The sequence below is a fragment of the Bacillus sp. FMQ74 genome, from assembly GCF_001875785.1.
Lineage (GTDB): Bacteria > Bacillota > Bacilli > Bacillales > Bacillaceae > Bacillus > Bacillus stercoris.
In genome coordinates, this window is the sequence record NZ_MOEO01000017.1 from 1 (window position 1) to 55,654 (window position 55,654).

Consider the following 55,654-nt stretch of genomic DNA (forward strand, 5'->3'; position numbering starts at 1 on the left):
ATGAGATTTCCCATTCCGCAAGGAAGTAAGATCCCTGAAAGATGATCAGGTTGATAGGTCTGAGGTGGAAGTGTGGCGACACATGGAGCTGACAGATACTAATCGATCGAGGACTTAACCACATTTTGAATGATGTCACACCTGTTATCTAGTTTTGAGAGAACACCTCTCTAATGGCGGAAAGGTAAGGAAACTCCGCTAAGGGCTCTCACATCCTGTGAGAAACGCCCAGTACCTTCATCCAGAAGGCATTTGTTTGGTGGCGATAGCGAAGAGGTCACACCCGTTCCCATACCGAACACGGAAGTTAAGCTCTTCAGCGCCGATGGTAGTCGGGGGTTTCCCCCTGTGAGAGTAGGACGCCGCCAAGCAAGCTTAAACCCAGCTCATTGAGCTGGGTTTTTTGTTTACTCAAGATCGAGAAAAACAAACAAATACAAACACCGAGAGCTTATATAGCCCATATACTGATTCCAAGTTTCAAAAAGATCTAAATAGTGTATACAATATCCGTTTTAAGGGGAGGCTAATTGTATGGAGGTGGAGAAGGTGGACGAAACAGCTAAACTTAATCATACATGTGTGATTTGTGATCAAGAGAAGAATAGAGGCATTCATCTTTATACGAAATTCATATGCTTAGATTGTGAGAGAAAAGTAATTTCTACATCAACTTCTGATCCTGACTATGCCTTTTACGTGAAAAAACTAAAGAGCATTCATACACCGCCATTATATTCATAGACCTGAAAAGGTCTTTTTTTGTACGCTTAATAATAAAAAGAAGATGAAACTTGTTTAAGGATTGAACGTAGTAGATAATAATATTAAAACTGAGTATAGACACAGGAGTCGATTATCTCATGCAGAGATTTTTTCACTTTTTGATGTGGAGTTTAACTAGCAGTGCGACTTTTGTTTTCATAGGGATATTGTGCTTTTTCGGTTTAAATCAGTCGCTTTTTTTATCTTTTGTTTATGGGCTTGCTTCAGGAGCAGTCGTATACACAGCTGGTATCTGGAATGCAAGACGGTTATTTCTTAAAAAGCATGAATTGACAGGAAGAGAGTATGCTTACATTAAGAAAAATCTAGAGGAAGCAAGGCGGAAAATCATACGTCTTAGAAAAGCATTGTTTCAGGTTAAAAGCATTCAAATGTTTAAGCTAAATGCGGAAATCCTTAGGCTTGTCAGAAGGATTTATTTGCTAACCAAAAAAGAGCCAAAGCGGTTTTATCAGGCAGAGCGATTTTTTTATCAAACTCTCGATTCAGTTGTTGAATTGACAGAGAAGTATGCTTTTCTATCATCTCACCCAAAAAAAAGCAAAGAATTGTCGATGTCGTTAAGTGAGACACGCATCACTCTTACTGAATTGACCAAGCGTTTAGAGGAAGATTTAACTCAAGTAATGGGTGATGAAATTGGCGAGTTGCAATTTGAATTAGATGCAGCAAAACATTCATTAAAGAAATAAGGGAAGAGGGTAAGAGCGATGAACCGAAATCAAAGCGACCTTCATATAGATGAATTATTGGCAGACCCTTTTGGAGGTAACATAGAGATACCAGGTTCGGAGGCAGTAAAAGCAGAGAAAGAGCAAGTACGGCTTGTTGATGTTCTTCCTGAGGAAAACAAGGAAAAAGCAATTCAGCTTGCTGGACAGATTGATCATAAAAATATGCAAAGCATTGTCTTATACGGTTCACAAGCTCAATCTAAATTGCTGAACTTTTCTCATGATATGATTAATCATGTTCAAAAGAAGGATGTCGGGGAGATTGGCGAAATACTTGGAGAGCTGATGAAAAAGCTGGAGCAAGTAAATCCTGATGATCTTCAGTCTAAGAAAAAGGTTTTTTTGGCACGCATGTTTGGAAGAGTATCAAATTCTCTTCAAGAGGTGCTGTCTAAATATCAAAAGACCAGCGTGCAGATAGACAGAATCAGCTTGAAGCTGGAGCACTCTAAAAATGCTTTAATCAGTGACAATAAGCTATTAGAGCAGTTATATGAAAAAAATAAAGAGTATTTCGAGGCGCTGAATGTTTATATTGCTGCAGGAGAACTGAAGCTGGAGGAATTAAAAACAAAAACAATTCCTGAACTGAAGCAACAGGCTGAATCGAGTGATCATAACCAAATGGCCGCTCAAGAAGTAAATGATTTGATTCAATTTGCTGACCGGTTAGATAAAAGGGTGCACGATTTGCTGCTGAGCAGGCAAATTACAATCCAAAGTGCTCCGCAAATCAGACTGATTCAAAATACAAACCAAGCGTTAGCTGAAAAGATCCAGTCATCCATTGTGACAGCGATTCCGCTTTGGAAAAACCAAGTTGCGATCGCACTGACACTTTTAAGGCAGCGCAATGCAGTGGATGCACAACAGAAAGTATCTGATACAACCAATGAGCTTTTGCTGAAAAATGCGGAGCTTTTAAAAACCAATACAATTGAAACTGTACGGGCAAATGAACGAGGCCTTGTTGATATAGATACCTTGAAAAAGGTGCAGGAAAGCTTAATCAGCACGCTTGAAGAAACACTAACTATACAAGAAGAAGGACGAATCAAACGTCGTCAGGCAGAAGAAGAGCTTATGATGATGGAAGGCGATCTAAAGCAAAAGCTGCTTACAATAAAGGAAAGATAGTTACCAGTAAGTCTGGCTTTAAGTTCTGTCAGAGGAACGATATAATAAAGTGTAAGAAGACACATTCAAAGGATTGTTTTCATGAACACACCTTTATATAAAGCATTAATTCAACATGCGAGAAGAAATTCTCATTCATTTCATGTTCCGGGACATCACAATGGAGATGTCTTTTTTGATGACGCTAAGTCAATATTCGATCCGCTTCTCACCATTGATGTAACTGAACTGGCAGGGCTGGATGATCTCCATCATCCTTCCGGGGCAATTAAGGAAGCGCAAGAGCTTGTCAGTCAATTATATGAATCGGCAGAAAGCTTTTTTCTGGTGAATGGTACGACTGTCGGAAACTTGGCGATGATTTTATCTGTTTGTGAACCTGGTGACACAATTTTGGTTCAAAGAAACTGTCATAAATCTGTATTTCATGCTGTTGATTTAGCTGGTGCAGAGCCAGTTTATCTCGCACCTGACGTTGATTCAGCGATGCATGTGCCTACGCATGTTCCGCTTGGTACAATTAAAGAAGCCTTGGCAGCATATCCTGATGCGAAAGGCTTGGTACTGACCAATCCGACATATTACGGGCATAGTGCTGATTTGACCGAGATCATTACTGAGGCCCATCATTACGGGATTCCTGTTTTGGTGGACGAAGCACATGGCGCACATTTTATTTTAGGAGAGCCTTTTCCAGTCTCAGCTTTAAAAATGGGGGCAGATATTGTTGTTCAGTCTGCCCACAAAACGTTGCCTGCCATGACGATGGGCTCTTATTTGCACCTCAACAGCAGCTGCAGAGTTAACAGGGATCGGGTGGCAGAGTATTTAAACCGATTACAAAGCAGCAGCCCGTCTTATCCGATTATGGCTTCGTTAGACATTGCCCGCGCTTATGTACAGCATATTATAGAAGAACAAAAGCTTCCTGACATTCTGCAGCGAATACAAACACTTAAACAAACGTTTGATTCACTTACAAATGCAGAAGCTGTTAACCCTGCTAATACACAGATTATAGTTGACCCGCTGAAGCTTACCATTCGTTCAAAACGCGGGCATTCTGGCTATACGCTGCAAAGCATATTAGAGCGTGCCAACATATTCACTGAGCTTGCTGACGAAAATCAAGTACTGCTCGTTCTCCCATTGGGAGGAAAACGGAGAATAAATGCTGAAACCATTAGAAGCATTGATGAGGAGATTGAGAAAACGCCTCCGGAGCGGCCGTTTGTTCCTGCAGAATGGGGAGCGCAGCCTGTAACTATCTTGCCTTATCAAAAAAAGGTCTTACATTCGTTTAAGAAGGAATATGTGGACTTTGGGGAAGCAGCAGGCCGGCTGAATGCAGAGGATATCATCCCTTATCCTCCAGGTATCCCGATGATTATGGCAGGAGAAAGAATAACAAAAGAAAGTGTGCGAAAGCTCAGCCGCTTGATCAGCATGAAAACGCATGTTCAAGGGAATATGAAAATCAAAGAGAAACAACTACTTGTTTATATAGAAGAGGAGAAATCATGAGCGGTTTATTTATTACATTCGAAGGTCCTGAAGGTGCGGGGAAAACAACTGTTCTCCAGGAAATCAAAAACATACTGTCAGCAGAAGGCCTTCAGGTTATGGCAACTCGAGAGCCGGGCGGAATAGATATTGCAGAACAAATTCGAGAGGTTATTCTGAATGAGAACAACACATTAATGGACCCAAAAACAGAAGCTCTCTTATATGCAGCTGCAAGACGCCAGCATTTAGTTGAAAAAGTAAAACCTGCTTTAGAACAGGGGCATGTCGTTCTTTGCGACAGATTCATAGACAGTTCGCTTGCGTATCAAGGCTATGCAAGAGGACTTGGAATTGATGAGGTTCTGTCCATAAATGAATTTGCCATTGGAGATATGATGCCCCATGTAACGGTTTATTTTTCAATTGATCCGGAAGAAGGCCTGAAGCGTATTTATGCAAACGGCTCACGGGAGAAAAACAGGCTCGATTTAGAAAAACTGGACTTTCATACAAAGGTACAGGAAGGTTATCAAGAGCTGATGAAGCGATTTCCGGAAAGATTCCATTCAGTTGATGCCGGGCAATCTAAAGACCTCGTCGTTCAGGATGTTCTAAAGGTGATCAATGAAGCGTTGAAAAAAATTCAATTGTGACCTGTTTCCCAATAGTTGATATAATAATGTAAACGAGATCATGTTGTTTCCAATCTAAAGGAGGCCTTCACAGATGAAATTGATAGTGGCAGTTGTACAAGATCAGGACAGCAACAGACTTTTGAAAACCTTAACGGATCACAACTTCAGGGTCACAAAGCTTGCGACGACGGGAGGATTTCTTAAATCAGGCAATACAACGTTTATGATTGGTGTTGAGGATATACGTGTCAATAAAGCGTTGAGTCTCATTAAAGAAAACGGACAGAAACGTGATCAAATGATTGCCCCTGTATCTCCAATGGGCGGAAATGCTGATTCTTATGTCCCTTATCCAGTCGAAGTTGAAGTTGGCGGAGCGACAGTATTTGTCCTTCCAGTCGATGAATTTCATCAATTTTAAGGATTTGAAACTGTGAAAATTAATAAAGATATACGTACATTTATAGATAATAAGCAGCTTCCCTCTGTGAAAACATCTGAGATTACAGCATCGTTTAAAACATCAATGGAAAACCAAAGCAGCAAATTGAAGCTTGATCAGCTTACCAGGATGTTATCCGATATAGAGGCGTTTGGAAAAAGGCTAACGAAATCGCGGAACTTTAAAGACTTAGCGAGATTTAAAGGACTTGTGAAACGTTTTGTCAAAGAAGCTGTGGACAGCGGCCTCTCACATGAAACGTCGAAAAGCTTTGACCTTTACGGGAACAGCAGAACGCTGGGACTTGTGAAAGAAATAGATGAAAAATTGATAAAGCTTACAGAAGAGATGATGGATCAGGAAAAACCGGCAATTGATTTGCTGGAGCGTATTGGCGAAATAAAAGGTTTATTGATTAACCTTTACACATAGAGAGTGATACAATGGCAATAACCTGGAAGGAAATGAACGAGCTTCAGCCCAGAGTGATGAAGCTTTTATATAATAGTATTGAGAAGGACAGACTATCACACGCTTATTTGTTTGAGGGGAAAAAAGGAACAGGCAAGCTTGATGCCGCGCTGCTTCTTGCAAAAAGCTTCTTTTGTTTGGAGGATGGCGCGGAGCCTTGTGAGAGCTGCCGAAACTGTAAACGGATAGAGTCAGGGAACCATCCCGATCTCCATCTTGTTCAGCCTGATGGCTTATCAATCAAAAAGGCGCAAATTCAAGCGTTGCAAGAAGAGTTTTCTAAGACCGGACTTGAATCGCATAAAAAGCTGTATATTATTTCGCACGCAGATCAAATGACAGCAAATGCGGCGAACAGCCTGCTGAAATTTTTAGAAGAACCGAACAAAGACACAATGGCCGTCCTCATCACTGAGCAGCCCCAAAGGTTATTGGATACCATCATTTCAAGATGCCAAACCCTTCCTTTTCAGCCTTTGCAGCCAAAAGCAATTGAAGACAGACTGATCGAACAGGACGTCTCGCCTCATATGGCAAGGCTCCTGGCCAACATGACCAATAATGTAGCAGAAGCAGTCGAATTAAGTCGAAATGATGAGTTTGCAGAGTCTAGAGCGAAAGTGATAAAATTGTATGAAGTCCTACACCAGCGGAAAGGACATGCTTTTTTCTTTATTCAAGATCAATGGATGCCCTTTTTCAAAGAAAAAACCCATCAAGAAATGGGTCTTGATATGCTCTTATTGATATATCGTGATGTGTTGTCCATCCAAATAGGAAATGAAGATAAATTGATTTATCAAGACTTATTCCAATCAATAAAACAGCATGCGCTACAATCAACACAACAAAGCGTTACGAATCAGATACTTGCTGTTTTAGAAGCAAAGAAACGGCTTCATTCCAATGTGAATGTACAAGGATTAATGGAGCACTTGGTGTTAATGTTGCAGGAGGGATAAGCTTGTACAATGTAATTGGTGTCCGCTTTAAGAAAGCGGGTAAAATATATTATTTTGATCCGAATGGATTTCATATAGAACATGACAGCTGCGTAATTGTAGAAACTGTCAGAGGCGTTGAGTACGGCCAGGTCGTAATTGCAAATAAACAGGTGGATGAGCATGATGTGGTGCTTCCCCTTCGAAAAGTGATACGTGTGGCTGATGAGCGCGATCTTCTCATTGTAGAAGAAAATAAACAGGAAGCACTATCAGCATTTGATATCTGCCAAAAGAAAGTGATTGAACATGGCTTGGATATGAAGCTGGTCGATGTTGAATTCACGTTTGATCGCAATAAAGTCATTTTTTACTTCACTGCTGACGGCCGAGTAGATTTTAGAGAGCTTGTAAAGGATTTGGCTTCTATCTTTAAGACAAGAATTGAGCTGCGCCAAATCGGAGTGAGGGATGAGGCGAAAATGCTCGGAGGAATCGGTCCTTGCGGAAGAATGCTTTGCTGTTCAACGTTTCTTGGAGATTTTGAACCCGTTTCCATTAAAATGGCCAAGGATCAGAACTTGTCTTTAAATCCTACGAAGATTTCAGGTCTTTGCGGACGTTTGATGTGCTGTTTAAAATATGAGAACGATGAGTATGAGACCGCAAAAGAACAGCTTCCGGATATTGGAGAAATGATTACGACAGCAAACGGCCCCGCGAAGGTCGTCGGACTAAATATTCTGGAACGGGTGCTTCAGGTGGAACTGATAAACCGTGAAAAAGTGATAGAATATACTTGGGAAGAGCTCTTGGAAGAGGGCGTCGTATCCGCACAAACCACAGATTAACGAGGTGTGGAACCTTGGATAAAAAAGAGTTATTTGATACAGTCATTAACTTAGAAGAACAAATTGGTTCACTGTACCGGCAGCTGGGGGATTTGAAGCAGCATATCGGTGAGATGATTGAGGAAAATCATCATTTACAGCTTGAAAACAAGCATTTGCGCAAACGGCTGGACGATACGACGCAGCAGATTGAAAAGTTCAAAGCTGATAAAAAAGAATCAAAAACACAGAAGACAGAGCAAACTGATATAGGGGAAGGATATGATAATCTGGCACGTCTGTATCAAGAAGGATTTCATATCTGCAATGTCCACTATGGAAGTGTTCGAAAAGAAGATTGTCTTTTCTGTCTGTCATTCTTAAATAAAAAATAGGAAAAAGGCTTCCGCATAAGACGGGAGCCTTTTTCAAAGGTACTGAAAGGATAAGAAGATGGTTTCATTACGTGATGATGAAAGATTAGATTATTTGCTGGCAGAGGACATGAAAATCATACAAAGTCCAACGGTGTTTGCTTTTTCGTTGGACGCTGTGCTTCTGTCGAAATTTGCGTACGTTCCGATTCAAAAAGGGAAAATCGTTGATTTATGCACCGGCAATGGCATTGTGCCGCTGTTGCTCAGTACAAGATCAAAAGCAGACATTCTTGGTGTCGAAATTCAAGAAAGGCTCCATGATATGGCTGTTCGCAGTGTGGAGTATAATAAGCTGCAGGATCAGATTCAGGTCATACATGATGATCTGAAAAACATGCCGGAGAAACTTGGACATAATCGATATGATGTTGTCACCTGCAATCCGCCGTATTTTAAAACGCCGAAGCAAACTGAACAAAACATGAACGAGCATCTCCGAATCGCAAGACATGAAATCCACTGTACATTAGAGGATGTCATTTCAGTCAGCAGCAAACTGCTCAAACAAGGAGGAAAGGCAGCACTTGTTCACCGGCCGGGACGGCTTCTGGAGATTTTTGAACTGATGAAGGCTTATCAAATCGAGCCGAAGCGTGTGCAATTTGTCTACCCGAAGCAAGGGAAGGAAGCCAATACCATTTTGGTTGAAGGAATCAAAGGCGGGCGTCCAGATTTGAAAATTCTTCCTCCTTTGTTCGTTTATGATGAACAAAATGAATATACAAAAGAGATCAGGACCATTTTATATGGAGACAAATAATCATTTCTTCTACGTCGTGAAATGTAAGGACAATAGCTGGTATGCCGGGTATACCAACGATCTGCATAAACGGGTGAAGACACACAATGACGGAAAGGGCGCAAAGTATACAAAAGTAAGGCGTCCGGTTGAATTGATTTTTGCCGAAGCTTTCGACACCAAGCGGGAAGCTATGCAGGCGGAATATTATTTCAAAAAACTAACTCGAAAGAAAAAAGAGCTTTATATAGAAGAAAAACGGAACAGCAAGGAGGCTGTATATGTTAAGGCGCCAAATGAGCTTTAATGGAAAGTCGGACATGGGAATTCTTTACTTGGTCCCAACCCCAATCGGAAATCTAGAGGATATGACATTCCGGGCGATCGATACGCTGAAATCAGTGGATGCGATTGCTGCGGAAGATACGAGGCAAACAAAAAAGCTTTGCCATGTATATGAAATTGAAACACCGCTCGTCAGCTACCACGAACACAATAAAGAAAGCAGCGGGCACAAAATTATTGAATGGCTGAAATCAGGAAAAAACATTGCTCTTGTCAGTGATGCCGGTTTGCCGACAATTTCTGATCCTGGAGCTGAAATCGTTAAAGATTTTACGGATATAGGCGGTTATGTTGTTCCGTTGCCGGGAGCCAATGCTGCATTAACAGCTCTTATTGCTTCAGGTATTATACCGCAGCCTTTTTTCTTTTACGGTTTTCTCAACAGACAGAAAAAAGAAAAGAAGAAGGAGCTTGAAGCCCTTAAAAAACGGCGGGAAACAATTATTTTTTATGAAGCGCCTCACAGATTGAAGGAAACCTTGTCAGCGATGGCAGAGATATTAGGGGATCGAGAAATTGCTGTAACGCGTGAACTCACTAAAAAATATGAAGAGTTTATCCGAGGAACGATATCCGAGGTCATCGAATGGGCAAACGAGGATCAGATACGCGGCGAGTTTTGTCTTGTTGTAGAAGGAAGTAATAATGAAGAAGCAGATGAGGAAGAACAATGGTGGGAAACCCTCACTGCGAAAGAACATGTCGAGCATTACATCTCGAAAGGCGCTACTTCTAAAGAAGCCATTAAAAAAGCAGCAGTCGATCGCAATGTACCAAAGCGTGAAATGTACGATGCTTACCATATTAAGCAATAAAAAAACGTTCTTGTATCATAACAAGAACGTTTTTTGTACAAGAAATGATTATTTAAGGTTTTGAAGCTGGTTTTGGATTTCGCTGATGATTTGCTCAGCGCCTTCTTTACTAAGAACCAATTTACCGCCTGCAAGTTTAAGGTTATCATCAGAAACTTCACCAGTTACTTGGCAAGTCATGTTTGGTTTATATTTTTTAAGGATGATTTTTTCATCATCAACATAAATTTCAAGAGCATCTTTTTCTGCGATTCCAAGTGTACGACGCAATTCGATAGGAATAACTACACGTCCTAATTCATCAACTTTACGTACAATACCAGTAGATTTCATAAACATTCTCCTCCCAAGAGATACTTATTTGTTTAAATTATATTTTTCTTCGTCATTATTCGACAAAATCCTTACCTTCATAGCATAACAAGGTTTCCAATAATCGTCAATCATTTTGTTTACTATTGATTGTAAGAATTAGTTCTTATAGTCAGTAATGTCTTGGAAACTACCGAAATAACAGCATTTTATAAATATTTAATAAAGCTATTATCCTACTAAAAATCCTTTTAAATCAAGACTTTCGAACCAAAGTTTTTTATTTCATTTGATTATATACGACAAAATTCGACACGAACAGACTTTTTTTATTTTCATTAAAGATTTTTAATTTTAATTATTCTTTTTCAGGGCATATGTATATATTCTTGATCTTAAAGGCTAAGATGGTATCATAGATAAAGGATAAATATAAATAATATTCATATATGATTTGCACTTATCGCCGCTCTCGTCCTTTGGGCGGGAGCTTTTTGACATTCTGATTAGGAGGTTTCAAGATGCCGCAAGAAAACAATACATTTTACATTACAACACCGATTTATTATCCGAGCGGAAAATTACATATCGGCCATGCATATACGACAGTCGCGGGAGATGCAATGGCACGCTACAAAAGATTAAAAGGGTTCGATGTTCGCTATTTAACGGGAACGGACGAGCATGGACAAAAGATCCAGCAAAAAGCTGAACAGGAAAACATTACACCTCAGGAGTATGTGGATCGTGCAGCGGCAGATATTCAAAAACTGTGGACGCAGCTTGAAATCTCAAACGACGACTTTATCCGCACGACAGAAAAACGGCATAAAGCTGTCATTGAAAAGGTGTTTCAAAAGCTCCTTGATAACGGGGACATCTATCTTGATGAGTATGAAGGCTGGTACAGCATCCCTGATGAAACGTTCTACACGGAAACTCAGCTTGTTGATATCGAGCGGAATGAAAAGGGAGAGGTCATCGGCGGAAAAAGCCCTGACAGCGGTCACCCAGTTGAATTGATCAAAGAGGAATCTTATTTCTTCCGTATGGGGAAATACGCGGATCGTCTTCTGAAATACTATGAAGAAAATCCGACCTTTATCCAGCCGGAATCACGCAAAAACGAAATGATTAATAATTTTATCAAGCCTGGACTTGAGGATTTGGCAGTATCACGTACCACTTTTGATTGGGGCGTAAAGGTGCCGGAAAATCCAAAGCATGTTGTATATGTTTGGATTGACGCACTATTTAACTATTTAACAGCACTAGGTTATGATACAGAAAATGATGAGCTGTATCAAAAATATTGGCCTGCCGATGTTCATTTAGTCGGTAAGGAGATTGTACGATTCCATACTATTTACTGGCCAATTATGCTGATGGCTCTGGATCTGCCTCTGCCGAAGCAAGTATTCGCTCATGGCTGGCTTTTGATGAAAGACGGAAAAATGTCAAAATCAAAAGGAAATGTTGTAGATCCAGTTACATTAATTGAACGCTATGGTTTAGACGAGCTTCGCTATTACCTGCTTCGCGAAGTGCCGTTCGGATCTGACGGTGTATTCACGCCGGAAGGATTTGTTGAGCGCATCAACTATGATCTAGCGAATGACTTAGGAAACCTATTGAATCGTACTGTTGCGATGATCAATAAGTATTTTGACGGACAAATCGGTTCTTACAAAGGCGCCGTAACGGAATTTGATCAGACGCTCACTTCGGTTGCTGAAGAAACAGTGAAGGCTTACGAGAAAGCAATGGAAAACATGGAATTCTCGGTAGCACTTTCGACTTTATGGCAGCTAATCAGCCGCACAAACAAATACATTGATGAAACAGCTCCATGGGTGCTTGCAAAAGATCCGGCAAAAGAAGAAGAACTGCAATCCGTTATGTATCACCTGGCTGAATCGTTGCGTATTTCAGCGGTACTGCTACAGCCATTCTTAACAAAGACACCGGAAAAAATGTTCGAGCAGCTGGGCATTACTGATGAATCTTTAAAAGCTTGGGACAGCATTACAGCTTTCGGCCAGCTGAAAGATACAAAAGTACAAAAAGGCGAGCCATTGTTCCCACGCTTAGAGGCAGAGGAAGAAATTGCTTACATTAAAGGGAAGATGCAGGGTTCAGCGCCAGCGAAAGAAGAAACAAAAGAAGTAGAACCGCAAGAGGTTGATCGTTTACCTGAAATTACGATTGATCAATTCATGGATGTAGAACTTCGCGTGGCAGAAGTCATTGAGGCAGAGCCAGTGAAAAAAGCAGACCGTTTATTGAAGCTGCAGCTGGATCTTGGTTTTGAAAAGCGCCAAGTGGTATCCGGCATAGCGAAGCATTATACGCCTGAAGAGCTTGTTGGAAAGAAACTCGTTTGCGTTACAAATCTAAAACCGGTTAAACTGAGAGGCGAGCTTTCTCAAGGTATGATCCTTGCAGGGGAAGCAGACGGCGTATTAAAAGTCGTATCTATCGATCAGTCGTTACCGAAAGGCACAAGAATTAAATAATGATAAACAAAAGGTGTTTCACGTGTAACAATTCGTCGAACACCTTTTGTGTTTCGACAAGAAAGGAGTTTTTCACTTATGTTGTTTGACACACACGCGCATTTAAATGCGGAACAATATGATACTGATCTGGAAGAGGTTATTGAACGGGCAAAAGCTGAAAAAGTTGAACGAATTGTCGTAGTTGGTTTTGACCGTCCAACCATTACCCGTGCGATGGAAATGATTGAGGAATATGATTTTATTTATGCAGCCATCGGCTGGCATCCTGTTGACGCGATTGACATGACAGAGGAAGATTTAGCGTGGATTAAAGAGCTTTCTGCTCATGAGAAAGTGGTAGCGATAGGTGAAATGGGACTTGATTATCATTGGGATAAATCACCTAAAGATATTCAAAAAGAGGTGTTTAGAAAACAAATTTCCTTAGCAAAAGAGGTCAATCTGCCTATTATCATTCATAACCGTGATGCAACGGAGGATGTCGTCACCATTTTGAAAGAGGAAGGTGCAGAAGCTGTGGGCGGAATTATGCACTGCTTTACAGGAAGTGCGGAAGTGGCAAGAGAATGCATGAAAATGAATTTTTATTTATCATTTGGAGGGCCGGTGACATTCAAAAACGCGAAGAAACCGAAGGAAGTAGTGAAGGAAATTCCGAATGACCGGTTGCTGATTGAAACGGACTGCCCGTTTCTCACGCCTCACCCTTTCCGCGGGAAAAGAAATGAACCGAGATATGTGAAATATGTGGCAGAACAAATCGCCGAATTAAAAGAAATGACCTTTGAAGAGATTGCCTCAATCACGACTGAAAATGCGAAAAGACTTTTCCGTATAAACTGACAAAAAACGCTAGCGGGTTTTGTAAGAGCTTGTCCCTTACAGCGTTTTTCTATAAAAGTTCTACATGCTTTCTTCTCCTCATAGGATAGGTTTGTCGACAAGTCTTTCTTCCGTTTCTCAGTGTATTTCAGGATAATGAAGAAGACACTGAGCTTTTGGGAGAAAGAGAAGGGAGGGTTGACAGCCTTTTAGATACTCTATATAATCTCTCCGAGGAGAAGGAGGCGTTTTTCATCACACAAAAAATGAAAAAGCTGTTTTCCGTAAAGCTTAGCAAAAGCAAAGTCATTCTGGTTGCTGCTTGTTTGCTTTTGGCAGGAAGCGGGACTGCGTACGCGGCTCATGAGCTGACGAAACAATCAGTCTCAGTTTCTATCAATGGCAAAAAGAAACATATACGCACACATGCAAATACAGTCGGTGATCTTTTGGAGACGCTTGATATCAAGACAAGAGACGAAGACAAGATCACACCTGCTAAACAGACAAAGATAACAGCAGATATGGACGTTGTGTATGAGGCTGCAAAACCTGTGAAGCTTACAATAAACGGGGAAGAAAAGACATTATGGTCAACAGCAAAGACGGTCGGTGCATTACTGGACGAACAAGATGTTGATGTGAAAGAACAAGATCAAGTTGATCCCGCAATAGATACAGATATTTCGAAAGACATGAAGATTAACATAGAGCCCGCATTTCAGGTTACTGTGAATGATGCAGGAAAACAAAAGAAGATCTGGACGACTTCGACTACGGTCGCTGACTTTTTAAAACAGCAAAAGATGAACATAAAAGACGAAGATAAAATCAAGCCTGCGTTAGATGCAAAGCTGACGAAAGGAAAGGCTGATATTACAATTACTCGTATCGAAAAGGTCACCGATGTAGTTGAAGAGAAGATTGCGTTCGATGTGAAAAAGCAAGAAGACGCTTCTCTTGAAAAAGGGGAAGAAAAGGTCGTCCAAAAAGGAAAAGAAGGCAAGCTTAAGAAACATTTCGAAGTCGTTAAAGAAAACGGCAAAGAAGTGTCCAGAGAGCTTGTAAAAGAAGAAACAGCTGAACAGAGCAAAGATAAAGTGATTGCTGTCGGCACAAAGCAGAGCAGTCCAAAAGTTGAGAAGGTCAGCGCTTCAGGTGATTCAAAAACAGTTGTGTCTCGCAGCAATGAATCATCAGGAAAAGTCATGACTGTATCATCTACGGCTTATACGGCAAGCTGCAGCGGTTGTTCAGGACATACAGCGACAGGCGTCAATTTGAAAAATAATCCGAATGCCAAAGTCATCGCTGTGGATCCAAATGTTATTCCGCTAGGCTCCAAAGTCCACGTGGAAGGCTATGGATATGCTATTGCTGCAGATACTGGTTCAGCGATTAAAGGGAACAAAATAGACGTCTTTTTCCCAGAGAAATCATCGGCGTACCGATGGGGAAATAAAACAGTCAAAATTAAGATCTTAAATTAGTATATACTTATTATTCAGAGGGTTTTGCGCCCTCTGTTTTTTTCGTTATAATAGACAAAGTGCATTTTCTGCTTATTAGACGCTCGACATAAGAAAAAGTTTCATAAATATACAAAAGTTTTATTTTGTCTTGGAGGAAATAATGAAAATAAAAGAGATCATTGTGGTCGAGGGGCGTGACGATACGGCCCGCATCAAATTGGCTGTTGATGCAGACACAATTGAAACAAATGGTTCAGCCATTGATGATCAAGTGATTGACCAAATCCGATTGGCCCAGAAGACCAGAGGCGTGATTATTTTAACGGATCCGGACTTTCCGGGAGAGAAGATCCGCAAAACCATTTCAGAGGCTGTACCCGGCTGTAAGCATGCATTTTTGCCAAAGCATCTTGCCAAACCTAAAAACAAGCGGGGAATTGGTGTGGAGCATGCATCGGTTGAAAGCATTAGGGCATGTTTAGAAAATGTGCATGAGGAGATGGAAGCGCAGCCGAGTGACATTTCGGCTGAGGATTTGATTCATGCCGGACTAATAGGCGGATCTGCGGCCAAACGCCGCCGCGAACGACTGGGTGATCTGTTGAAAATCGGCTATACAAATGGCAAACAGCTTCAAAAACGGCTGCAAATGTTTCAAATTAAAAAAAGTGATTTTATGAGTGCGCTCGATACCGTTATGCGGGAGGAACAGAATGAATAAAGATATTGCGACACCGATTAGAACGAAAGAGATATTGAAGAAATACGGTTTTTCTTTTAAAAAGAGCTTAGGACAGAATTTCTTAATTGATACGAACATTTTAAACCGAATTGTCGATCACGCGGAAGTGACGGAGAAAACAGGTGTCATTGAAATCGGCCCAGGAATCGGTGCTTTAACCGAACAGCTTGCCAAGCGGGCAAAAAAAGTCGTGGCGTTTGAGATTGACCAGCGTTTACTGCCGATTCTGAAGGATACGCTGTCACCTTACGACAATGTCACTGTCATTCATCAGGACGTGTTAAAGGCTGATGTCAAATCGGTCATTGAAGAACAATTTCAAGACTGCGATGAGATCATGGTAGTAGCCAACCTTCCTTATTACGTAACAACACCGATTATCATGAAACTGCTTGAAGAGCATCTTCCGCTGAAAGGGATTGTGGTCATGCTGCAAAAAGAAGTGGCCGAGCGCATGGCGGCTGATCCTTCATCTAAGGAATACGGCTCGCTTTCAATCGCGGTGCAGTTTTATACAGAAGCCAAAACGGTGATGATCGTTCCGAAAACCGTATTTGTCCCTCAGCCTAATGTCGATTCCGCAGTCATCCGCCTGATTCTCCGAGACGGCCCGGCAGTGGACGTAGAAAACGAATCCTTTTTCTTTCAGCTCATCAAGGCAAGCTTTGCGCAGCGCCGTAAAACGCTGCTCAATAACTTAGTTAACAATCTGCCTGAAGGAAAAGCACAAAAATCAACGATTGAGCAAGTGCTCGAAGAAACAAATATTGACGGCAAGCGCCGAGGTGAATCCCTGTCTATTGAGGAGTTTGCAGCGCTGTCTAACGGATTGTATAAAGCCCTTTTCTAAAAGGGCTTTTTGTTTTGCGCACCACATGGACTGCCGCTACATAGGCTAGAGAAGGACCTTTCATTCAATGATAAGAAAAAACTTGGACTCAGCGAAAAAAGGCGCTTTCTCAAGGCTCTTTCTTTCATGATGAGGCTTAGTCTATGTGTGGAGTGAGGAACGTGCAATTTCAAATAGGGGATATGGTAGCCAGAAAATCCTATCAGATGGATGTTTTGTTTCGAATTATAGGAATAGAGCAAACAAGCAAAGGAAATTCAATTGCCATTTTGCATGGAGATGAAGTCAGGCTGATTGCTGATTCGGATTTTTCTGATCTGGTAGCAGTGAAAAAAGATGAGCAGATGATGCGGAAAAAGAAAGATGAGAGCAGAATGAATGAGTCGCTCGAATTGCTCCGCCAGGATTATAAGCTGCTCAGAGAAAAGCAGGAGTACTATGCGACAAGCCAATATCAGCATCAGGAGCATTATTTCCATATGCCTGGAAAAGTGCTTCATCTGGATGGTGATGAAGCATATCTGAAAAAATGCCTGAATGTCTATAAAAAAATTGGAGTGCCGGTCTATGGCATCCATTGCCACGAAAAGAAAATGTCTGCTTCTATTGAAGAATTGCTCGACAAATATCGACCAGATATCCTGGTGATAACAGGGCATGATGCGTATTCGAAGCAAAAGGGCGGCATTGATGATTTGAACGCGTACAGACATTCTAAGCACTTTGTTGAAACGGTTCAAAACGCCCGAAAAAAGATCCCTCACTTAGATCAGCTTGTTATTTTTGCGGGGGCCTGCCAATCCCATTTTGAATCACTTATCAGAGCGGGGGCAAATTTTGCGAGTTCACCATCAAGAGTAAATATTCACGCGCTTGATCCGGTATATATCGTCGCGAAGATCAGCTTTACACCGTTTATGGAACGGATCAATGTATGGGAAGTGCTCCGTAATACGCTGACAAGAGAGAAAGGGCTTGGAGGTATTGAAACAAGAGGAGTACTGAGAATTGGTATGCCTTATAAGTCCAATTAACAGTTGAAAACCCGGATAGTAGATCTATGCGGGTTTTTTATTTTGCATAATGATACATAATTTACCGAAACTTGCGGAACATAATTGAGGAATCATAGAATTTTGTCAAAATAATTTTATTGACAACGTCTTATTAACGTTGATATAATTTAAATTTTATTTGACAAAAATGGGCTCGTGTTGTACAATAAATGTAGTGAGGTGGATGCAATGGCGAAGACGTTGTCCGATATTAAAAGATCGCTTGATGGAAATTTAGGTAAAAGGCTGACGTTAAAAGCAAACGGTGGCCGCCGAAAAACGATTGAGCGTTCGGGCATTTTAGCTGAGACGTACCCTTCTGTTTTTGTGATACAACTAGATCAAGACGAGAACTCGTTTGAAAGAGTTTCATACAGTTATGCTGATATTTTGACTGAGACTGTTGAGCTGACATTTAATGATGACGCAGCAAGCTCAGTGGCATTTTAACGGGCAGTGAACCTTTTGTTTACTGCTTTTTGTTTTGCCCTTTTTTGGTTTCCAGTAATTTTAACGAAAGTTCCATTTGATTTAACAAAAGATAAAACAGTCACATATTATCGTGACGTGCACGAATGGCTATCACTTCTAAAAAAGGGGTTGTTTCGTTTGGGCAGACGTCGTGGAGTTATGTCAGATGAGTTTAAATATGAGCTGGCTAAGGACCTTGGTTTTTATGACACAGTAAAAAATGGCGGTTGGGGCGAAATTCGGGCCCGCGATGCTGGTAATATGGTAAAGCGCGCCATTGAAATCGCTGAACAGCAAATGGCTCAGAATCATAATAACCGATAAGGATGTGACCCGGGGGACGTGCTGTTCCCCGGTTTTTTTATGTTGGATATAAATACATAATGGGCTGAATATGGATATGTTCATCCTGTACTTCAAATGTGATACAATGTTCATACTTATGTTTAGATGGAGAAGTAGGTGAAAGCTATGCGTATTTTAGAAAAAGCGCCAGCCAAGATCAATCTGTCACTTGACGTCACCCGAAAACGCCCGGATGGTTATCATGAAGTCGAAATGATCATGACGACAATTGATTTAGCTGATCGAATTGAATTGACGGAGCTGGCAGAGGATGAAGTGAGGGTGTCCTCCCACAACCGTTTTGTGCCTGATGACCAAAGAAACTTAGCTTATCAGGCCGCCAAGCTGATCAAGGACAGATACAACGTGAAAAAGGGAGTTTCCATCATGATTACGAAGGTAATTCCGGTGGCTGCCGGTCTTGCCGGCGGAAGCAGTGATGCGGCGGCGACGCTCAGAGGGCTGAACAGACTGTGGAATTTAAATCTTTCTGCGGAAACGCTTGCTGAGCTTGGAGCGGAAATTGGCTCCGACGTTTCATTTTGTGTCTATGGAGGAACTGCACTAGCAACAGGGCGCGGCGAGAAAATAAAACATATCAGCACGCCTCCGCACTGCTGGGTCATTTTAGCGAAGCCGACAATCGGTGTTTCAACTGCTGAAGTGTACAGAGCGCTGAAACTGGATGATATAGAGCATCCCGATGTACAAGGCATGATCGAGGCGATAGAGGAAAAGAGTTTTCAGAAGATGTGCGGCCGTCTAGGCAATGTGCTCGAATCTGTCACGCTCGATATGCATCCTGAAGTCGCGATGATCAAAAACCAGATGAAACGCTTTGGTGCAGATGCCGTGTTAATGAGCGGGAGCGGACCGACAGTGTTTGGACTGGTTCAGTATGAGTCGAAGGTGCAGAGAATTTATAACGGGTTAAGAGGCTTCTGCGATCAAGTTTATGCGGTGAGAATGATCGGCGAACAGAACGCTCTTGATTAAATCCGTATGTTAAGTTATATTGATCTTAAAATATTCGGATTTTGGGGGTAAGTTCATGAAGTTTCGTCGCAGCGGCAGATTGGTGGACTTAACAAATTACTTGTTAACCCATCCGCACGAGTTAATACCGCTAACCTTTTTCTCTGAGCGGTATGAATCTGCAAAATCATCGATCAGTGAAGATTTAACAATTATTAAACAAACCTTTGAACAGCAGGGGATCGGTACTTTGCTTACTGTTCCCGGTGCTGCCGGAGGCGTTAAATATATTCCGAAAATGAAGCAGGCTGAAGCTGAAGAGTTTGTGCAGACTCTTGGACAGTCGCTGGCAAATCCTGAACGTATCCTTCCGGGCGGTTATGTATATTTAACGGATATCTTAGGAAAGCCATCTGTACTCTCCAAGGTAGGGAAGCTGTTTGCTTCCGTGTTTGCAGAGCGCGATATTGATGTTGTCATGACCGTTGCCACGAAAGGCATCCCTCTTGCGTACGCAGCTGCGAGCTATTTGAATGTGCCTGTTGTGATCGTTCGTAAAGACAATAAGGTAACAGAAGGCTCCACAGTCAGCATTAATTACGTTTCAGGCTCCTCAAACCGCATTCAAACAATGTCACTTGCGAAAAGAAGCATGAAAACGGGTTCAAACGTACTCATTATTGATGACTTTATGAAAGCAGGCGGCACAATTAATGGTATGATTAACCTGTTGGATGAGTTTAACGCAAATGTGGCGGGAATCGGCGTCTTAGTAGAGGCCGAAGGAGTAGATGAACGTCTTGTTGATGAATATATGTCACTTCTTACTCTTTCAACCATCAACATGAAAGAGAAGTCCATTGAAATTCAGAATGGCAATTTTCTGCGTTTTTTTAAAGACAATCTTTTAAAGAATGGAGAGACAGAATCATGACAAAAGCAGTCCACACAAAACATGCCCCAGCGGCAATTGGGCCTTATTCACAAGGGATTATCGTCAACAATATGTTTTACAGCTCAGGCCAAATCCCTTTGACTCCTTCAGGCGAAATGGTGAACGGAGATATTAAGGAGCAGACTCATCAAGTATTCAGCAACTTAAAAGCGGTTCTGGAAGAAGCGGGTGCTTCTTTTGAAACAGTTGTAAAAGCAACTGTATTTATCGCGGATATGGAACAGTTTGCGGAAGTAAACGAAGTGTACGGACAATATTTTGACACCCACAAACCGGCGAGATCTTGTGTTGAAGTCGCAAGGCTCCCGAAGGATGCGTTAGTCGAAATTGAAGTTATTGCATTGGTAAAATAATAAGAAAAGTGATTCTGGGAGTACCCGGGATCACTTTTTTATTTACCTTATGCCCGAAATAAAAGCGATATGACCTAATTGTGTAACTATATCCTATTTTTTCAAAAAATATTTTAAAAACGAGCAGGATTTCAGAGAAAATCGTGGAATTGATACACTAATGCTTTTATATAGGGAAAAGGTGGTGAACTACTGTGGAAGTTACTGACGTAAGATTACGCCGCGTGAATACCGATGGTCGCATGAGAGCGATTGCATCCATCACGCTGGATCACGAATTTGTTGTACATGATATTCGTGTGATTGATGGAAACAATGGTCTTTTCGTTGCGATGCCGAGTAAACGCACCCCTGATGGAGAGTTCCGCGATATTGCTCATCCTATTAATTCAAGCACGCGAGGAAAGATTCAAGATGCCGTGTTAAATGAGTATCATCGTCTGGGTGACACTGAAGCATTAGAATTCGAAGAAGCTGGAGCTTCTTAAAAAATAACCAAAAAGCAAGGACTGCTGAAAGGGCTGACATAAGCCCTTTGCCGGCGGTCCTTTTTTAATTCTGATTTTTCAAACACATTTGCACTCAATAGAAAATTCTTGCACTTCATGAAGTCTCCTTGAAATCAGAAGATATTTAGGATATATTTTTCTATGGATAAAAGGGATATTGGAGGCCAATAAATGGATAAGCGGTTTGCAGTTGTTTTAGCGGCTGGACAAGGAACGAGAATGAAATCGAAGCTTTATAAAGTCCTTCATCCAGTTTGCGGTAAGCCTATGGTAGAGCACGTCGTGGACGAAGCCTTAAAATTATCTTTATCGAAGCTTGTCACGATTGTCGGACATGGTGCAGAAGAAGTGAAAAAGCAGCTTGGTGATAAAAGCGAGTACGCGCTTCAAGCAGAACAGCTTGGCACTGCTCATGCTGTAAAACAGGCACAGCCATTTCTTGCTGACGAAAAAGGCGTTACGATTGTCATTTGCGGGGATACGCCGCTTTTAACAGCAGAGACGATGGAAGAGATGCTGAAAGAACATACACAAAGAGAAGCGAAAGCTACGATTTTAACTGCGGTTGCAGAAGATCCAACCGGATACGGCCGCATTATTCGCAGCGAAAACGGAGCGGTTCAAAAAATCGTTGAGCATAAGGACGCCTCTGAAGAAGAACGTCTTGTAACTGAGATCAATACCGGCACGTATTGTTTTGACAATGAAGCGCTATTCCGGGCTATTGATCAGGTGTCTAATGATAATGCTCAAGGCGAGTATTATTTACCGGATGTCATAGAGATTCTTAAAAATGAAGGCGAAACTGTTGCCGCTTACCAGACTGGTAATTTCCAAGAAACGCTCGGTGTTAATGATAGAGTTGCTCTTTCTCAAGCAGAACAATTTATGAAAGAGCGTATTAATAAACGGCATATGCAAAATGGCGTGACGTTGATTGACCCGATGAATACGTATATTTCTCCTGACGCTGTTATCGGAAGCGATACTGTGATTTATCCTGGAACTGTGATTAAAGGTGAGGTGCAAATCGGAGAAGATACGATAATTGGCCCTCATACGGAGATTATGAATAGTTCCATCGGCAGCCGTACGGTTATTAAACAATCGGTAGTCAATCACAGTAAAGTGGGGAATGATGTAAACATAGGACCTTTTGCTCACATCAGACCTGATTCTGTCATCGGGAATGAAGTGAAGATCGGGAATTTTGTAGAAATTAAAAAGACACAATTCGGAGACCGAAGCAAGGCATCTCATCTAAGCTATGTCGGCGATGCAGACGTAGGCACTGATGTAAACCTGGGCTGCGGTTCAATTACTGTCAATTATGATGGAAAGAATAAGTATTTGACAAAAATTGAAGATGGCGCGTTTATCGGCTGCAACTCCAACTTGGTTGCCCCTGTCACAGTCGGAGAAGGCGCTTATGTGGCGGCAGGTTCAACTGTTACGGAAGATGTACCTGGAAAAGCACTTGCTATTGCCAGAGCGAGACAAGTAAATAAAGACGATTATGTGAAAAATATTCATAAAAAATAATCCTAAATTCGGAGGTTTATCCATGTCTAATCAATACGGAGATAAGAATTTAAAGATTTTTTCTTTGAATTCGAATCCAGAGCTTGCAAAAGAAATCGCAGATATAGTTGGAGTTCAATTAGGGAAATGTTCTGTCACAAGATTTAGTGACGGGGAAGTCCAAATTAATATCGAAGAAAGTATTCGCGGATGTGATTGTTACATCATCCAGTCTACAAGTGACCCCGTTAACGAGCATATTATGGAACTGCTGATTATGGTAGATGCGTTAAAACGCGCTTCTGCAAAAACGATTAACATTGTTATTCCTTATTACGGTTATGCGCGTCAAGACAGAAAAGCAAGATCCCGTGAGCCAATCACAGCTAAACTTTTCGCTAACCTGCTTGAAACAGCCGGTGCGACTCGTGTGATTGCACTTGACCTGCATGCGCCGCAAATTCAAGGATTCTTTGATATACCGATTGACCACTTAATGGGTGTTCCGATTTTAGGAGAATATTTTGAAGGCAAAAACCTTGAAGATATCGTCATTGTTTCACCAGACCACGGCGGTGTGACACGTGCCCGCAAACTGGCTGACCGACTAAAAGCGCCGATTGCGATTATCGATAAACGCCGTCCGCGTCCAAACGTGGCGGAAGTCATGAATATTGTAGGTAACATCGAAGGGAAGACTGCTATCCTCATCGATGACATTATTGATACTGCAGGTACGATTACACTTGCTGCTAATGCGCTCGTAGAAAACGGAGCGAAAGAAGTATATGCATGCTGTACACACCCTGTACTATCAGGCCCTGCGGTTGAACGGATTAATAATTCAACAATTAAAGAGCTCGTTGTGACAAACAGCATCAAGCTTCCTGAAGAAAAGAAAATTGAACGCTTTAAGCAGCTTTCAGTCGGACCGCTTCTTGCTGAAGCGATTATTCGCGTTCATGAACAGCAATCAGTCAGCTATCTGTTCAGCTAAACTGTTTTTTGAGGTTTAAATCCTAATCGTTATGGGTATTGTTTGTAATAGGACAATTAAAACGATAATAGGATGGTGCTGAATATGGCAACTTTAACGGCAAAAGAAAGAACGGACTTTACTCGTTCGTCTCTTCGGAATATCCGTACTTCAGGACATGTTCCAGGTATCATATATGGGAAGGATACGGCCAACAAACCTGTGTCATTAGACAGTGTGGAGCTGATCAAAACGCTGAGGGACGAAGGCAAAAATGCAGTCATTACGCTTGAGGTCAGCGGAGAAAAACACTCTGTCATGGTGACAGACCTGCAAACGGACCCGCTGAAAAATGAAATTACTCATGCTGACTTTCAAGTAGTCAATATGAGTGAGGACATTGAAGTGGAAGTGCCGATTCATTTGACCGGAGAAGCCATTGGTGAGAAAAACGGAGGCGTATTGCAGCAGCCGCTATATGCACTTACTGTAAAGGCTAAGCCAAAAGCCATTCCGCAAACGATTGAGGCTGATATTTCAAATCTCGATGTAAATGAAGTACTGACGATCGCGGATTTGCCTGCTGGCGGTGACTACTCCTTTCATCATGAATCAGATGAGGTCGTGGCTTCTATCCTTCCTCCGCAGCAGCAGGAAGCAGCTGAGATCGATGAAGAGGAATCTGCTGATGCTCAGCCTGAAGGTGAAAACAAAGAACAATAATAGCTTAAGGCGTAACCCTCCCGCGGTTACGTCTTTTGTGCTAGAATGAGAAGAATTATAGCCCGTTTATGAAGACGGGAGTTATGTGACTAAGGGAGGATTCGCCATGCTTGTGATTGCCGGTCTCGGAAACCCGGGGAAGAACTATGAAAATACACGGCATAATGTCGGATTTATGGTGATAGATCAGCTTGCAAAGGAATGGAATATAGAGCTGAATCAGAATAAATTTAACGGATTATACGGAACCGGATTTGTTTCCGGCAAAAAGGTTCTACTTGTTAAACCGCTTACATATATGAATTTATCAGGAGAATGTTTGCGGCCTTTAATGGACTACTATGATGTCGATAACGAAGATTTGACAGTCATTTACGATGATCTTGACCTTCCGACTGGCAAGATTCGTTTAAGAACGAAAGGAAGCGCCGGAGGGCACAATGGCATCAAATCACTGATCCAGCATCTTGGAACATCCGAGTTTGACCGTATCCGCATCGGAATCGGCCGGCCTGTAAACGGCATGAAGGTCGTTGATTATGTGTTAGGCTCCTTTACCAAGGAGGAGGCACCTGAGATCGAGGAAGCGGTTGATAAATCTGTGAAGGCTTGTGAGGCTTCTCTGAGTAAACCGTTTTTAGAAGTCATGAACGAATTTAACGCAAAGGTATAAAATGAAACAACAAAGTCCATACTACACCAAAATGACTTTTTCATCAGGAGGTCCCTTGTATGGCTTTGCATTATTATTGTCGTCATTGCGGAGTGAAAGTAGGCAGTCTCGAATCTTCAATGGTATCGACAGACTCACTTGGATTTCAGCACTTAACAAATGAGGAAAGAAACGATATGATTTCTTATAAAGAAAATGGAGATGTCCATGTTTTGACGATATGTGAAGACTGCCAAGAGGCGCTTGACCGAAATCCGCATTACCACGAATATCACACATTTATTCAATAAAAAGCTTTGGTGTAGACACTAGACCAAAGCGTTTTTCTGTTCTCACAGGAAACAGAGAGGAGGGGCCATATGGACAACATTCAAACCTTTATAAAAGAAAGCGATGACTTTAAATCCATCATCAACGGTTTACACGAGGGCCTGAAGGAACAACTGCTCGCGGGTCTGTCGGGTTCCGCGCGTTCTGTTTTTACTTCTGCTCTGGCTAATGAAACGAATAAGCCTATCTTTCTCATCACCCATAACTTATATCAAGCCCAGAAAGTAACAGATGATCTGACTTCTCTTCTAGAGGATCGGTCTGTCCTTTTGTACCCCGTCAATGAACTCATTTCATCAGAAATCGCAGTGGCAAGCCCTGAATTACGGGCGCAGCGATTAGATGTCATTAATAGATTAACGAATGGAGAAGCGCCAATTGTCGTTGCTCCTGTAGCTGCAATCAGAAGAATGCTGCCGCCTGTGGAGGTGTGGAAAAGCAGCCAGATGCTCATTCAAGTGGGGCATGATATCGAACCTGACCAGCTAGCGTCACGGCTGGTAGAGGTAGGGTATGAACGGTCTGATATGGTATCTGCGCCCGGAGAATTCAGTATTCGCGGAGGAATCATTGATATTTATCCGCTGACTTCAGAAAATCCGGTGAGAATTGAACTTTTTGACACTGAAGTCGATTCAATCCGCAGCTTTAATTCAGATGATCAGCGGTCAATTGAGACCCTTACCTCGATCAATATCGGTCCCGCGAAGGAATTAATTATCAGATCGCAAGAAAAAGCGCGGGCGATGGAGAAAATCGATAATGGTCTTGCCGCGAGCTTGAAGAAATTAAAGGCTGACAAACAAAAAGAAATACTTCATGCGAATATTTCACACGATAAAGAACGCTTGTCTGAAGGGCAGACAGATCAGGAGCTCGTGAAGTATCTCTCATATTTCTATGAAAAGCCTGCTAGTTTACTAGATTATACACCTGATAATACACTTCTGATTTTGGATGAAGTCAGTCGGATTCATGAGATGGAAGAACAGCTTCAAAAAGAAGAAGCGGAATTTATAACAAATCTTCTTGAGGAAGGGAAGATTTTGCATGACATTCGTTTGTCATTCAGCTTCCAAAAAATAGTGGCTGAGCAAAAACGGCCTCTGCTGTACTATTCTTTATTTTTGCGGCATGTACAGCATACGAGTCCGCAAAATATCGTCAATGTGTCAGGCCGGCAAATGCAGAGTTTCCATGGGCAAATGAACGTGCTCGCGGGTGAAATGGAGCGTTTTAAAAAATCAAATTTCACTGTTGTGTTCTTAGGAGCAAACAAGGAACGTACACAGAAATTGTCATCTGTTTTGGCTGATTATGATATCGAGGCCGCCGTGACAGACAGTAAAAAGGCGCTTGTTCAGGGACAGGTCTATATCATGGAAGGCGAGCTCCAATCGGGATTTGAGCTGCCATTAATGAAGCTTGCCGTTATTACGGAAGAAGAACTGTTCAAAAACCGTGTGAAAAAGAAGCCGCGAAAACAGAAGCTTACCAATGCAGAGCGCATCAAGAGCTATTCTGAGCTTCAAATTGGTGATTATGTCGTTCATATTAATCACGGGATCGGAAAATACCTGGGAATCGAAACTCTTGAAATCAACGGAATTCATAAAGACTATTTAAATATTCATTATCAGGGAAGTGACAAGCTTTACGTCCCTGTAGAACAAATTGATCAGGTGCAAAAATATGTCGGCTCCGAAGGGAAAGAGCCAAAGCTGTATAAATTAGGCGGAAGCGAATGGAAACGGGTTAAGAAAAAAGTAGAGACATCCGTTCAGGATATTGCTGATGACTTAATTAAGCTCTATGCCGAAAGAGAAGCGAGCAAGGGATATGCGTTTTCTCCTGACCATGAGATGCAGCGTGAATTCGAATCAGCTTTCCCTTATCAAGAGACTGAGGATCAGCTCCGTTCGATTCACGAAATCAAAAAAGACATGGAAAGAGAACGTCCGATGGACCGCTTGCTGTGCGGAGATGTAGGCTACGGTAAAACAGAGGTTGCCATACGTGCCGCGTTTAAGGCGATCGGTGATGGAAAGCAGGTAGCTCTGCTCGTTCCGACAACCATTTTGGCCCAGCAGCACTATGAAACCATTAAAGAGCGCTTCCAGGACTATCCGATTAATATCGGACTTCTCAGCAGGTTCAGAACAAGAAAAGAAGCAAACGAAACAATCAAAGGATTGAAAAACGGGACGGTTGATATCGTCATCGGGACGCATCGGCTGCTATCAAAAGATGTCGTGTATAAAGACTTAGGGCTCCTCATCATTGATGAAGAGCAGCGTTTCGGTGTAACCCATAAAGAAAAGATCAAGCAAATTAAAGCCAATGTTGATGTATTAACGCTAACAGCAACGCCGATTCCGCGTACGCTGCATATGTCTATGCTTGGCGTAAGGGATCTTTCAGTCATCGAAACTCCGCCGGAAAACCGCTTCCCGGTACAGACGTATGTTGTGGAATACAATGGCGCTCTTGTCAGAGAGGCAATTGAACGTGAGCTTGCACGCGGGGGCCAGGTCTATTTCTTGTACAACCGGGTAGAGGACATCGAGCGGAAAGCGGATGAGATCTCAATGCTTGTCCCTGACGCAAAGGTGACGTACGCCCACGGAAAAATGACAGAAAATGAATTAGAAACCGTTATGCTGAGTTTCCTTGAAGGAGAATCAGACGTTCTCGTCAGTACAACCATTATTGAAACAGGTGTGGACATCCCGAACGTCAATACGCTGATTGTATTTGACGCCGACAAGATGGGTCTTTCTCAGCTTTATCAGCTGCGGGGTCGTGTCGGCCGGTCTAACCGTGTGGCGTATGCGTACTTCACGTACCGTCGGGATAAAGTGCTGACAGAAGTAGCTGAAAAAAGGCTGCAGGCTATTAAAGAATTCACGGAGCTAGGTTCCGGTTTTAAAATTGCAATGCGTGACTTAACCATTCGCGGAGCCGGGAATCTTCTTGGCGCCCAGCAGCACGGCTTCATCGATTCGGTCGGATTTGACCTCTATTCACAAATGCTGAAAGAGGCTATTGAAGAACGTAAAGGGGACACAGCGAAGACAGAGCAGTTTGAAACAGAAATTGATGTCGAGCTTGATGCGTATATTCCAGAAACATATATTCAAGACGGCAAACAGAAAATTGATATGTATAAACGCTTTAGGTCTGTGGCGACAATCGAAGAGAAGAATGAGCTTCAGGATGAAATGATCGACCGCTTTGGAAATTATCCAAAAGAAGTCGAATACTTGTTTACTGTTGCAGAAATGAAGGTTTATGCGAGACAGGAACGTGTCGAGCTGATTAAGCAGGATAAAGACGCTGTCAGATTGACGATCTCTGAAGAAGCAAGTGCTGAAATTGACGGACAGAAGCTGTTTGAGCTTGGCAATCAATATGGCAGACAAATCGGACTGGGAATGGAAGGGAAAAAACTCAAAATCTCCATACAGACGAAAGGCCGTAGTGCTGATGAGTGGCTCGAGACCGTACTGGGCATGCTGAAGGGTTTAAAAGATGTGAAAAAGCAAACCATTTCATCAACGTAAATTTTGTTACTCTCTGGTGTATATTACATTTGATGTGACGGATACTAATTTCAAGCGAGGCGGAAGGTACATAAAGTAACTGCTTTAGGTCTTTCCCACATGTATATACCATCAAATGAAAGAGAGGCACCAGAGATGAAAGCAACCGGTATCGTACGTCGTATTGATGACTTAGGTCGGGTCGTGATTCCTAAAGAAATTCGAAGAACTCTGAGAATCAGGGAAGGCGATCCGCTTGAGATTTTTGTAGATCGTGACGGAGAAGTGATTTTGAAAAAGTACTCTCCGATCAGTGAGCTTGGAGACTTTGCAAAAGAGTATGCAGACGCGCTTTACGACAGTCTCGGCCATTCAGTACTGATTTGTGATCGTGATGTATATATTGCCGTATCTGGCAGCTCCAAAAAAGATTACTTAAACAAGTCAATCAGCGAAATGCTGGAAAGAATAATGGATCAGCGCAGCTCTGTGCTTGAGAGTGATGCGAAATCAGTACAGCTTGTGAATGGCATAGATGAGGACATGAATTCTTATACTGTCGGCCCAATAGTGGCGAATGGCGATCCGATAGGTGCTGTGGTGATTTTTTCAAAAGATCAGTCAATGGGCGAAGTAGAGCATAAAGCCGTTGAAACAGCAGCTGGATTTTTGGCCCGTCAAATGGAACAGTAGGTCTTATTCCTTTTATCGAAAATAGGTATGAAAAGAACAGCTCTCCTCTGAGATGCTGTTCTTTTTCATGCGTGCCGAAAAAGGATTCCAAGGGTTGGGATGTGGTATAATAACCTCGTTTTTATTTGTGCCGCGGTAATACGTGAACCGTATTGACCTTGACGTTGGGAAGGAGCTTTTGGATGGACGATTCAATAGGCGTTAAACGGCATTGGGTTTGGCAGGGGGCATTTGTTTTAATTCTGGCAGGCGTCATCACAAAAATTTTAAGCGCCGTTTACAGAGTCCCGTTTCAAAACATTGTCGGCGATGTTGGATTCTATATATATCAGCAGGTATATCCCTTTCTTGGTATTGCGGTTATGCTGTCAACATCAGGATTTCCGGTCATTATTTCGAAACTGATGAATGATTATAGCGAAAAAAATCATCACACTATATTAAAAATATCAGCGTTGTTTTTGTCTTTAATCGGTATGTTATTATTTCTTTGTTTATATTTGGGTGCGGTTCCAATCGCGCTCTTTATGGGGGATTCGCATCTCGCTGAGTTAATTCAAGTGACCTCGTATGCATTTCTGTTATTCCCATTTGTCGCGTTGCTTAGAGGCGGTTTTCAAGGGCGGCACGAAATGCTCCCTTCTGCCCTGTCACAGATGACAGAGCAGTTTCTGCGAGTTGCGGTGCTCTTAGGCTTATCATTTTGGTTCGTCAAAAAAGGAGCCTCACTTTATACTGCGGGAGCGGCAGCAGCTTCCGGATCTCTTGCCGGAAGTTTCGTTGCATTGATAATACTCGGATTTTTTTGGTTCAAAATGAAAAGAGACAAGCAAACGGGTAGGCAAAAAGAAAATGCCATCACAACAAAAGAATTGGCGAAAAAACTGCTTTTATATTCGGTTACAATTTGTGTAAGCAGTTTGCTGCTTTTGTTTATCCAGCTTGTTGATGCTTTGAATTTATATGCTTTGCTATCAGGTGGCGAGGCAAGCGAAGAAGCGAAACGCCTAAAGGGGATTTATGATCGGGGACAGCCCTTGCTGCAGCTCGGCTCAGTTTTTGCCGTAAGCATTGCGACGTCACTCGTTCCGTATATTTCTAGGGCTGTAAAAAACAATGAGCTGAAGATCATGAAAGAAAAAATCACGTCATCTTTGAAACTATGCCTTGTGCTCGGTACAGGCGCATCGGCTGGATTAATTTGCATTCTTAAGCCGGTGAATATCATGCTGTTTCAAAATGGAGAAGGGACAGGTGCGTTACAAGTATTTAGCAGCTCTATTTTGTTTGCATCTATGGCGGTAACGGCAGCGGCAGTCTTACAGGGCGCGGGGTACACAGTTTTTCCTGCGATAGCGGTAGGCATGGGTGTTGCAGTGAAATGGGTGTTAAACACTCTTTTGGTTCCGCGCTATGGGATTGAAGGTGCATCGCTTGCGACAGCGGCTTCCTTTGCGGCTGTCGCCGGACTTAACTTGTATCAGCTTCGGCAAAAGGAATGGCTCGATAAGCTTAGAGGCGTTTTGATTCCGATTATTGGGTCTGCTCTTTTGATGTCAGCTATTTTACTTGCGTATACGCGTCTCTGGACTTTCTTGTTTCCTGCAACAGGAAGAGGAGCGGCTGTGATTGAGAGTCTTTCTGCTGTTGCCATTGGTGGCGTGGTGTTTATTTATTGTATGATGAGATTGGGAATATTTACAGATGAAGAGCTGAACAGTATGCCATTCGGCAGCAAGTTAAGCAAATTCATGAGAAGGAGAGAACAAAATGGCGGGTAAAATTACTGTCGTCGGACTTGGCGCCGGAGACATGGACCAATTGACAATTGGTATACACAAGCTGCTGACGAAGGCAGATACGCTGTATGTCAGAACCAAGGATCATCCTTTAATTGAGGAGCTTGAAAAAGAAACGAAGAACATCCGTTACTTTGACGATATATATGAGAAACATGATCAGTTTGAGGCGGTATATGAAGAAATTGCTGATATCCTCTTTGAAGCCGCGCAGCGTGAGGACGTGGTTTATGCTGTACCGGGACACCCGTTTGTCGCAGAAAAAACAGTTCAGTTGCTGACAGAGCGGCAGAAAAAGGAAAACGTTCAAGTGAAAGTTGCGGGGGGACAAAGTTTCCTTGATGCCACATTCAATGCCTTGCAAATTGACCCGATTGAAGGTTTTCAATTTGTGGATGCCGGCACATTGTCCGCGGATGAGCTTGAGCTCAGCCATCATTTGATTATATGTCAGGTTTACGACCAAATGACGGCCTCTGAAGTGAAGCTGACATTAATGGAGAAGCTGCCTGATGATTATGAGGTCGTGATCGTGACTGCAGCAGGCAGCCGTGACGAAGATATCAGGACAGTGCCATTATTTGAGCTGGACCGCAATGTCGCCCTGAATAACTTAACAAGTGTGTATATTCCGCCGATTAAAGAAGAGAAGCTGCTTTATCACGAATTCTCCACGTTCCGAAGCATCATCAGAGAGCTTCGCGGACCTAATGGATGTCCGTGGGATAAAAAGCAGACGCATCAGTCATTAAAGCAGTACATGATTGAAGAATGTTATGAGCTTCTCGAAGCAATTGACGAAGAAGACACAGACCATATGATCGAAGAACTTGGCGACGTTTTGCTTCAAGTCTTGCTTCACGCGCAAATTGGTGAAGATGAAGGTTATTTCACAATTGATGATGTCATAAAAGGAATCAGTGAAAAAATGGTCCGAAGACATCCCCATGTGTTTAAAGATGTTAAGGTTCAGGATGAGAACGATGTATTGGCAAATTGGGAAGATATAAAAAAGGCTGAAAAAAATACATCTGAATCATCGTTATTAGACAGCGTACCGAAGCCCCTTCCAGCTCTTTCGAAAGCAGCTAAATTGCAGAAAAAAGCAGCAAAGGTCGGTTTTGACTGGGAAGACGTCAGCGATATTTGGGAAAAGGTAAGTGAGGAAATGAAGGAATTTTCTTCTGAGGTTTCTGAAGCTCCTCATGAACACAATCTTAAAGCCGAGTTTGGCGACATTTTGTTCGCACTGGTGAATGTAGCCCGCTTCTACAAAATAGAGCCAGAGGAAGCGCTGACTATGACTAATGACAAATTCCGGAGACGGTTCTCATACATTGAAGAAACAGCGAAGGAAAAGGGAATCGAGCTGGCTGATATGCCTCTTGAGGACATGGACAAACTGTGGAACGAAGCAAAAGAAACTGAGAGGAGATCATAGATATGAGATTAGATAAATTTTTAAAAGTATCACGGCTGATCAAACGACGTACACTAGCGAAGGAAGTAGCAGACCAAGGACGAATCTCTATAAACGGAAACCAGGCGAAAGCAAGCTCTGACGTAAAACCGGGAGATGAACTAACGGTCCGCTTCGGCCAAAAGCTTGTAACGGTTCAAGTTAATGAATTGAAAGACACAACGAAAAAAGAAGAAGCTGCAAACATGTATACGATTCTAAAAGAAGAAAAACTCGGCGAATAGGCTTGTTCTAAAAAAATCCCCCTCCTCATACAATGCAGTAATAGTGCTAAAAGTATCGAGGATATGGGGGCTGAATAGATGAATTCATATTATGATCAAAAAGGTTCTTCGTCTGTTCCGGAACAGCATGATGTGACAATGAAAGGCCGGAAGCATTTAGATATTTCTGGGGTTAAGCATGTGGAGAGCTTTGATAATGAAGAATTCCTGCTGGAAACGGTAATGGGAATGCTCTCCGTCAGAGGCCAAAACCTGCAGATGAAAAATCTCGATGTGGAAAAAGGGATTGTTTCGATTAAAGGCAGGGTATTTGATTTAGTGTACTTAGACGAACAACAAGGGGATAAAGCTAAAGGGTTTTTTAGCAAGTTGTTTAAATGACGCTGACGACACAATTCTATACAATGCTGGCGATGTCCGGTATGGGTCTCTGGCTTGGTGCTTCGCTTGATACATACCGGCTCTTTGTTATTCGTGCTAAAACAGCCAGATGGCTATTATTTATTCATGATATTCTTTTCTGGATTGTGCAAGGGCTGCTTTTCTTTTATGTCTTGCTTCATGTAAATGAGGGAGAATTCAGGATTTACATCTTTTTAGCGGTTCTGCTGGGCGTTGCGACGTATCAGAGCCTGTGCAAACGAATCTATATAAAAATACTGAAATTCGTCATTTACCTTGTTGTTTCTGTTTATCAATTCTTCAAAAAACTCATTCAGCACGTGTTATTTCGTCCTATTGTGTGGACATGCGGAGCGGTCATCTGGGTGGCGGCATTTTTATTCAAGAAAACATACCGCCTGATCGGTTTTCTCCTGCTGTGTCTATATAAAATAGTCATGGTTTTGTGTTTTCCGATCCGTTTTATCGCGAAACAATGTTTGAAACTTCTTCCTATGAAAATGCGTCTAACTTTTAGACGTTATTTTGAAAAAGGTGCAGGATTTCTCAAAAAGAAGAAGAAACTATTGATAACCATAAGAACGACCATCACACGGTTTTTGAAGAGATGAAAGGAGGACCGTCTGGTTTGAATTTTTCCAGGGAACGAACGATAACTGAAATACAAAACGACTATAAAGAACAAGTAGAACGGCAAAATCAGCTGAAGAAACGAAGACGCAAAGGGCTGTACAGACGGTTAACTGTATTCGGCGCCCTAGTATTCCTGACTGCAATTGTGCTGGCAAGCTCTGTATGGTCCCAAACATCTTCCCTTAGTGCAAAAGAAGAAAAGAAAGAACAGCTTGAAAAAGAACTGAAAAGTTTAAAGACAAAACAAGCGGATTTAAAAGAAGAAATATCCAAATTGAAGGATGAGGATTACGTCACAGAGCTTGCCAGAAGGGACTTATTCATGTCTGGAGACGGAGAAATTATCTTCAATGTGGAGAAGAAGAGCAAGTAGCCTTGTTGACACTTAAATTTTTATTTAGGTATAATTAAGCAAACGATCTTTTTATAAGCCTAAGGAGGAGCACTTTTTTTATGTCGATTGAAGTTGGCAGCAAGTTGCAAGGGAAAATTACAGGTATTACAAATTTTGGAGCATTTGTTGAATTGCCTGGAGGCTCAACCGGTCTCGTTCACATTAGTGAGGTAGCTGATAATTATGTCAAAGACATTAACGACCACTTAAAAGTCGGCGACCAAGTTGAAGTGAAAGTCATCAACGTTGAAAAAGACGGGAAAATTGGTTTATCTATTAAAAAAGCTAAAGACCGTCCGCAAGCCAGACCTAGAAATGATTTCCGTCCGAAAGAATCTTTTGAACAGAAAATGAATAAGTTTTTAAAAGACAGCGAAGATCGCTTGTCATCTTTAAAACGCAATACGGAATCAAAACGTGGAGGGCGCGGAGCAAGAAGAGGATAACTTGCTGCTTTCTATAAAATAAATGAAGCATCCGTTCATCCCGACGGATGCTTTTTTATTATCCTCATCCTCTTTAAGAGTCAGAAAATTACAACATTAAAGTTTCTGTTGACGAAAGAGACAAACCTTTGTATTATATAACTTGTGCTTAGAAGCACAAAACAATATGGCGGTGTAGCTCAGCTGGCTAGAGCGTACGGTTCATACCCGTGAGGTCGGGGGTTCGATCCCCTCCGCCGCTACCATATTTGTTTGGCCCGTTGGTCAAGCGGTTAAGACACCGCCCTTTCACGGCGGTAACACGGGTTCGAATCCCGTACGGGTCATCCTAAGAAAATCGGTTTCTCTTGCAGAAACCGATTTTTTTCATTTTTAGACAACATTCCAGAAATTCTTTTGATAAACGAATATCAAGGCAGAAACCGTCGAAGATTTCTTTGGTATTCTTACCTTCTTTTGACAAAATCCTATCTGTGCATTCGCTATAATGACAGGCAACGAATATAACAGGTGGGAGATGAGAGGAATGGAAAAAGCAGAAAGAAGAGTGAACGGGCCAATGGCGGGACAGGCTTTGGAAAAACTCCAATCGTTTTTTAATAGGGGAACGAAGCTTGTGACTCATCATTTGCATTCACTGTTTTTCTATAAAGGATTCATTTATGTCGTCATCGGATTTTTGCTTGGACGAGCTTTCATATTATCCGAGGTGCTTCCTTTCGCACTTCCTTTCTTTGGAGCGATGCTTCTCATCAGAAGAGACAAAGCGTTTTATGCGGTTTTGGCCGTGCTTGCAGGTGCGCTGACTATATCTCCGAAGCACTCATTGCTCATACTAGCGGCATTGCTGGCATTCTTCGTATTTTCTAAAGTGGCTGCCTTCATTACCGACGATCGTGTAAAAGCACTCCCGATTGTCGTGTTCTTCTCCATGGCTGCAGCAAGAGCCGGGTTTGTTTATGCCCAAAATGGCGCATTTACAACCTATGATTATGTAATGGCTGTCGTTGAGGCTGGACTATCGTTTATCTTAACATTGATTTTCCTTCAGAGCCTTCCAGTTTTCACTGTAAAAAAAGTGAAACAATCATTAAAAATAGAGGAAATCATTTGCTTTATGATCCTGATTGCTTCTGTGTTAACGGGGCTGGCCGGCTTATCCTACCAAGGGATGCAGGCAGAACATATATTAGCTCGATATGTTGTATTGAGTTTTTCCTTTATTGGCGGAGCAAGCATTGGCTGTACGGTTGGCGTCGTGACCGGCCTGATTCTTGGCTTGGCGAATATCGGAAACCTATATCAAATGAGTCTGCTTGCTTTTTCCGGTTTATTAGGCGGCTTGCTGAAGGAAGGGAAAAAAGCAGGTGCGGCAATCGGCCTGATCGTTGGGTCGCTTCTTATATCTTTATATGGTGAAGGCTCTGCCGGTCTGATGACAACGCTCTATGAGTCATTAATCGCAGTCGGCCTGTTTTTGCTCACACCTCAATCTATCACAAGGAAAGTGGCGAGATATATTCCGGGAACTGTGGAGCATCTTCAAGAGCAGCAGCAATACGCAAGAAAAATCCGAGATGTCACTGCTCAGAAGGTAGACCAGTTCTCCAATGTATTTCACGCGCTGTCTGAAAGCTTTGCAACCTTTTACCAAGCATCAGACGAACAGACAGATGACAGCGAAGTGGATCTGTTTTTAAGCAAAATCACGGAGCATTCCTGTCAGACGTGTTACAAGAAAAACAGGTGCTGGGTACAGAACTTTGATAAAACATATGACTTAATGAAACAAGTTATGCTTGAAACAGAAGAAAAAGAATATGCATCAAACCGAAGGCTGAAAAAAGAGTTTCATCAGCATTGTTCTAAATCAAAGCAGGTTGAAGAGCTGATTGAGGATGAGCTCGCATATCATCATGCCCATTTGACGCTCAAGAAAAAAGTCCAGGACAGCAGGCGTCTTGTTGCCGAACAGCTTTTAGGCGTTTCTGAGGTCATGGCCGACTTTTCTCGGGAAATAAAAAGAGAGCGAGAACAGCACTTTCTGCAGGAAGAGCAAATCATAGAGGCACTTCAGCATTTCGGAATTGAGATTCAGCATGTAGAGATCTATAGCCTTGAACAAGGAAATATCGATATTGAAATGACCATTCCGTTCAGCGGACATGGAGAAAGTGAAAAAATCATTGCCCCTATGCTGTCTGACATTCTGGAAGAACAAATTCTTGTGAAAGCCGAACAGCACTCTCCGCATCCGAATGGATACAGCCATGTCGCCTTTGGGTCAACAAAATCATACAGGGTGTCCACAGGGGCGGCTCACGCTGCGAAGGGCGGCGGCCTTGTCTCCGGCGACAGCTATAGCATGATGGAGCTTGGAGCCAGAAAATATGCTGCGGCAATCAGTGACGGAATGGGCAATGGCGCAAGAGCGCACTTTGAAAGCAATGAAACGATCAAGCTTCTTGAGAAAATCCTTGAATCAGGAATTGATGAAAAAATAGCGATTAAAACCATTAACAGCATATTATCCCTAAGGACAACTGATGAGATATATTCCACGCTTGACCTATCTATTATTGACCTTCAAGATGCCAGCTGTAAATTTCTGAAGGTTGGATCGACGCCTAGCTTTATCAAACGGGGTGACCAGGTCATGAAAGTTCAAGCGAGCAATCTGCCAATCGGTATTATTAATGAATTCGATGTGGAGGTTGTGAGTGAACAGCTAAAAGCGGGTGACCTCTTAATTATGATGAGTGATGGCATTTTTGAGGGGCCTAAGCATGTAGAAAATCATGACTTATGGATGAAGCGTAAAATGAAAGGGTTGAAAACAAATGACCCGCAGGAGATTGCCGATTTGCTTATGGAAGAAGTCATCCGCACAAGGTCCGGCCAAATTGAGGACGATATGACTGTTGTCGTCGTCCGGATTGATCACAATACACCGAAGTGGGCATCCATTCCTGTTCCGGCAATCTTTCAAAACAAACAAGAAATATCATAACGCTTCCGTATAAATCAAATTTCTTCTGGCGAAGATGGGAATATATGAATCTGAGAATCCTCGTATTCTCCAGGAGGAATGAATGTGAATAACGGACATTTAAATCAAATTTTGCTGATAACGGATGGCTGCTCGAACCATGGGGAAGACCCGCTTGCAATGGCTGCTTTTGCTAAAGAGCAGGGGATTACGGTAAACGTCATAGGTATAATGGAAGAAAATCAAATTGACCCTGAGGCTATGAAGGAAGTCGAAGGGATTGCACTTGCCGGAGGCGGCGTACACCAAGTCGTTTATGCATCCCAGCTCTCACAAACCGTTCAAATGGTAACAAAAAAAGCGATGACGCAAACCCTGCAAGGTGTCGTCAATCAAGAACTGAAACAAATTCTCGGAAAAAATGTGGAAATGGAAGAGCTTTCTCCGGAAAAACGCGGCGAAGTCATGGAAGTGGTAGACGAGCTTGGAGAAACGGTGCATCTTCAGGTTTTGGTTCTTGTTGATACAAGTGCAAGTATGGCGCCAAAGCTTCCAACAGTAAAAGAGGCGCTGATTGATTTGTCTGTCAGCCTCAATTCCCGAATCGGGAATAACGAATTTGCGATGTGTATATTTCCCGGGAAAAAACAAGAGGTCGAGCTTGTGCTGAACTGGACACCGAAGCTGCAATCTCTTTCCACCCTCTTTGCAAAGCTTTCGACAGGGGGCATCACGCCGACAGGTCCGGCGATTCGTGAAGCGACACTGCAATTTGAAAAAATACGGTCAAGAAGGGGCATGCTGGCAGATGATGAACGACGCTTTGACGAGTTTGGCATGTAGCCTAAAGCCGGGTACGACAATCAAAGGCAAGTGGAATGGAAACACTTATACATTGCGTAAACAGCTTGGTAAAGGGGCCAATGGAATTGTGTATTTGGCGGAAGCATCAGATGGACATGTTGCCTTAAAGGTGAGTGATGACAGCCTGTCTATTACTTCTGAAGTGAATGTCTTGAAATCTTTCTCAAAGGCCCAGTCCGTTACGATGGGGCCTTCTTTTTTTGATACGGATGATGCCTATATTCCCAGTGCCAATACGAAAGTTTCTTTTTATGCAATGGAATACATAAAAGGGCCGCTGCTTTTGAAGTATGTCAGTGATAAAGGAGCGGAATGGATACCGGTATTAATGATTCAGCTATTATCCAGTTTATCGGTGCTTCACCAGCAAGGATGGATATTCGGCGATCTTAAACCTGATAATCTAATCGTAACTGGCCCGCCCGCAAGGATCCGCTGTATTGATGTGGGCGGCACGACAAAGGAAGGCCGGGCGATAAAAGAGTATACGGAGTTTTATGACAGAGGCTATTGGGGGTATGGAACAAGAAAGGCAGAGCCATCCTACGATTTGTTCGCGGTTGCTATGATTATGATCAACAGCGTGCATAAAAAAGAATTTAAGAAAACAAACCAGCCCAAAGAACAGCTTAGGTCGCTCATTGAAGGAAACCCGTTGCTGCATAAGTATAAAAAAGTGCTTTTTTCAGCCTTGAACGGAGAATATCAATCCGCAGATGAAATGAAGAAGGATATGCTCGACGCGGGGCAAAAAGCAGTACAAAGAAAACAACCTATAAAAACATCACCGCAGCCTGCCGCACGACAGAGGCAGCAAAAACCTCGTCAAGGAAAAGTAACGAAGACCCGGTATACCCCAAAACAGAAGCCGGCTAAGTCGGGGGGGTTATTTGAAACAACGCTCATCGTGATCAGTGTTTTAGCGCTTTATTTCGCCTACATTATCTTTTTCTTAATCTAAGCGGCGTAAACTGCAGAGCCTATGCTTCTTCTTTGCTTGGAGGGATTGAAAGTGATAGGATATGAATATCTTTAAAATACCTGCTCATTGTGAGGAGGACATTGTGAAAAGTGTCAAAGATTTTTTAAACAAACACAATCTTACGTTAAAAGGGGCGACAATTATTGTAGGCGTTTCCGGCGGTCCGGACTCAATGGCTCTTCTTCACGCGTTGCATACTTTATGCGGCCGTTCAGCAAATATTATTGCAGCTCATGTTGATCATCTGTTCAGAGGCGCGGAATCCGAGGAGGACATGCGTTTTGTCCAAGCTTATTGTAAGGCTCAACAGCTCGTGTGTGAAACGGCTCAAATCAATGTAACCGCATATGCACAGGAGAAAGGACTCAATAAGCAGGCTGCAGCACGTGATTGCCGCTATCAGTTTTTTGAGGAAATCATGTCAAAGCACCAAGCGGACTATCTGGCGCTTGCTCATCATGGTGATGACCAGGTTGAAACAATGCTTATGAGATTGGCTAAGGGCACGCTTGGAACGGGGCTTGCGGGAATGCAGCCGGTTAGACGTTTTGGGACGGGACGGATTATCAGGCCGTTCCTAACGATTACAAAGGAAGAGATCCTTCACTATTGCCGTGAAAACGGCTTGAGCTACCGGACGGATGAAAGTAACGCCAAAGATGACTACACAAGAAACAGATTCAGAAAAACAGTGCTCCCATTTTTGAAACAGGAGTCTCCGGATGTGCATAAAAGGTTTCAAAAAGTGAGTGAAGCACTGACGGAAGATGAGCAATTCTTACAGTCATTAACGAAAGATGAAATGAATAAAGTAATCACAAGCCAGTCTAATACATCAGTTGAAATCAATTCCTCTCAATTGCTTGCCCTCCCGATGCCTTTACAAAGAAGAGGAGTTCAACTAATATTAAACTATCTTTATGAAAACGTTCCATCATCCTTTTCAGCCCATCACATTCAGCAGTTTCTTGATTGGGCGGAAAATGGCGGTCCTTCAGGAGTATTGGACTTTCCGAAAGGGCTGAAGGTGGTCAAATCATATCAGACATGTTTGTTTACATTTGAACAATGGCAGTGCAAAAATGTTCCCTTTGAATACCAATTAAGCGGAGCTGCTGATAAAACTGTAGTGCTCCCCAATGGATATCTGATAGAGGCAAAGCATTATGCGGATTCGCCTGAAGAACATGGGAATGCTGTTTTTATCACAAGTGAAAAAAAGGTGCAATTTCCCTTAACAATCCGGACGAGAAAAGCTGGAGACCGGATCAAACTAAAAGGGATGAACGGCTCAAAAAAGGTAAAGGATATATTTATTGATAAGAAATTGCCTCTCCAAGAAAGAGACAACTGGCCGATTGTGACGGACGCAAGCGGTGAAATTATCTGGATACCTGGCTTGAAAAAATCAATTTTTGAAGATCTTGTGATTCCAAACAGCGACCGCATTGTATTACAATATAGACAGCATGAAAAGTGTAGGGGGCAAGCAAAATCATGATGAAACATGATATCGAGAAAGTACTGATCTCAGAGGCAGAGATACAAGAGAAAGTAAAAGAGTTAGGCGCAGAATTAACGAGCGAGTATCAAGATACATTTCCGTTGGCAATCGGTGTGTTAAAAGGAGCACTTCCTTTTATGGCGGATCTTATCAAGCATATTGATACATATTTGGAAATGGATTTCATGGATGTATCAAGCTACGGAAATTCTACGGTTTCTTCTGGAGAAGTCAAAATCATTAAAGATTTGGATACATCTGTAGAGGGCCGGGACATCTTAATTATTGAAGATATCATCGACAGTGGGTTAACCTTAAGTTATCTCGTAGAGCTCTTCCGATACCGTAAAGCAAAATCAATTAAGATTGTTACCCTTTTGGATAAACCGAGCGGAAGAAAAGCGGACATCAAAGCAGACTTTGTAGGTTTTGAAGTTCCTGACGCGTTTGTAGTGGGTTACGGACTTGATTATGCTGAGCGCTATCGCAATCTGCCTTATATCGGAGTGTTAAAACCGGCAGTTTATGAAAGCTGATCGGCAGCCTGCTTCCGAGATGGTTATTGTTTGTATTGGAATGATTTTCTATGGTACTATTGAACATAGTTGTGCTTACTGTGGGAGGAGGTAAGGAATGAATCGGGTCTTCCGTAATACCATTTTTTATTTACTTATTTTATTAGTAGTAATCGGGGTTGTGAGCTACTTCCAGACCTCAAATCCGAAAACAGAAAATATGTCGTACAGTACGTTTATCAAAAACCTGGATGACGGGAAAGTTGATAGCGTATCGGTTCAGCCTGTCAGAGGTGTTTATGAGGTAAAAGGGCAGCTGAAAAATTACGACAAAGATCAATACTTTTTGACTCATGTTCCTGAAGGAAAGGGAGCAGACCAGATATTTAACGCTTTGAAAAAAACGGACGTAAAGGTTGAGCCCGCTCAAGAAACAAGCGGATGGGTGACATTCCTGACGACCATCATCCCGTTTGTTATTATCTTTATTCTGTTTTTCTTCCTGCTCAATCAGGCTCAAGGCGGCGGCAGCCGTGTCATGAACTTTGGTAAGAGTAAGGCGAAGCTGTATACAGAGGAAAAGAAACGCGTCAAATTTAAAGACGTTGCAGGGGCTGACGAAGAAAAGCAAGAACTCGTTGAAGTTGTTGAGTTTCTGAAAGATCCCCGCAAGTTTGCCGAGCTTGGCGCCAGAATACCGAAAGGCGTGCTTTTAGTTGGACCTCCGGGTACCGGTAAAACATTGCTCGCCAAGGCTTGTGCAGGTGAAGCCGGCGTACCTTTCTTCAGCATCAGCGGATCTGATTTCGTTGAAATGTTTGTAGGTGTCGGTGCTTCTCGTGTGCGTGACTTGTTTGAAAATGCGAAAAAGAATGCGCCTTGTTTGATTTTCATTGATGAAATTGACGCAGTGGGACGCCAGCGTGGAGCGGGTCTCGGCGGCGGACACGATGAACGTGAACAGACGCTAAACCAATTGCTTGTTGAAATGGACGGATTCAGCGCTAATGAAGGTATTATCATCATTGCTGCGACGAACCGTGCGGACATCTTGGACCCAGCCTTACTTCGTCCGGGACGTTTTGACCGTCAAATCACAGTGGATCGTCCAGATGTTATTGGCCGTGAAGCTGTATTGAAAGTCCATGCGAGAAACAAACCGCTGGATGAAACGGTTAACCTAAAATCAATTGCCATGAGAACACCAGGCTTCTCAGGCGCTGACTTAGAAAATCTCTTGAATGAAGCTGCGCTTGTGGCGGCTCGTCAAAATAAGAAAAAAATCGATGCGCGTGATATTGATGAAGCGACGGACCGTGTAATTGCCGGACCTGCTAAGAAGAGCCGCGTTATCTCCAAGAAAGAACGCAATATCGTGGCTTATCACGAAGGCGGACACACTGTTATCGGACTCGTTTTAGATGAGGCAGATATGGTTCATAAAGTAACGATTGTACCTCGGGGTCAGGCTGGCGGTTATGCTGTTATGCTGCCAAGAGAAGACCGTTACTTCCAAACAAAGCCGGAGCTGCTTGATAAAATTGTCGGGCTCTTGGGCGGACGTGTTGCTGAAGAGATTATCTTTGGTGAAGTCAGCACAGGAGCGCACAATGACTTCCAGCGTGCGACGAATATTGCAAGACGAATGGTTACGGAATTCGGTATGTCAGAAAAACTGGGGCCGTTGCAATTTGGACAGTCTCAGGGCGGTCAGGTATTCTTAGGCCGTGATTTCAACAACGAACAGAACTACAGTGATCAAATTGCTTACGAAATTGATCAGGAAATTCAGCGCATCATCAAGGAATGCTATGAGCGCGCGAAACAAATCCTGACTGAAAATCGTGACAAGCTTGAATTGATTGCCCAAACGCTTCTGAAAGTTGAAACGCTTGACGCTGAACAAATCAAACACCTTATCGATCACGGAACATTGCCAGAACGCAATTTCTCTGATGATGAGAAGAATGATGATGAGAAGAATGATGATGTGAAAGTAAACATTCTGACAAAAACAGAAGAAAAGAAAGACGATACGAAAGAGTAATTCGCTTTCTCTCTAAAAACTGCCGGCTGACGCTGGCAGTTTTTTTATGTAAATGATGGGCTCAGCTGCGTCTTTTACAATCATCCAATTCTGGTATCGATTTGTTTACAAATGAGCCGCTGATCGTGTATGGTATTGTAGAATGTTTGTAAAAAGTAAAGTAGAGAAACTATTCAAAAGTGGTGATAGAGGTTGTTACTGGTTATCGATGTTGGGAACACCAATACTGTACTTGGTGTATATCATGATGGAAAATTAGAATATCACTGGCGTATAGAAACAAGCAGGCATAAAACAGAAGATGAGTTTGGGATGATTTTACGCTCGTTATTTGAGCATTCCGGGCTTATGTTTGAACAGATAGATGGCATCATTATTTCATCAGTAGTGCCGCCAATCATGTTTGCGTTAGAAAGAATGTGCACAAAATACTTTCATATCGAACCGCAAATTGTCGGTCCGGGTATGAAAACCGGTTTAAATATAAAATACGACAATCCGAAAGAAGTGGGGGCAGACAGGATCGTAAATGCTGTCGCTGCGATACACTTATACGGCAATCCATTAATTGTTGTTGATTTCGGAACGGCCACAACGTACTGCTATATTGATGAAAACAAACAATACATGGGCGGGGCAATTGCTCCTGGGATTACAATTTCGACAGAGGCGCTTTACTCGCGTGCAGCGAAGCTTCCGCGTATCGAAATCACCCGTCCCGACAATATTATCGGAAAAAACACTGTAAGCGCGATGCAATCTGGGATTTTATTTGGCTATGTCGGCCAAGTGGAAGGAATCGTTAAGCGAATGAAATGGCAGGCAAAACAGGAGCCAAAAGTCATTGCGACAGGAGGACTGGCGCCGCTCATTGCAAACGAATCAGATTGTATAGATATCGTTGATCCATTCTTAACCCTAAAGGGGCTGGAATTGATTTATGAAAGAAACCGCGTAGGAAGTGTATAGGAGGTTTTGTAATGGATTATTTAGTAAAAGCACTTGCGTATGACGGAAAAGTTCGGGCTTATGCAGCGAGAACGACTGATATGGTAAATGAAGGACAGAGACGCCATGGTACGTGGCCGACAGCATCCGCTGCACTAGGTCGCACAATGACAGCTTCGCTTATGCTCGGCGCTATGCTGAAGGGCGAAGATAAGCTGACCGTGAAAATCGAGGGCGGAGGTCCGATTGGAGCTATTGTAGCTGATGCCAATTCCAAAGGAGAAGTCAGAGCCTATGTCTCTAACCCGCAAGTTCATTTCGATTTAAATGAACAAGGCAAGCTTGATGTCAGACGTGCGGTTGGAACAAGTGGAACGTTAAGTGTTGTAAAAGATTTAGGTTTGCGTGAATTCTTCACAGGACAAGTAGAAATCGTTTCAGGAGAATTAGGAGATGATTTTACTTACTATCTTGTGTCATCTGAGCAGGTTCCTTCATCAGTGGGTGTAGGTGTGCTCGTCAATCCTGACAATACCATTCTTGCGGCAGGGGGCTTTATTATTCAGCTGATGCCGGGAACAGATGATGAAACCATCACAAAAATTGAACAGCGCCTATCTCAAGTTGAGCCGATTTCTAAGCTCATTCAAAAGGGATTGACACCGGAAGAAATTTTAGAAGAAGTCCTAGGCGAGAAACCAGAGATTTTGGAAACGATGCCTGTCAGATTCCATTGTCCTTGTTCAAAAGAACGGTTCGAAACAGCCATTTTAGGACTAGGCAAAAAAGAAATTCAAGATATGATAGAAGAAGATGGACAAGCCGAAGCAGTATGCCATTTTTGTAATGAAAAGTACTTATTTACAAAAGAAGAGCTGGAAGGGCTTCGTGACCAAACTACCCGCTAAGCTCTTTAGCGGGTTTTTAATTTGAGAAAAGGGGCTGAAAGCAGGTTTGAAATCAAGAACAATCTGGACCATTATTTTAGGGGCGCTGTTGGTTTGCTGTATTGCTGTTGCATATACGCTGACGAAATCCCAAGCCGGCGCATCGTCATCCGGTGAGTCTATTGCGACTATCGGAGGCAAGAGTGTGACAAGAGAAGAATGGCTGAAAGAAATGGAAGACCAATATGGGAAGTCCACGCTTGAAGATATGATCAATGTCCGAGTCGTTGAGCAGCTGGCCAAAAAGAACAACCTTAAAGTATCCCAAAACGAAATTGATCGTGAGTTTCTACTGATCAAAGCGGTCAATAATTCCTTTTATGAAGATGAACATACGACTGAGAAAGAGTGGAAAGACCAAATTCGTTATAATATCCTCCTTGAAGAATTGTTAACAAGGGATATCGACATCTCAAACAAAGAACTGGAATCATTCTATCATAAAAATAAGGAACTATATCAGTTTGATGATTCGTATCGAATTCGGCACATTGTTGTCAAAGATGAAGAAGAAGCGAGAGAAGTCCTGAAAGAACTGAAAGGCGGCTCAAGCTTCGAAGCTGTTGCGGCGGAAAGATCTACTGACAGATATACATCGCCATACGGCGGAGATTTAGGTTTTGTCACAGAGGCATCAGACAACATTCCGTCAGCATACATTGAAGAGGCGAAAACACTCAAAGAGGATGAATGGTCTCGGGAACCAATCAAGGTCAGCAATGGATATGCCATTATCCAGCTGAAAGAAAAACTAAAAGCAAGAACATTCTCATATGATGAAGTAAAGGACCAGATCAGACGGCAAATTGCAATGGATCAACTAGGCGATAAAGCGACAGTTAAAACACTTTGGAAAGAAGCCGATGTATCTTGGTTTTATGGGGAAAAAAGTACTAAGTGATTGACAAAAAATTTTGAAATTGATAGATTATATACATAATACCAATACAAATAGTCGGAAATTGAGGTGTCGAGAATGGTACGTGTAGCAAACTCCATTACTGAATTAATTGGGAATACGCCAATCGTCAAATTAAATCGCCTTGCAGATGAAAACAGTGCGGATGTATATCTAAAGCTTGAATACATGAACCCTGGAAGCAGTGTAAAAGACCGTATCGGTTTAGCTATGATTGAAGCGGCTGAAAAAGAAGGAAAATTAAAAGCCGGTGATACAATCATTGAACCGACAAGCGGAAATACTGGAATCGGGCTTGCAATGGTTGCTGCTGCTAAAGGATTAAAAGCTATTTTGGTTATGCCTGATACAATGAGCATGGAGCGCCGCAACCTTCTTCGCGCATACGGTGCTGAGCTTGTGCTGACTCCTGGCGCGGAAGGCATGAAAGGCGCCATTAAGAAAGCTGAAGAGCTTGCTGAAAAGCACGGATACTTTGTGCCGCAGCAGTTCAACAACCCGTCTAACCCAGAAATTCACCGCCAAACAACAGGTAAAGAAATCGTTGAGCAATTCGGTGACGACCAGCTTGACGCATTTGTAGCCGGAATTGGCACAGGCGGAACGATTACGGGAGCGGGCGAAGTGCTGAAGGAAGCATACCCTTCCATCAAGATTTACGCTGTTGAACCGTCAGATTCCCCAGTGCTTTCAGGAGGAAAACCAGGCCCCCACAAAATTCAGGGAATCGGAGCTGGATTCGTGCCGGACATCTTAAACACTGAAGTATACGATGAAATCTTCCCTGTGAAGAATGAAGAAGCATTCGAATATGCCCGCAGAGCTGCACGTGAAGAAGGAATTCTCGGAGGCATCTCATCAGGTGCGGCAATTTATGCTGCTCTTCAAATAGCGAAAAAACTCGGAAAAGGCAAAAAAGTATTGGCCATCATTCCAAGTAACGGTGAACGTTATCTAAGCACGCCGCTGTATCAATTCGATTAAAAAAAGCCAAAACTCCCGGTTCGCCGGGAGTTTTTTTATATTTCGTGCATCAAATATGCCATGTCTGCGACGAATGTTATTCTTGGAAGAGAAATTCACTTTTTTCACTAACAACATTGCTTTACAATTAAAACAAGCAAAAAAGAAAATAGAGGAATGATACAAATGGCACAACGCAGACCGGCAGGCAAAAAAGTACCTTTTCAAAAAGACTCATTCTTACAACAATTTGAGAAACTTGCGCAATCCCGAAAACACCACGTACTTCTCGAAAGTGCAAGAGGCGGCAGATACAGTATAGCCGGTCTTGATCCAATTGCGACTGTAAAAGGAAAAGACGGAATAACGACTATTAAGCATGGTGATGAGATGCTGTTTAGAGAAGGTGACCCATTACGGGCCTTCCACAGCTGGTTTAAAACACTGGAAACAGAAACGAATCATGAGTTCCCCGACTTTCAAGGCGGAGCAATCGGGTTTCTCAGCTATGATTACGCACGCTATATTGAAAATTTTAAAATGCTCTCTTTAGATGATCTAGAAACGCCAGATATTTATTTTCTTGTTTTTGATGATATAGCTGTTTATGACCATCAAGAAGAGTCTTTATGGCTAATTACTCATGTAAATGGTTCTGATCAGGAAGCAGCGGATGTGAGGCTATCTGAGTTAGAGCAGATGTGGCTGACTGAGCTTCCTGCTGTCCCTTCGCGAGAGATGGGGTATGAAACGGATGGTTCCTTCGCGGCGCCATTTACCGAGGATGGATTTTCACAAGCTGTAGAGAAAATCAAACAATACATTGCCAGCGGAGATGTGTTTCAAGTCAATCTATCAATAAGGCAGTCACAGTCACTGCCAGCTCATCCATATCAAATTTACAAAACCTTGAGAGAAGTAAATCCTTCTCCGTACATGGCGTATTTAGAAACGCCTGATTTCCAAATCATTTGCGGATCGCCTGAACTGCTTGTCAGCAAAAAGGGCAAACGATTAGAGACGAGACCGATCGCGGGCACCCGGTCCAGAGGGAAAACGAATGAAGAAGATGAGGCGCTTGCAAACGAATTGATCCACAACGAAAAAGAACGCGCGGAACATGTCATGCTTGTTGATCTTGAGCGAAATGATCTGGGAAGAGTGTCACGTTACGGGTCTGTGCGCGTGAATGAATTCATGGCGATTGAAAAATACTCGCATGTGATGCACATTGTGTCTAACGTCCAGGGGGAACTGCAGGATGGGTATGATGCTGTAGATATTATTCATGCTGTGTTTCCTGGAGGAACCATTACAGGTGCACCTAAAGTAAGGACGATGGAAATTATAGAAGAACTTGAGCCGACACGCCGCGGGCTTTATACTGGATCTATAGGATGGTTTGGATATAATCACGATCTGCAGTTTAATATCGTTATTCGAACCATTTATGCAACCGGAGGGCAGGCATTTATGCAGTCCGGCGCAGGAGTTGTGATTGATTCTGTACCAAAGCATGAATACAGGGAATCATTCAAAAAAGCTTTTGCGATGCAAAAGGCGTTAGAGCTGAGCAAAGAAGAGACAAAAATTAGATGAGGTGAGCGGAGAAATGATTTTAATGATTGATAACTACGATTCATTCACGTACAACTTGGTACAATATTTGGGCGAGCTTGGGGAAGAGCTGGTTGTGAAACGCAATGACAGCATCACAATCGAAGAAATTGAAGAATTGTCTCCGGACTTTCTGATGATATCTCCCGGACCGTGCAGCCCTGATGAGGCGGGAATCAGCCTCGAAGCCATTAAACATTTTGCAGGGAAAATTCCTATTTTCGGTGTGTGCCTCGGACATCAGTCCATCGCGCAAGTGTTCGGTGGTGACGTGGTTAGGGCAGAACGGCTTATGCATGGGAAAACCTCGGATATCGAGCATGACGGCAAGACGATTTTTGAAGGGTTGAAAAATCCCCTTGTTGCGACACGTTACCACTCGCTGATCGTCAAGCCTGAGACGCTGCCAAGCTGTTTTACAGTAACAGCCCAAACGAAAGAGGGAGAAATAATGGCCATTCGCCACAATGACCTCCCGATAGAGGGCGTGCAATTTCACCCCGAGTCTATTATGACCTCCTTTGGAAAAGAAATGCTCAGAAATTTTATTGAGACATACCGCAAGGAAGTTATTGCGTGATGATATATGTGAACGGCCGGTATATGGAGGAGAAAGATGCAGTTCTTTCTCCTTTTGACCATGGGTTTTTATATGGGATTGGTGTTTTCGAAACCTTCAGGCTCTACGAAGGCTGCCCGTTTTTGATTGATTGGCATATAGAACGGCTTGAACGCGCGCTTAAGGATCTGCAAATTGAATATACTGTTTCAAAGCATGAGATCCTTGAGATGTTGGACAAGCTGCTAAAGATAAATGATATCAAGGATGGAAATGCCCGCGTCAGACTGAACATATCGGCGGGAATTAGCGATAAAGGCTTTGTCGCCCAGACGTACGACAAGCCGACCGTTTTATGCTTTGTGAATCAGCTGAAACCAGAAAGCCTCCCATTGCAAAAAGAAGGAAGGGTTTTATCGATACGGAGAAACACTCCGGAGGGATCGTTCCGGTTAAAATCTCATCATTATCTAAATAATATGTATGCGAAACGGGAGATTGGAAATGACCCGCGTGTCGAGGGAATATTCTTAACGGAGGATGGAGCTGTTGCAGAGGGTATCATATCTAATGTCTTCTGGAGAAAAGGCAGCTGTATCTATACGCCTTCGCTTGATACGGGTATTCTGGACGGCGTCACGAGGCGTTTTATCATAGAAAATGCAAAGAATGCAGGTCTGGATCTCAAAACGGGCCGATATGAGCTAGAAGCTCTCTTGACAGCTGACGAAGCGTGGATGACGAATTCGGTTCTTGAAATCATCCCGTTTACTAAAATAGAAGAAGTAAACTATGGAAGCCGAAGCGGAGAAGCAGTCTCCGCTCTTCAATTGCTATATAAAAAAGAGATAAAGAACATGATACATGAAAAGGGAGGAAGAGCATGGCGCAGCAAACGATAAATCAAACACAAGTCATCCACACCAAGCCCAGCGCTTTATCATATAAAGAGAAGACGCTGGTGATGGGAATTCTAAACGTAACGCCTGACTCTTTCTCGGACGGCGGGAAGTATGACAGCTTGGACAAGGCACTGCTGCACGCGAAAGAGATGATCGATGATGGTGCCCATATCATAGATATCGGAGGAGAATCGACAAGGCCTGGCGCTGAGTGCGTGTCTGAGGATGAGGAGATGTCCAGAGTCATTCCGGTGATTGAGCGGATTACAAAGGAGCTTGGTGTTCCTATTTCTGTAGATACGTACAAGGCTTCTGTCGCAGATGAAGCTGTGAAAGCCGGCGCATCCATTATCAATGATATTTGGGGAGCCAAACACGATCCGAGGATGGCTTCCGTTGCAGCTGAACACAATGTTCCAATTGTTCTCATGCATAACCGCCCAGAAAGAAACTACAATGACTTATTGCCGGATATGCTGTCGGACTTAATGGAGAGTGTAAAAATTGCTGTTGAGGCCGGAGTAGACGAGAAGAACATTATTCTTGATCCCGGTATCGGTTTCGCGAAAACCTATCACGATAACTTGGCAGTGATGAACAAGCTGGAGATTTTCAGCGGATTGGGATATCCGGTTCTTCTGGCAACCTCCCGCAAAAGATTCATCGGACGTGTTCTGGATCTTCCGCCCGAGGAGCGGGCTGAGGGCACAGGGGCGACTGTGTGTCTCGGTATTCAAAAAGGCTGTGACATTGTCAGGGTCCATGATGTAAAACAAATTGCCAGAATGGCGAAAATGATGGACGCGATGCTGAATAAGGGAGGGGTGCACCATGGATAAAGTTTATGTAGAAGGAATGGAGTTTTACGGATATCACGGTGTGTTCAAAGAAGAAAACAAACTTGGCCAGCGGTTTAAAGTCGATTTAACCGCTGAGCTGGATTTAAGCAAAGCCGGACAAACAGACGACCTTGAGCAAACGATTAACTATGCTGAGCTCTATCACGTATGTAAAGATATCGTGGAAGGGGAGCCTGTAAAATTGGTGGAAACGCTGGCAGAACGTATCGCCGACACTGTTCTCAAAAAATTTCAGCCGGTTCAGCAATGTACGGTGAAAGTGATTAAGCCAGATCCGCCAATTCCCGGACACTACAAATCAGTAGCAATTGAAATCACGAGAAAAAAGTCATGAACAACATAGCTTATATTGCACTTGGATCTAACATTGGAGATAGAGAAACGTATTTAAGGCAAGCAGTGGCTCTGCTGCATCAGCATGCTGCGGTGACAGTCACTAAAGTGTCGTCAATTTACGAAACTGACCCGGTCGGATACGAAGATCAAGATGAGTTTTTGAATATGGCTGTTGAAATACAGACATCACTAAACCCTTTTGAGCTCCTTGAACTGACGCAGCACATAGAAAACGAATTAGGCAGAACAAGGGAAGTAAGATGGGGGCCGCGGACGGCAGACCTTGACATTTTGTTATTTAATCGTGAAAATATTGAAACAGAGCAACTAATTGTTCCGCATCCGAGAATGTATGAGCGTTTGTTTGTCCTTGCACCGCTTGCGGAAATTTGCCAGCAGGTTGAAAAAGAGGCTACAAGCGCTGAAACAAACCAAGAAGGTGTAAGAGTATGGAAGCAGAAATCTGGGGTAGACGAATTCGTGCATTCAGAAAGCTGAAAGGTTATACTCAAGAAGGATTTGCAAAGGCATTAGGTATATCAGTTTCTATTCTCGGCGAAATTGAACGCGGAAACCGATTGCCGTCGGCTGTCATCATTAAAGATGCGGCAGATGTTTTAAATATAAGTGCGGACGAATTGGCACCGCCAGAAAAATAGAATAAACGAAAGGAGGAGAAAAATTGTTCAAAATCGGAGATATTCAATTGAAAAACCGGGTTGTGCTGGCACCTATGGCTGGTGTCTGCAACTCTGCGTTTAGATTGACTGTAAAGGAATTCGGAGCCGGATTGGTATGCGCTGAAATGGTCAGTGACAAAGCGATCCTTTACAATAATGCAAGAACAATGGGTATGCTTTATATCGATGAACGTGAGAAACCTCTCAGCCTACAAATTTTCGGAGGAAAAAAGGATACCCTTGTGGAAGCGGCGAAGTTTGTAGACCAGAACACAACTGCTGATATCATTGATATAAACATGGGATGTCCTGTGCCAAAGATTACAAAATGCGATGCGGGAGCCAAATGGCTTCTTGATCCTGATAAGATTTATGAAATGGTTTCTGCAGTAGTGGATGCCGTTGATAAACCAGTAACAGTGAAAATGAGAATGGGCTGGGATGAAGACCATATTTTCGCAGTGAAAAATGCACAAGCTGTAGAACGTGCGGGCGGTAAAGCAGTTGCGCTTCACGGCCGTACGAGAGTGCAGATGTATGAAGGAACGGCAAACTGGGACATCATCAAGGAAGTGAAACAATCAGTATCGATTCCGGTTATCGGAAACGGCGATGTTAAGACACCGCATGATGCTAAGCGCATGCTTGATGAAACAGGAGTAGACGGTGTCATGATCGGACGCGCTGCATTGGGCAACCCGTGGATGATTTACCGTACGGTTCAGTATCTTGAAACAGGTGAATTAAAAGAAGAGCCGCAAGTACGCGAAAAAATGGCCGTATGCAAACTGCATCTTGATCGCCTGATTGACTTAAAAGGTGAAAACGTAGCGGTAAGAGAAATGAGAAAGCATGCTGCATGGTATCTGAAAGGTGTAAAAGGCAATGCGAACGTTCGTAATGAAATCAATCATTGTGAGACAAGAGAAGAGTTTGTACAGCTTTTAGATGCATTTACGGTTGAAGTTGAGGCAAAAGAGCTTCGAAATGCAAAAGTAGGATAATACCCACCTCTATTTGCTGCTCACTGCTAGTTTTGCGCTGGCAGTTTTTCTGCTTTTTTCATGAAACAATATCTGTAATGGAGTGATAACAATGAGTCAAGAAGAGCATAACCATGAAGAATTGAATGATCAGCTGCAAGTCAGACGCGATAAAATGAATCAGCTGAGAGATAACGGCATCGATCCATTCGGGGCACGTTTTGAAAGAACTCATCAGTCTCAAGAAGTTATTTCGGCATATCAAGATCTAACCAAAGAAGAGTTAGAAGAAAAAGCGATTGAAGTTACAATTGCAGGCCGCATGATGACAAAACGAGGCAAAGGAAAAGCCGGCTTTGCTCATATTCAGGACTTAGAAGGGCAAATCCAAATCTACGTAAGGAAAGACAGTGTCGGTGACGACCAGTATGAAATCTTCAAGTCTTCTGACCTTGGTGATCTGATCGGCGTAACCGGAAAAGTCTTCAAAACAAATGTAGGCGAATTGTCTGTTAAGGCAACTTCCTTTGAATTGCTGACAAAAGCGCTTCGTCCGCTTCCTGACAAATACCATGGTTTAAAAGACGTTGAGCAGCGCTATCGTCAACGCTACCTGGATCTTATCGTAAACCCAGACAGCAAACATACATTCATCACACGAAGCAAGATCATTCAAGCTATGAGAAGATACCTTGATGATCATGGATACTTAGAAGTAGAAACACCTACAATGCACAGCATTCCTGGGGGAGCTTCTGCACGTCCATTTATCACTCACCACAATGCGTTAGATATTCCACTCTATATGCGCATTGCAATTGAACTACACCTAAAACGCCTTATTGTCGGCGGTTTAGAAAAAGTATATGAAATCGGCCGTGTTTTCCGTAACGAAGGTGTCTCTACTCGCCATAACCCTGAATTTACGATGATTGAATTATATGAAGCATATGCGGACTATAAAGATATCATGAGCTTAACTGAAAACCTTGTCGCTCATATCGCCCAAGAAGTGCTTGGCACAACTACGATTCAATACGGGGAAGAGCAAATCGACCTTAAACCGGAGTGGAAAAGAATCCATATGGTTGACGCAGTCAAAGAAGCGACTGGCGTTGATTTCTGGGAAGAGGTTACTGTTGAACAGGCGCGTGAATATGCGAAAGAACATGGTGTGGAAATTAAAGATTCTATGACAGTAGGACATATCATCAACGAATTCTTCGAACAAAAAATTGAAGAAACGCTTATTCAGCCAACGTTTATTTACGGGCATCCTGTAGAAATTTCTCCTCTTGCTAAGAAAAACCCTGAGGACCCGCGTTTTACAGACCGTTTTGAACTGTTTATCGTCGGCCGTGAACATGCCAACGCGTTTACAGAGCTGAATGATCCTATTGATCAAAGAGAACGCTTTGAAGCGCAATTAAAAGAACGTGAAGCCGGTAATGATGAAGCTCATCTAATGGATGAAGACTTTGTTGAAGCTCTGGAATACGGTATGCCGCCAACAGGAGGTTTAGGCATCGGTATCGACCGTCTGGTTATGCTGCTGACGAATGCCCCTTCTATTCGTGATGTGCTGTTATTCCCGCAAATGAGGCAACGCTAATAAAGAAGAGCGGCATCCTTTCTCTATGGAGGATACCGCTCTTTTTAAATTCCTTAGTATTTCTTCAAAAAAACTATTGCGCTATTATTTACAAGGTGGTATATTATTATTCGTTGCCGCTAAACAAGGCGATAAGGAAAAAAAGAACTTAAAAAAAGTTATTGACTTCACTGAGTCAACGAGTTATAATAATAAAGTCGCTTGAACGAAGTGGACAAAATGATCTTTGAAAACTAAACAAGACAAAACGTACCTGTTAATTCATTTTTTTATAAATCGCACAGCGATGTGCGTAGTCAGTCAAACTACTTTATCGGAGAGTTTGATCCTGGCTCAGGACGAACGCTGGCGGCGTGCCTAATACATGCAAGTCGAGCGGACAGATGGGAGCTT

General features: G+C 42.7%; 59 protein-coding genes, 2 tRNA genes and 3 rRNA genes. 63 read left to right on the forward strand and 1 reads right to left on the reverse strand.

The window, feature by feature from the left end:
- The 15 genes from BLL41_RS20595 to rsmI all read left to right on the forward strand — a co-directional run.
- Positions 1-122 (forward strand): 23S ribosomal RNA (locus BLL41_RS20595); the annotation flags it as partial.
- 133 nt (positions 123-255) lie between these two features.
- Positions 256-371 (forward strand): 5S ribosomal RNA (rrf, locus tag BLL41_RS20600).
- 178 nt (positions 372-549) lie between these two features.
- Positions 550-744 (forward strand): anti-sigma-G factor, encoded by a 195-nt coding sequence (gene csfB, locus BLL41_RS20605; protein WP_071579280.1) that lies wholly within the window; start codon positions 550-552, stop codon positions 742-744.
- Between the two features lie 119 nt (positions 745-863).
- Positions 864-1,478 carry a 5-bromo-4-chloroindolyl phosphate hydrolysis family protein gene (locus BLL41_RS20610; protein ID WP_071579243.1) on the forward strand — a complete coding sequence of 205 codons (615 nt, stop codon included), beginning with the start codon at positions 864-866 and terminating at the stop codon, positions 1,476-1,478.
- A gap of 18 nt (positions 1,479-1,496) precedes the next feature.
- Positions 1,497-2,657, forward strand: coding sequence for a toxic anion resistance protein (locus BLL41_RS20615; protein WP_071579244.1), 1,161 nt, complete (start codon positions 1,497-1,499; stop codon positions 2,655-2,657).
- A gap of 81 nt (positions 2,658-2,738) precedes the next feature.
- Complete coding sequence (locus BLL41_RS20620; RefSeq protein ID WP_071579245.1) at positions 2,739-4,181, forward strand: aminotransferase class I/II-fold pyridoxal phosphate-dependent enzyme; 1,443 nt, start codon at positions 2,739-2,741, stop codon at positions 4,179-4,181.
- The gene (tmk, locus tag BLL41_RS20625) at positions 4,178-4,816 is read left to right on the forward strand and encodes a dTMP kinase (protein WP_071579246.1); all 639 of its coding nucleotides are present in this window, start codon (positions 4,178-4,180) and stop codon (positions 4,814-4,816) included. The genes BLL41_RS20620 and tmk overlap by 4 nt, the downstream gene beginning before the upstream one ends.
- A 73-nt stretch (positions 4,817-4,889) precedes the next feature.
- Positions 4,890-5,219, forward strand: a complete 330-nt coding sequence (gene darA, locus BLL41_RS20630; protein WP_003242755.1) for a cyclic di-AMP receptor DarA — start codon at positions 4,890-4,892, stop codon at positions 5,217-5,219.
- Between the two features lie 12 nt (positions 5,220-5,231).
- On the forward strand, positions 5,232-5,672 hold the full coding sequence (locus tag BLL41_RS20635; RefSeq protein ID WP_071579247.1) for a YaaR family protein: 441 nt from the start codon (positions 5,232-5,234) through the stop codon (positions 5,670-5,672).
- A gap of 11 nt (positions 5,673-5,683) precedes the next feature.
- Positions 5,684-6,673, forward strand: coding sequence for a DNA polymerase III subunit delta' (gene holB / locus BLL41_RS20640; protein ID WP_071579248.1), 990 nt, complete (start codon positions 5,684-5,686; stop codon positions 6,671-6,673).
- Positions 6,674-6,675: 2 nt separating this feature from the next.
- Complete coding sequence (ricT, locus tag BLL41_RS20645; protein WP_003226767.1) at positions 6,676-7,503, forward strand: competence/sporulation regulator complex protein RicT; 828 nt, start codon at positions 6,676-6,678, stop codon at positions 7,501-7,503.
- A 14-nt stretch (positions 7,504-7,517) separates the two neighbouring features.
- A complete protein-coding gene (gene yabA, locus BLL41_RS20650; protein ID WP_003218308.1) occupies positions 7,518-7,877 on the forward strand; it encodes a replication initiation-control protein YabA in 360 nt (119 codons plus the stop codon).
- Positions 7,878-7,935: 58 nt separating this feature from the next.
- Entirely contained in the window at positions 7,936-8,679 is a 744-nt protein-coding gene (locus tag BLL41_RS20655) for a tRNA1(Val) (adenine(37)-N6)-methyltransferase (protein ID WP_071579249.1), read from the forward strand.
- Positions 8,666-8,965: a GIY-YIG nuclease family protein gene (locus BLL41_RS20660; RefSeq protein ID WP_071579250.1), complete on the forward strand. Its 300-nt coding sequence runs from the start codon at positions 8,666-8,668 to the stop codon at positions 8,963-8,965. Before BLL41_RS20655 ends, BLL41_RS20660 begins: the two co-directional genes overlap by 14 nt.
- A complete protein-coding gene (gene rsmI / locus BLL41_RS20665; RefSeq protein WP_071579251.1) occupies positions 8,940-9,818 on the forward strand; it encodes a 16S rRNA (cytidine(1402)-2'-O)-methyltransferase in 879 nt (292 codons plus the stop codon). The genes BLL41_RS20660 and rsmI overlap by 26 nt, the downstream gene beginning before the upstream one ends.
- Before the next feature lie 48 nt (positions 9,819-9,866).
- Here rsmI and abrB read toward each other — a convergent pair whose 3' ends face one another.
- The gene (gene abrB, locus BLL41_RS20670; RefSeq protein ID WP_003226760.1) at positions 9,867-10,157 is read right to left on the reverse strand and encodes a transition state genes transcriptional regulator AbrB; all 291 of its coding nucleotides are present in this window, start codon (positions 10,155-10,157) and stop codon (positions 9,867-9,869) included.
- 494 nt (positions 10,158-10,651) lie between these two features.
- On the opposite strand from abrB, the gene metG reads away from it, so the two are divergent.
- The 48 genes from metG to BLL41_RS20920 form a co-directional block, all read left to right on the forward strand.
- A complete protein-coding gene (metG, locus tag BLL41_RS20675) occupies positions 10,652-12,646 on the forward strand; it encodes a methionine--tRNA ligase (RefSeq protein ID WP_071579252.1) in 1,995 nt (664 codons plus the stop codon).
- 78 nt (positions 12,647-12,724) lie between these two features.
- A complete protein-coding gene (locus BLL41_RS20680; RefSeq protein WP_071579253.1) occupies positions 12,725-13,492 on the forward strand; it encodes a TatD family hydrolase in 768 nt (255 codons plus the stop codon).
- Positions 13,493-13,647: 155 nt separating this feature from the next.
- Complete coding sequence (locus BLL41_RS20685) at positions 13,648-14,961, forward strand: ubiquitin-like domain-containing protein (protein WP_071579254.1); 1,314 nt, start codon at positions 13,648-13,650, stop codon at positions 14,959-14,961.
- A 142-nt stretch (positions 14,962-15,103) separates the two neighbouring features.
- Positions 15,104-15,664, forward strand: a complete 561-nt coding sequence (rnmV, locus tag BLL41_RS20690; protein ID WP_071579255.1) for a ribonuclease M5 — start codon at positions 15,104-15,106, stop codon at positions 15,662-15,664.
- The gene (gene rsmA, locus BLL41_RS20695) at positions 15,657-16,535 is read left to right on the forward strand and encodes a 16S rRNA (adenine(1518)-N(6)/adenine(1519)-N(6))-dimethyltransferase RsmA (protein WP_014662482.1); all 879 of its coding nucleotides are present in this window, start codon (positions 15,657-15,659) and stop codon (positions 16,533-16,535) included. The genes rnmV and rsmA overlap by 8 nt, the downstream gene beginning before the upstream one ends.
- 161 nt (positions 16,536-16,696) lie before the next feature.
- Positions 16,697-17,569 (forward strand): sporulation-specific protease PrtG, encoded by an 873-nt coding sequence (gene prtG, locus BLL41_RS20700; protein WP_071579256.1) that lies wholly within the window; start codon positions 16,697-16,699, stop codon positions 17,567-17,569.
- Positions 17,570-17,779: 210 nt separating this feature from the next.
- Positions 17,780-18,040: a biofilm formation stimulator Veg gene (veg, locus tag BLL41_RS20705; RefSeq protein WP_003218330.1), complete on the forward strand. Its 261-nt coding sequence runs from the start codon at positions 17,780-17,782 to the stop codon at positions 18,038-18,040.
- Between the two features lie 159 nt (positions 18,041-18,199).
- Positions 18,200-18,385 (forward strand): small, acid-soluble spore protein, alpha/beta type, encoded by a 186-nt coding sequence (locus BLL41_RS20710; RefSeq protein WP_040081073.1) that lies wholly within the window; start codon positions 18,200-18,202, stop codon positions 18,383-18,385.
- A gap of 147 nt (positions 18,386-18,532) precedes the next feature.
- Positions 18,533-19,402 (forward strand): 4-(cytidine 5'-diphospho)-2-C-methyl-D-erythritol kinase, encoded by an 870-nt coding sequence (gene ispE, locus BLL41_RS20715; protein ID WP_071579257.1) that lies wholly within the window; start codon positions 18,533-18,535, stop codon positions 19,400-19,402.
- A 55-nt stretch (positions 19,403-19,457) separates the two neighbouring features.
- Positions 19,458-20,315 carry a pur operon repressor gene (purR, locus tag BLL41_RS20720; RefSeq protein WP_014662485.1) on the forward strand — a complete coding sequence of 286 codons (858 nt, stop codon included), beginning with the start codon at positions 19,458-19,460 and terminating at the stop codon, positions 20,313-20,315.
- On the forward strand, positions 20,312-20,689 hold the full coding sequence (ridA, locus tag BLL41_RS20725; RefSeq protein ID WP_003226738.1) for a 2-iminobutanoate/2-iminopropanoate deaminase: 378 nt from the start codon (positions 20,312-20,314) through the stop codon (positions 20,687-20,689). The genes purR and ridA overlap by 4 nt, the downstream gene beginning before the upstream one ends.
- A gap of 194 nt (positions 20,690-20,883) precedes the next feature.
- Positions 20,884-21,177, forward strand: coding sequence for a septation regulator SpoVG (gene spoVG / locus BLL41_RS20730; RefSeq protein WP_003218346.1), 294 nt, complete (start codon positions 20,884-20,886; stop codon positions 21,175-21,177).
- 192 nt (positions 21,178-21,369) lie between these two features.
- Positions 21,370-22,740, forward strand: coding sequence for a bifunctional UDP-N-acetylglucosamine diphosphorylase/glucosamine-1-phosphate N-acetyltransferase GlmU (glmU, locus tag BLL41_RS20740; RefSeq protein ID WP_071579259.1), 1,371 nt, complete (start codon positions 21,370-21,372; stop codon positions 22,738-22,740).
- 22 nt (positions 22,741-22,762) lie between these two features.
- On the forward strand, positions 22,763-23,716 hold the full coding sequence (locus BLL41_RS20745) for a ribose-phosphate diphosphokinase (RefSeq protein ID WP_003218353.1): 954 nt from the start codon (positions 22,763-22,765) through the stop codon (positions 23,714-23,716).
- 84 nt (positions 23,717-23,800) lie between these two features.
- Complete coding sequence (locus tag BLL41_RS20750) at positions 23,801-24,418, forward strand: 50S ribosomal protein L25/general stress protein Ctc (protein ID WP_071579260.1); 618 nt, start codon at positions 23,801-23,803, stop codon at positions 24,416-24,418.
- Positions 24,419-24,524: 106 nt separating this feature from the next.
- On the forward strand, positions 24,525-25,091 hold the full coding sequence (gene pth, locus BLL41_RS20755) for an aminoacyl-tRNA hydrolase (protein ID WP_003226727.1): 567 nt from the start codon (positions 24,525-24,527) through the stop codon (positions 25,089-25,091).
- A gap of 59 nt (positions 25,092-25,150) precedes the next feature.
- On the forward strand, positions 25,151-25,381 hold the full coding sequence (gene fin / locus BLL41_RS20760) for an anti-sigma-F factor Fin (RefSeq protein ID WP_003243417.1): 231 nt from the start codon (positions 25,151-25,153) through the stop codon (positions 25,379-25,381).
- Between the two features lie 69 nt (positions 25,382-25,450).
- Positions 25,451-28,984 (forward strand): transcription-repair coupling factor, encoded by a 3,534-nt coding sequence (gene mfd / locus BLL41_RS20765; protein ID WP_071579261.1) that lies wholly within the window; start codon positions 25,451-25,453, stop codon positions 28,982-28,984.
- 135 nt (positions 28,985-29,119) lie between these two features.
- Complete coding sequence (spoVT, locus tag BLL41_RS20770) at positions 29,120-29,656, forward strand: stage V sporulation protein T (RefSeq protein WP_014662490.1); 537 nt, start codon at positions 29,120-29,122, stop codon at positions 29,654-29,656.
- 182 nt (positions 29,657-29,838) lie between these two features.
- Positions 29,839-31,437, forward strand: coding sequence for a putative polysaccharide biosynthesis protein (locus BLL41_RS20775; RefSeq protein WP_071579262.1), 1,599 nt, complete (start codon positions 29,839-29,841; stop codon positions 31,435-31,437).
- Positions 31,427-32,896, forward strand: a complete 1,470-nt coding sequence (gene yabN, locus BLL41_RS20780) for a bifunctional methyltransferase/pyrophosphohydrolase YabN (protein ID WP_071579263.1) — start codon at positions 31,427-31,429, stop codon at positions 32,894-32,896. The genes BLL41_RS20775 and yabN overlap by 11 nt, the downstream gene beginning before the upstream one ends.
- 2 nt (positions 32,897-32,898) lie before the next feature.
- Positions 32,899-33,159 (forward strand): RNA-binding S4 domain-containing protein, encoded by a 261-nt coding sequence (locus tag BLL41_RS20785; RefSeq protein WP_003226716.1) that lies wholly within the window; start codon positions 32,899-32,901, stop codon positions 33,157-33,159.
- A 78-nt stretch (positions 33,160-33,237) separates the two neighbouring features.
- On the forward strand, positions 33,238-33,540 hold the full coding sequence (gene yabP / locus BLL41_RS20790) for a sporulation protein YabP (protein ID WP_003226714.1): 303 nt from the start codon (positions 33,238-33,240) through the stop codon (positions 33,538-33,540).
- A complete protein-coding gene (yabQ, locus tag BLL41_RS20795; protein ID WP_071579264.1) occupies positions 33,537-34,172 on the forward strand; it encodes a spore cortex biosynthesis protein YabQ in 636 nt (211 codons plus the stop codon). Before yabP ends, yabQ begins: the two co-directional genes overlap by 4 nt.
- A gap of 17 nt (positions 34,173-34,189) precedes the next feature.
- Entirely contained in the window at positions 34,190-34,567 is a 378-nt protein-coding gene (gene divIC / locus BLL41_RS20800; RefSeq protein WP_003242110.1) for a cell division protein DivIC, read from the forward strand.
- An 80-nt stretch (positions 34,568-34,647) separates the two neighbouring features.
- Positions 34,648-35,034 carry a S1 domain-containing RNA-binding protein gene (locus tag BLL41_RS20805; protein ID WP_003218379.1) on the forward strand — a complete coding sequence of 129 codons (387 nt, stop codon included), beginning with the start codon at positions 34,648-34,650 and terminating at the stop codon, positions 35,032-35,034.
- A gap of 168 nt (positions 35,035-35,202) precedes the next feature.
- Positions 35,203-35,279: transfer RNA gene (locus BLL41_RS20810), tRNA-Met, on the forward strand.
- A 9-nt stretch (positions 35,280-35,288) separates the two neighbouring features.
- Positions 35,289-35,360: transfer RNA gene (locus BLL41_RS20815), tRNA-Glu, on the forward strand.
- 200 nt (positions 35,361-35,560) lie between these two features.
- The gene (gene spoIIE / locus BLL41_RS20820; RefSeq protein ID WP_071579265.1) at positions 35,561-38,044 is read left to right on the forward strand and encodes a stage II sporulation protein E; all 2,484 of its coding nucleotides are present in this window, start codon (positions 35,561-35,563) and stop codon (positions 38,042-38,044) included.
- Between the two features lie 84 nt (positions 38,045-38,128).
- On the forward strand, positions 38,129-38,866 hold the full coding sequence (locus tag BLL41_RS20825; RefSeq protein ID WP_003243782.1) for a vWA domain-containing protein: 738 nt from the start codon (positions 38,129-38,131) through the stop codon (positions 38,864-38,866).
- Positions 38,832-39,848, forward strand: coding sequence for a serine/threonine protein kinase PrkT (gene prkT / locus BLL41_RS20830; RefSeq protein WP_071579266.1), 1,017 nt, complete (start codon positions 38,832-38,834; stop codon positions 39,846-39,848). The genes BLL41_RS20825 and prkT overlap by 35 nt, the downstream gene beginning before the upstream one ends.
- Positions 39,849-39,951: 103 nt before the next feature.
- The gene (gene tilS, locus BLL41_RS20835; protein ID WP_071579267.1) at positions 39,952-41,370 is read left to right on the forward strand and encodes a tRNA lysidine(34) synthetase TilS; all 1,419 of its coding nucleotides are present in this window, start codon (positions 39,952-39,954) and stop codon (positions 41,368-41,370) included.
- Entirely contained in the window at positions 41,367-41,909 is a 543-nt protein-coding gene (hpt, locus tag BLL41_RS20840; RefSeq protein WP_014662497.1) for a hypoxanthine phosphoribosyltransferase, read from the forward strand. Before tilS ends, hpt begins: the two co-directional genes overlap by 4 nt.
- 97 nt (positions 41,910-42,006) lie before the next feature.
- Complete coding sequence (gene ftsH, locus BLL41_RS20845) at positions 42,007-43,935, forward strand: ATP-dependent zinc metalloprotease FtsH (RefSeq protein WP_071579268.1); 1,929 nt, start codon at positions 42,007-42,009, stop codon at positions 43,933-43,935.
- A 192-nt stretch (positions 43,936-44,127) separates the two neighbouring features.
- Complete coding sequence (locus BLL41_RS20850; RefSeq protein ID WP_003218395.1) at positions 44,128-44,904, forward strand: type III pantothenate kinase; 777 nt, start codon at positions 44,128-44,130, stop codon at positions 44,902-44,904.
- An 11-nt stretch (positions 44,905-44,915) separates the two neighbouring features.
- The gene (hslO, locus tag BLL41_RS20855; RefSeq protein ID WP_071579269.1) at positions 44,916-45,791 is read left to right on the forward strand and encodes a redox-regulated molecular chaperone HslO; all 876 of its coding nucleotides are present in this window, start codon (positions 44,916-44,918) and stop codon (positions 45,789-45,791) included.
- 46 nt (positions 45,792-45,837) lie between these two features.
- Positions 45,838-46,731: a peptidyl-prolyl cis-trans isomerase gene (locus BLL41_RS20860; RefSeq protein ID WP_071579270.1), complete on the forward strand. Its 894-nt coding sequence runs from the start codon at positions 45,838-45,840 to the stop codon at positions 46,729-46,731.
- A gap of 75 nt (positions 46,732-46,806) precedes the next feature.
- The gene (gene cysK, locus BLL41_RS20865) at positions 46,807-47,733 is read left to right on the forward strand and encodes a cysteine synthase A (RefSeq protein WP_071579271.1); all 927 of its coding nucleotides are present in this window, start codon (positions 46,807-46,809) and stop codon (positions 47,731-47,733) included.
- A 165-nt stretch (positions 47,734-47,898) separates the two neighbouring features.
- Positions 47,899-49,311 (forward strand): anthranilate synthase component I family protein, encoded by a 1,413-nt coding sequence (locus BLL41_RS20870; RefSeq protein WP_071579272.1) that lies wholly within the window; start codon positions 47,899-47,901, stop codon positions 49,309-49,311.
- A gap of 13 nt (positions 49,312-49,324) precedes the next feature.
- Complete coding sequence (gene pabA, locus BLL41_RS20875) at positions 49,325-49,909, forward strand: aminodeoxychorismate/anthranilate synthase component II (protein ID WP_014475585.1); 585 nt, start codon at positions 49,325-49,327, stop codon at positions 49,907-49,909.
- Entirely contained in the window at positions 49,909-50,790 is an 882-nt protein-coding gene (gene pabC, locus BLL41_RS20880; protein WP_071579273.1) for an aminodeoxychorismate lyase, read from the forward strand. Before pabA ends, pabC begins: the two co-directional genes overlap by 1 nt.
- Positions 50,772-51,629 carry a dihydropteroate synthase gene (gene folP / locus BLL41_RS20885; protein ID WP_071579274.1) on the forward strand — a complete coding sequence of 286 codons (858 nt, stop codon included), beginning with the start codon at positions 50,772-50,774 and terminating at the stop codon, positions 51,627-51,629. The genes pabC and folP overlap by 19 nt, the downstream gene beginning before the upstream one ends.
- Positions 51,622-51,984, forward strand: coding sequence for a dihydroneopterin aldolase (folB, locus tag BLL41_RS20890; protein WP_003242079.1), 363 nt, complete (start codon positions 51,622-51,624; stop codon positions 51,982-51,984). Before folP ends, folB begins: the two co-directional genes overlap by 8 nt.
- Entirely contained in the window at positions 51,981-52,484 is a 504-nt protein-coding gene (folK, locus tag BLL41_RS20895) for a 2-amino-4-hydroxy-6-hydroxymethyldihydropteridine diphosphokinase (RefSeq protein ID WP_071579275.1), read from the forward strand. Before folB ends, folK begins: the two co-directional genes overlap by 4 nt.
- Positions 52,436-52,645, forward strand: coding sequence for a helix-turn-helix domain-containing protein (locus tag BLL41_RS20900; protein WP_071579276.1), 210 nt, complete (start codon positions 52,436-52,438; stop codon positions 52,643-52,645). Before folK ends, BLL41_RS20900 begins: the two co-directional genes overlap by 49 nt.
- A 23-nt stretch (positions 52,646-52,668) precedes the next feature.
- Entirely contained in the window at positions 52,669-53,670 is a 1,002-nt protein-coding gene (dusB, locus tag BLL41_RS20905) for a tRNA dihydrouridine synthase DusB (RefSeq protein ID WP_071579277.1), read from the forward strand.
- Between the two features lie 91 nt (positions 53,671-53,761).
- The gene (gene lysS, locus BLL41_RS20910) at positions 53,762-55,261 is read left to right on the forward strand and encodes a lysine--tRNA ligase (protein WP_071579278.1); all 1,500 of its coding nucleotides are present in this window, start codon (positions 53,762-53,764) and stop codon (positions 55,259-55,261) included.
- A 310-nt stretch (positions 55,262-55,571) separates the two neighbouring features.
- Positions 55,572-55,654, forward strand: a 16S ribosomal RNA gene (locus tag BLL41_RS20920); the annotation flags it as partial.

Excerpts from the sequence above, each read along its gene's own strand:
- pabA (WP_014475585.1), top strand. The coding sequence starts at position 49,325 with ATGATTTTAATGATTGATAACTACGATTCATTCACGTACAACTTGGTA.
- ispE (WP_071579257.1), top strand. The coding sequence starts at position 18,533 with ATGCGTATTTTAGAAAAAGCGCCAGCCAAGATCAATCTGTCACTTGAC.
- rsmA (WP_014662482.1), top strand. The coding sequence starts at position 15,657 with ATGAATAAAGATATTGCGACACCGATTAGAACGAAAGAGATATTGAAG.
- rsmI (WP_071579251.1), top strand. The coding sequence starts at position 8,940 with ATGTTAAGGCGCCAAATGAGCTTTAATGGAAAGTCGGACATGGGAATT.
- veg (WP_003218330.1), top strand. The coding sequence starts at position 17,780 with ATGGCGAAGACGTTGTCCGATATTAAAAGATCGCTTGATGGAAATTTA.
- pth (WP_003226727.1), top strand. The coding sequence starts at position 24,525 with ATGCTTGTGATTGCCGGTCTCGGAAACCCGGGGAAGAACTATGAAAAT.
- BLL41_RS20610 (WP_071579243.1), top strand. The coding sequence starts at position 864 with ATGCAGAGATTTTTTCACTTTTTGATGTGGAGTTTAACTAGCAGTGCG.
- pabC (WP_071579273.1), top strand. The coding sequence starts at position 49,909 with ATGATATATGTGAACGGCCGGTATATGGAGGAGAAAGATGCAGTTCTT.
- hpt (WP_014662497.1), top strand. The coding sequence starts at position 41,367 with ATGATGAAACATGATATCGAGAAAGTACTGATCTCAGAGGCAGAGATA.
- folK (WP_071579275.1), top strand. The coding sequence starts at position 51,981 with ATGAACAACATAGCTTATATTGCACTTGGATCTAACATTGGAGATAGA.
- spoIIE (WP_071579265.1), top strand. The coding sequence starts at position 35,561 with ATGGAAAAAGCAGAAAGAAGAGTGAACGGGCCAATGGCGGGACAGGCT.
- folP (WP_071579274.1), top strand. The coding sequence starts at position 50,772 with ATGGCGCAGCAAACGATAAATCAAACACAAGTCATCCACACCAAGCCC.
- yabQ (WP_071579264.1), top strand. The coding sequence starts at position 33,537 with ATGACGCTGACGACACAATTCTATACAATGCTGGCGATGTCCGGTATG.
- BLL41_RS20615 (WP_071579244.1), top strand. The coding sequence starts at position 1,497 with ATGAACCGAAATCAAAGCGACCTTCATATAGATGAATTATTGGCAGAC.
- yabN (WP_071579263.1), top strand. The coding sequence starts at position 31,427 with ATGGCGGGTAAAATTACTGTCGTCGGACTTGGCGCCGGAGACATGGAC.
- fin (WP_003243417.1), top strand. The coding sequence starts at position 25,151 with ATGGCTTTGCATTATTATTGTCGTCATTGCGGAGTGAAAGTAGGCAGT.
- holB (WP_071579248.1), top strand. The coding sequence starts at position 5,684 with ATGGCAATAACCTGGAAGGAAATGAACGAGCTTCAGCCCAGAGTGATG.
- abrB (WP_003226760.1), bottom strand. The coding sequence starts at position 10,157 with ATGTTTATGAAATCTACTGGTATTGTACGTAAAGTTGATGAATTAGGA.
- BLL41_RS20750 (WP_071579260.1), top strand. The coding sequence starts at position 23,801 with ATGGCAACTTTAACGGCAAAAGAAAGAACGGACTTTACTCGTTCGTCT.
- BLL41_RS20680 (WP_071579253.1), top strand. The coding sequence starts at position 12,725 with ATGTTGTTTGACACACACGCGCATTTAAATGCGGAACAATATGATACT.
- BLL41_RS20785 (WP_003226716.1), top strand. The coding sequence starts at position 32,899 with ATGAGATTAGATAAATTTTTAAAAGTATCACGGCTGATCAAACGACGT.
- ridA (WP_003226738.1), top strand. The coding sequence starts at position 20,312 with ATGACAAAAGCAGTCCACACAAAACATGCCCCAGCGGCAATTGGGCCT.
- BLL41_RS20900 (WP_071579276.1), top strand. The coding sequence starts at position 52,436 with ATGGAAGCAGAAATCTGGGGTAGACGAATTCGTGCATTCAGAAAGCTG.
- yabP (WP_003226714.1), top strand. The coding sequence starts at position 33,238 with ATGAATTCATATTATGATCAAAAAGGTTCTTCGTCTGTTCCGGAACAG.
- mfd (WP_071579261.1), top strand. The coding sequence starts at position 25,451 with ATGGACAACATTCAAACCTTTATAAAAGAAAGCGATGACTTTAAATCC.
- cysK (WP_071579271.1), top strand. The coding sequence starts at position 46,807 with ATGGTACGTGTAGCAAACTCCATTACTGAATTAATTGGGAATACGCCA.
- hslO (WP_071579269.1), top strand. The coding sequence starts at position 44,916 with ATGGATTATTTAGTAAAAGCACTTGCGTATGACGGAAAAGTTCGGGCT.
- lysS (WP_071579278.1), top strand. The coding sequence starts at position 53,762 with ATGAGTCAAGAAGAGCATAACCATGAAGAATTGAATGATCAGCTGCAA.
- BLL41_RS20775 (WP_071579262.1), top strand. The coding sequence starts at position 29,839 with ATGGACGATTCAATAGGCGTTAAACGGCATTGGGTTTGGCAGGGGGCA.
- rnmV (WP_071579255.1), top strand. The coding sequence starts at position 15,104 with ATGAAAATAAAAGAGATCATTGTGGTCGAGGGGCGTGACGATACGGCC.
- prkT (WP_071579266.1), top strand. The coding sequence starts at position 38,832 with ATGATGAACGACGCTTTGACGAGTTTGGCATGTAGCCTAAAGCCGGGT.
- ftsH (WP_071579268.1), top strand. The coding sequence starts at position 42,007 with ATGAATCGGGTCTTCCGTAATACCATTTTTTATTTACTTATTTTATTA.
- folB (WP_003242079.1), top strand. The coding sequence starts at position 51,622 with ATGGATAAAGTTTATGTAGAAGGAATGGAGTTTTACGGATATCACGGT.
- darA (WP_003242755.1), top strand. The coding sequence starts at position 4,890 with ATGAAATTGATAGTGGCAGTTGTACAAGATCAGGACAGCAACAGACTT.
- BLL41_RS20745 (WP_003218353.1), top strand. The coding sequence starts at position 22,763 with ATGTCTAATCAATACGGAGATAAGAATTTAAAGATTTTTTCTTTGAAT.
- tmk (WP_071579246.1), top strand. The coding sequence starts at position 4,178 with ATGAGCGGTTTATTTATTACATTCGAAGGTCCTGAAGGTGCGGGGAAA.
- spoVT (WP_014662490.1), top strand. The coding sequence starts at position 29,120 with ATGAAAGCAACCGGTATCGTACGTCGTATTGATGACTTAGGTCGGGTC.
- BLL41_RS20620 (WP_071579245.1), top strand. The coding sequence starts at position 2,739 with ATGAACACACCTTTATATAAAGCATTAATTCAACATGCGAGAAGAAAT.
- BLL41_RS20660 (WP_071579250.1), top strand. The coding sequence starts at position 8,666 with ATGGAGACAAATAATCATTTCTTCTACGTCGTGAAATGTAAGGACAAT.
- glmU (WP_071579259.1), top strand. The coding sequence starts at position 21,370 with ATGGATAAGCGGTTTGCAGTTGTTTTAGCGGCTGGACAAGGAACGAGA.
- purR (WP_014662485.1), top strand. The coding sequence starts at position 19,458 with ATGAAGTTTCGTCGCAGCGGCAGATTGGTGGACTTAACAAATTACTTG.
- BLL41_RS20655 (WP_071579249.1), top strand. The coding sequence starts at position 7,936 with ATGGTTTCATTACGTGATGATGAAAGATTAGATTATTTGCTGGCAGAG.
- BLL41_RS20805 (WP_003218379.1), top strand. The coding sequence starts at position 34,648 with ATGTCGATTGAAGTTGGCAGCAAGTTGCAAGGGAAAATTACAGGTATT.
- metG (WP_071579252.1), top strand. The coding sequence starts at position 10,652 with ATGCCGCAAGAAAACAATACATTTTACATTACAACACCGATTTATTAT.
- BLL41_RS20870 (WP_071579272.1), top strand. The coding sequence starts at position 47,899 with ATGGCACAACGCAGACCGGCAGGCAAAAAAGTACCTTTTCAAAAAGAC.